44 protein-coding genes, 1 tRNA gene and 1 pseudogene (1 of these 46 cut by a window edge) are annotated in these 49,983 nt (G+C 69.9%); 20 read left to right on the top strand and 26 right to left on the bottom strand.

Annotated features, from left to right (window positions below; translation table 11 throughout):
• The first annotated feature begins 57 nt into the window (after positions 1 to 57).
• The 3 genes from creB to creD all read left to right on the top strand — a co-directional run bounded on the left by creB (position 58) and on the right by creD (position 3,766).
• A complete protein-coding gene (creB, locus tag FXO19_RS16500; RefSeq protein WP_149196212.1) occupies positions 58 to 738 on the top strand; it encodes a two-component system response regulator CreB in 681 nt (226 codons plus the stop codon).
• Between the two features lie 3 nt (positions 739 to 741).
• Positions 742 to 2,166, top strand: coding sequence for a two-component system sensor histidine kinase CreC (gene creC, locus FXO19_RS16495; protein WP_149196211.1), 1,425 nt, complete (start codon positions 742 to 744; stop codon positions 2,164 to 2,166).
• Between the two features lie 238 nt (positions 2,167 to 2,404).
• The gene (creD, locus tag FXO19_RS16490; RefSeq protein ID WP_149196210.1) at positions 2,405 to 3,766 is read left to right on the top strand and encodes a cell envelope integrity protein CreD; all 1,362 of its coding nucleotides are present in this window, start codon (positions 2,405 to 2,407) and stop codon (positions 3,764 to 3,766) included.
• Between the two features lie 274 nt (positions 3,767 to 4,040).
• Here the strand turns inward: creD and FXO19_RS16485 are convergent, their stop codons facing one another.
• The 17 genes from FXO19_RS16485 to FXO19_RS16405 form a co-directional block, all read right to left on the bottom strand.
• Positions 4,041 to 4,601, bottom strand: a complete 561-nt coding sequence (locus FXO19_RS16485) for a phosphatase PAP2 family protein (protein WP_149196209.1) — start codon at positions 4,599 to 4,601, stop codon at positions 4,041 to 4,043.
• Positions 4,579 to 5,721 (bottom strand): glycosyltransferase family 4 protein, encoded by a 1,143-nt coding sequence (locus FXO19_RS16480; RefSeq protein ID WP_149196208.1) that lies wholly within the window; start codon positions 5,719 to 5,721, stop codon positions 4,579 to 4,581. Before FXO19_RS16480 ends, FXO19_RS16485 begins: the two co-directional genes overlap by 23 nt.
• Before the next feature lie 296 nt (positions 5,722 to 6,017).
• Entirely contained in the window at positions 6,018 to 7,235 is a 1,218-nt protein-coding gene (locus FXO19_RS16475; protein WP_149196207.1) for an OprO/OprP family phosphate-selective porin, read from the bottom strand.
• A gap of 332 nt (positions 7,236 to 7,567) precedes the next feature.
• A complete protein-coding gene (gene gspN / locus FXO19_RS16470) occupies positions 7,568 to 8,284 on the bottom strand; it encodes a type II secretion system protein N (protein WP_149196206.1) in 717 nt (238 codons plus the stop codon).
• Positions 8,281 to 8,778: a type II secretion system protein GspM gene (gspM, locus tag FXO19_RS16465; protein WP_149196205.1), complete on the bottom strand. Its 498-nt coding sequence runs from the start codon at positions 8,776 to 8,778 to the stop codon at positions 8,281 to 8,283. The genes gspN and gspM overlap by 4 nt, the downstream gene beginning before the upstream one ends.
• On the bottom strand, positions 8,775 to 9,902 hold the full coding sequence (gene gspL / locus FXO19_RS16460) for a type II secretion system protein GspL (RefSeq protein ID WP_187775821.1): 1,128 nt from the start codon (positions 9,900 to 9,902) through the stop codon (positions 8,775 to 8,777). Before gspL ends, gspM begins: the two co-directional genes overlap by 4 nt.
• Positions 9,899 to 10,876: a type II secretion system minor pseudopilin GspK gene (gene gspK / locus FXO19_RS16455; protein ID WP_187775820.1), complete on the bottom strand. Its 978-nt coding sequence runs from the start codon at positions 10,874 to 10,876 to the stop codon at positions 9,899 to 9,901. Before gspK ends, gspL begins: the two co-directional genes overlap by 4 nt.
• Complete coding sequence (gene gspJ, locus FXO19_RS19650) at positions 10,873 to 11,478, bottom strand: type II secretion system minor pseudopilin GspJ (protein ID WP_255516474.1); 606 nt, start codon at positions 11,476 to 11,478, stop codon at positions 10,873 to 10,875. The genes gspK and gspJ overlap by 4 nt, the downstream gene beginning before the upstream one ends.
• 389 nt (positions 11,479 to 11,867) lie before the next feature.
• Entirely contained in the window at positions 11,868 to 12,371 is a 504-nt protein-coding gene (gene gspI, locus FXO19_RS16445) for a type II secretion system minor pseudopilin GspI (RefSeq protein WP_149196202.1), read from the bottom strand.
• Complete coding sequence (locus FXO19_RS16440) at positions 12,371 to 12,919, bottom strand: GspH/FimT family pseudopilin (protein ID WP_149196201.1); 549 nt, start codon at positions 12,917 to 12,919, stop codon at positions 12,371 to 12,373. The genes gspI and FXO19_RS16440 overlap by 1 nt, the downstream gene beginning before the upstream one ends.
• Before the next feature lie 88 nt (positions 12,920 to 13,007).
• A complete protein-coding gene (gspG, locus tag FXO19_RS16435; protein WP_149196200.1) occupies positions 13,008 to 13,475 on the bottom strand; it encodes a type II secretion system major pseudopilin GspG in 468 nt (155 codons plus the stop codon).
• Between the two features lie 95 nt (positions 13,476 to 13,570).
• Positions 13,571 to 14,773, bottom strand: coding sequence for a type II secretion system inner membrane protein GspF (gene gspF / locus FXO19_RS16430; protein WP_149196199.1), 1,203 nt, complete (start codon positions 14,771 to 14,773; stop codon positions 13,571 to 13,573).
• Positions 14,760 to 16,259 carry a type II secretion system ATPase GspE gene (gene gspE, locus FXO19_RS16425; RefSeq protein WP_255516472.1) on the bottom strand — a complete coding sequence of 500 codons (1,500 nt, stop codon included), beginning with the start codon at positions 16,257 to 16,259 and terminating at the stop codon, positions 14,760 to 14,762. The genes gspF and gspE overlap by 14 nt, the downstream gene beginning before the upstream one ends.
• Positions 16,256 to 18,379, bottom strand: a complete 2,124-nt coding sequence (gene gspD / locus FXO19_RS16420) for a type II secretion system secretin GspD (protein ID WP_149196198.1) — start codon at positions 18,377 to 18,379, stop codon at positions 16,256 to 16,258. The genes gspE and gspD overlap by 4 nt, the downstream gene beginning before the upstream one ends.
• Entirely contained in the window at positions 18,376 to 19,191 is an 816-nt protein-coding gene (locus FXO19_RS16415) for a type II secretion system protein N (RefSeq protein WP_255516471.1), read from the bottom strand. The genes gspD and FXO19_RS16415 overlap by 4 nt, the downstream gene beginning before the upstream one ends.
• Before the next feature lie 420 nt (positions 19,192 to 19,611).
• Entirely contained in the window at positions 19,612 to 22,248 is a 2,637-nt protein-coding gene (locus tag FXO19_RS16410) for a TonB-dependent receptor domain-containing protein (protein ID WP_149196197.1), read from the bottom strand.
• 104 nt (positions 22,249 to 22,352) lie between these two features.
• Positions 22,353 to 23,816, bottom strand: coding sequence for a hypothetical protein (locus FXO19_RS16405; RefSeq protein ID WP_149196196.1), 1,464 nt, complete (start codon positions 23,814 to 23,816; stop codon positions 22,353 to 22,355).
• 304 nt (positions 23,817 to 24,120) lie between these two features.
• On the opposite strand from FXO19_RS16405, the gene FXO19_RS16400 reads away from it, so the two are divergent.
• The gene (locus FXO19_RS16400; RefSeq protein WP_149196195.1) at positions 24,121 to 24,975 is read left to right on the top strand and encodes a 2OG-Fe(II) oxygenase; all 855 of its coding nucleotides are present in this window, start codon (positions 24,121 to 24,123) and stop codon (positions 24,973 to 24,975) included.
• A 74-nt stretch (positions 24,976 to 25,049) separates the two neighbouring features.
• On the opposite strand, the gene nth is transcribed toward FXO19_RS16400, so the two are convergent.
• From nth to FXO19_RS16385, 3 genes are all read right to left on the bottom strand, one after another.
• The gene (gene nth, locus FXO19_RS16395) at positions 25,050 to 25,667 is read right to left on the bottom strand and encodes an endonuclease III (RefSeq protein ID WP_149196215.1); all 618 of its coding nucleotides are present in this window, start codon (positions 25,665 to 25,667) and stop codon (positions 25,050 to 25,052) included.
• 86 nt (positions 25,668 to 25,753) lie between these two features.
• Positions 25,754 to 26,119: a hypothetical protein gene (locus FXO19_RS16390; protein WP_255516470.1), complete on the bottom strand. Its 366-nt coding sequence runs from the start codon at positions 26,117 to 26,119 to the stop codon at positions 25,754 to 25,756.
• Between the two features lie 5 nt (positions 26,120 to 26,124).
• Positions 26,125 to 26,907, bottom strand: coding sequence for an enoyl-CoA hydratase/isomerase family protein (locus FXO19_RS16385; protein ID WP_149196194.1), 783 nt, complete (start codon positions 26,905 to 26,907; stop codon positions 26,125 to 26,127).
• Positions 26,908 to 27,095: 188 nt separating this feature from the next.
• Here FXO19_RS16385 and FXO19_RS16380 point away from each other — a divergent pair, with 188 nt between their 5' ends.
• The 3 genes and pseudogenes from FXO19_RS16380 (at position 27,096) to FXO19_RS16365 (ending at position 29,773) form a co-directional block, all read left to right on the top strand.
• Positions 27,096 to 27,797, top strand: a complete 702-nt coding sequence (locus tag FXO19_RS16380) for an FKBP-type peptidyl-prolyl cis-trans isomerase N-terminal domain-containing protein (RefSeq protein WP_149196193.1) — start codon at positions 27,096 to 27,098, stop codon at positions 27,795 to 27,797.
• A gap of 295 nt (positions 27,798 to 28,092) precedes the next feature.
• Positions 28,093 to 28,916: pseudogene (locus FXO19_RS16370) on the top strand (NUDIX hydrolase).
• On the top strand, positions 28,913 to 29,773 hold the full coding sequence (locus FXO19_RS16365; protein ID WP_149196190.1) for a sulfurtransferase: 861 nt from the start codon (positions 28,913 to 28,915) through the stop codon (positions 29,771 to 29,773). The pseudogene FXO19_RS16370 and the gene FXO19_RS16365 overlap by 4 nt, the downstream one beginning before the upstream one ends.
• A 224-nt stretch (positions 29,774 to 29,997) precedes the next feature.
• On the opposite strand, the gene FXO19_RS16360 is transcribed toward FXO19_RS16365, so the two are convergent.
• The 3 genes from FXO19_RS16360 to uvrA form a co-directional block, all read right to left on the bottom strand.
• Entirely contained in the window at positions 29,998 to 30,762 is a 765-nt protein-coding gene (locus FXO19_RS16360) for an enoyl-CoA hydratase/isomerase family protein (protein WP_149196189.1), read from the bottom strand.
• A 410-nt stretch (positions 30,763 to 31,172) separates the two neighbouring features.
• A complete protein-coding gene (locus tag FXO19_RS16355) occupies positions 31,173 to 31,583 on the bottom strand; it encodes an acyl-CoA thioesterase (RefSeq protein WP_149196188.1) in 411 nt (136 codons plus the stop codon).
• 124 nt (positions 31,584 to 31,707) lie between these two features.
• Complete coding sequence (gene uvrA / locus FXO19_RS16350; RefSeq protein WP_149196187.1) at positions 31,708 to 34,632, bottom strand: excinuclease ABC subunit UvrA; 2,925 nt, start codon at positions 34,630 to 34,632, stop codon at positions 31,708 to 31,710.
• Between the two features lie 441 nt (positions 34,633 to 35,073).
• On the opposite strand from uvrA, the gene rplU reads away from it, so the two are divergent.
• The 3 genes from rplU to cgtA all read left to right on the top strand — a co-directional run bounded on the left by rplU (position 35,074) and on the right by cgtA (position 36,951).
• Complete coding sequence (gene rplU / locus FXO19_RS16345) at positions 35,074 to 35,394, top strand: 50S ribosomal protein L21 (protein ID WP_149196186.1); 321 nt, start codon at positions 35,074 to 35,076, stop codon at positions 35,392 to 35,394.
• 12 nt (positions 35,395 to 35,406) lie between these two features.
• Positions 35,407 to 35,670 (top strand): 50S ribosomal protein L27, encoded by a 264-nt coding sequence (gene rpmA / locus FXO19_RS16340; protein ID WP_149196185.1) that lies wholly within the window; start codon positions 35,407 to 35,409, stop codon positions 35,668 to 35,670.
• A gap of 240 nt (positions 35,671 to 35,910) precedes the next feature.
• The gene (gene cgtA / locus FXO19_RS16335; protein WP_149196184.1) at positions 35,911 to 36,951 is read left to right on the top strand and encodes an Obg family GTPase CgtA; all 1,041 of its coding nucleotides are present in this window, start codon (positions 35,911 to 35,913) and stop codon (positions 36,949 to 36,951) included.
• 280 nt (positions 36,952 to 37,231) lie between these two features.
• Here the strand turns inward: cgtA and rpsT are convergent, their stop codons facing one another.
• Complete coding sequence (gene rpsT / locus FXO19_RS16330; protein ID WP_149196183.1) at positions 37,232 to 37,501, bottom strand: 30S ribosomal protein S20; 270 nt, start codon at positions 37,499 to 37,501, stop codon at positions 37,232 to 37,234.
• A gap of 137 nt (positions 37,502 to 37,638) precedes the next feature.
• Between rpsT and murJ the strand changes: the two genes are divergently transcribed.
• The 10 genes from murJ to radA all read left to right on the top strand — a co-directional run bounded on the left by murJ (position 37,639) and on the right by radA (position 48,234).
• The gene (gene murJ / locus FXO19_RS16325) at positions 37,639 to 39,300 is read left to right on the top strand and encodes a murein biosynthesis integral membrane protein MurJ (protein WP_149196182.1); all 1,662 of its coding nucleotides are present in this window, start codon (positions 37,639 to 37,641) and stop codon (positions 39,298 to 39,300) included.
• Between the two features lie 243 nt (positions 39,301 to 39,543).
• Complete coding sequence (locus tag FXO19_RS16320) at positions 39,544 to 40,557, top strand: bifunctional riboflavin kinase/FAD synthetase (RefSeq protein WP_149196181.1); 1,014 nt, start codon at positions 39,544 to 39,546, stop codon at positions 40,555 to 40,557.
• 351 nt (positions 40,558 to 40,908) lie between these two features.
• A complete protein-coding gene (ileS, locus tag FXO19_RS16315) occupies positions 40,909 to 43,716 on the top strand; it encodes an isoleucine--tRNA ligase (protein ID WP_223115530.1) in 2,808 nt (935 codons plus the stop codon).
• 31 nt (positions 43,717 to 43,747) lie between these two features.
• Positions 43,748 to 44,245, top strand: coding sequence for a signal peptidase II (lspA, locus tag FXO19_RS16310; RefSeq protein ID WP_149196179.1), 498 nt, complete (start codon positions 43,748 to 43,750; stop codon positions 44,243 to 44,245).
• Between the two features lie 357 nt (positions 44,246 to 44,602).
• Positions 44,603 to 45,553 carry a 4-hydroxy-3-methylbut-2-enyl diphosphate reductase gene (gene ispH, locus FXO19_RS16305; RefSeq protein WP_149196178.1) on the top strand — a complete coding sequence of 317 codons (951 nt, stop codon included), beginning with the start codon at positions 44,603 to 44,605 and terminating at the stop codon, positions 45,551 to 45,553.
• 77 nt (positions 45,554 to 45,630) lie between these two features.
• Positions 45,631 to 45,706: transfer RNA gene (locus FXO19_RS16300), tRNA-Thr, on the top strand.
• A gap of 60 nt (positions 45,707 to 45,766) precedes the next feature.
• Positions 45,767 to 46,048, top strand: coding sequence for a hypothetical protein (locus FXO19_RS16295; RefSeq protein ID WP_149196177.1), 282 nt, complete (start codon positions 45,767 to 45,769; stop codon positions 46,046 to 46,048).
• 159 nt (positions 46,049 to 46,207) lie between these two features.
• Positions 46,208 to 46,582 carry a hypothetical protein gene (locus FXO19_RS16290; RefSeq protein WP_149196176.1) on the top strand — a complete coding sequence of 125 codons (375 nt, stop codon included), beginning with the start codon at positions 46,208 to 46,210 and terminating at the stop codon, positions 46,580 to 46,582.
• A gap of 17 nt (positions 46,583 to 46,599) precedes the next feature.
• Positions 46,600 to 46,755: a hypothetical protein gene (locus FXO19_RS19315; protein ID WP_187775819.1), complete on the top strand. Its 156-nt coding sequence runs from the start codon at positions 46,600 to 46,602 to the stop codon at positions 46,753 to 46,755.
• Positions 46,756 to 46,821: 66 nt separating this feature from the next.
• Positions 46,822 to 48,234 carry a DNA repair protein RadA gene (radA, locus tag FXO19_RS16285; protein WP_149196175.1) on the top strand — a complete coding sequence of 471 codons (1,413 nt, stop codon included), beginning with the start codon at positions 46,822 to 46,824 and terminating at the stop codon, positions 48,232 to 48,234.
• Between the two features lie 106 nt (positions 48,235 to 48,340).
• On the opposite strand, the gene FXO19_RS16280 is transcribed toward radA, so the two are convergent.
• Together FXO19_RS16280 and FXO19_RS16270 are read right to left on the bottom strand one after the other, a co-directional pair.
• On the bottom strand, positions 48,341 to 49,234 hold the full coding sequence (locus FXO19_RS16280) for an SMP-30/gluconolactonase/LRE family protein (protein WP_149196174.1): 894 nt from the start codon (positions 49,232 to 49,234) through the stop codon (positions 48,341 to 48,343).
• 492 nt (positions 49,235 to 49,726) lie between these two features.
• Positions 49,727 to 49,983 carry the 3' portion of an IlvD/Edd family dehydratase gene (locus FXO19_RS16270; protein ID WP_149196173.1) on the bottom strand. 1,468 nt of this gene lie beyond the right edge of the window, so only the last 257 of its 1,725 coding nucleotides appear in the window; its start codon lies beyond the right edge, outside the window; it ends in the stop codon at positions 49,727 to 49,729.

The following is a 49,983-nucleotide window of genomic DNA, read 5'->3' as shown; positions in this document are numbered from 1 at the left end:
TTCCCGATTCCCGATTCCCGATTCCCGATTCCCGATTCCCGATTCCCGATTCCCGCCATGCCCCACATCCTGCTCGTCGAGGACGAGTCCGCCATCGCCGAGACCGTCGCTTACGCGCTACGCGCGGAAGGCTTCGAAGTCGAGCATCGCCTGCTCGGCGGCGATGCATTGCGGCGGCTGCGGGCCGGCGGCGTCGATCTGGTGGTGCTGGACGTCGGCCTGCCGGACATGAGCGGCTTCGACGTCTGCCGTGAGTTGCGCGGCTTCAGCGCGGTGCCGGTGCTGTTCCTGACCGCGCGCGGCGACGAGATCGATCGCGTGCTGGGCCTGGAGATCGGCGGCGACGACTACCTGACCAAGCCGTTCTCGCCGCGCGAGCTGGTGGCGCGGGTACGGGCACGGCTGCGCCGGCATGCCGCGGCGGACGCGCAGCCGCAGTCGGCGGGCCGTTTCGAGGTGGATCGCGAGGCCAGGCGGGTGCGCTTCGATGGCCGCACGCTGGCGCTGACCCGCTACGAATACGCGCTGCTGGCGGAACTGCTGCGCCGCCCCGGCGCCATCCTCAGCCGCGCGCAGCTGCTCGATCGCGTCTGGAACGATGCCGACGACAGCGGCGAGCGCACCGTCGACACCCACATCAAGACCCTGCGCGCCAAGTTGCGCGAAGTGGACCCGGATGCCGACCCGCTGCGGACCCATCGCGGACTCGGCTACTCGGTCGAGATCGACAGGCCCTAGGCGATGCGGATCGGCCTGCGCATCCTGCTGGGTTACTTCGCCATCGTCGCGCTGGCGGCGCTGCTGGTGGCGCAGGTATTCGTGCGCGAGGTCAAGCCCGGCGTACGGCAGGCGATGGAGGACACCCTGGTCGACACCGCCAACGTGCTGGCGGAGCTGGCGGCCGACGACCTGATTGCCGGCCGCATCGCCGACGGCCGCTTCGCGCAGCGGGTGCGGGCGCTGCGCGAGCGCGACATCGGCGCCGAGATCTGGGGCTTCCGCAAGCGCGAGGCGGCGTATCGGATCTACATCACCGACGCCGACGGCATCGTCGTGTTCGATTCCGAGGGCCGCGACGTCGGACGCGATTATTCACGCTGGAACGACGTGCACCTGACCCTGCGCGGACAGTACGGCGCGCGTTCGACGCGCGAGGACCCGGACGACGACAGCAGTTCGGTGATGCACGTAGCGGCGCCGGTGATGGACGGCGCACGCATCGCCGGCGTGCTCACGGTGGCCAAGCCCAACCGCACGATCGCGCCGTTCATCGCCCGCAGCGAGGCCACGGTGATGCGCTGGGGACTGGTGCTGATGGGTGCGGCGCTGCTGATCGGGCTGCTGGCGGTGTGGTGGCTGTCGCGCCAGCTCGGCGGGCTGCGCCGCTATGCCGAAGCGGTCACTGCGGGCCAGCGCGCGCAGCTGCCGGCATCCGCCGGCGAGTTCGCGATCCTCGGCCGCGCGCTGGAGACCATGCGCGAGCGCCTCGAGGGCAGGCGCCATCTCGAGCGCTATGTGCACGGCCTTACCCACGAGCTCAAGAGTCCGCTGGCGGCGGTGCGTGGCGCCGCCGAGCTGCTGGAAGGGCCGTTGCCGGAGGCCGAGCGCGCGCGCTTCGCCGCCAGCGTGCGCGAACAGAGCGAGCGCATGGCGCAGATGATCGACAAGCTGCTGGCGCTGGTGGCGGTGGAGCACCGGCAGGCGATCGAGCGGCCGGAGCCGGTTGACCTCGCCGCGCTGCTGGGCGATGCCTGGGCGCAGGTGGAGACGCGGGCGTCGCGCAAGGGATTGCGGCTGCAGCGCGATGCGGGCGAAGGCGGCAGCGTCTCCGGCGACCCGTTCCTGCTGCGGCAGCTGCTGGTCAACCTGCTCGACAACGCCATCGATTTCGCGCCGGCCGGCAGTGCGATCGAGGCGTCGCTGCGGCGCGAGGACCGGAGCGTGCGCATCGACATCGCCGATCGCGGCCCCGGTGTGCCGGACTATGCCCGCGACCGCGTGTTCGAACGCTTCTATTCGCTGCCGCGTCCCGGCGGTGGCAGCCGCAGCAGCGGCATCGGACTGGCCTTCGTCGCCGAGGTGGCGCAGTTGCACGGCGGCAGCGCGCGGCTGGACGACCGCGACGGCGGCGGTACCGTGGCATCAGTGATCCTGCCGTTCTCGTAGGAGCGCGCCATGCGCGCGATACCGTGGGTGTCGGCAGGATCCGGTGGAGGCCGCGATTCCGGACCGGCAGGCGCGCCGGTCACCGAAACCCGCGGGCGGCGAAATGCCCGCGGCATCGCGCGCATGGCGCACTCCTACGAAGAAGGTCGGTGCCGACTTCACCTTCGCTTCATCTTGGCTCCCTCGTGTCTTCCCGCGGCCACCGGATGCTGCACGCGATTCCCGAGCGGAGACGTGCATGAAACTCGCATTGAAGATCCTGATGGTGCTGGCGATGACGCTGGCGATCCTGGTGCCGTTGATGATGATCCGCGGCGTGATCCACGACCGCCAGGTGTATCGCGCGCAGGCGGTGGAACGGGTGGCGCGCAGCTATGCCGGCGCGCAGGGTATGGCCGGCCCGGTGCTGGTGGTGCCGTACGTCGAGACCGTCGAGGTGGAGGAGAAGGACGCCCAGGGCGCGACCCGCAAGGTGCTGCGCGAGCGCGACGGCCGCTGGACGTTCTTTCCCGAGATCCTCGATGTCGATGGCCGGATCGCGCCGTCGACCCGTCGGGTCGGCCTGCACGAGGTGCGGGTCTACGAACTGGCCGCGCAGATGTCGGCGACATTCGCGGCGCGGATTCCCACCGATCCCGACCCGCAGCGTCCGCGCCGGATCGGGCGGCCGTGGCTGGGCGTGGGAATCGGCGACGTGCGCGGCTTGGCCGGCGCGCCGCGGCTGCGCGTGGACGGTGTGGAGGTGCCGCTGCAAGAGGGCCTGGGCAACCGCGACGGTTCCGGCGTGCACGCGCGCCTGGCCGTGCCGCGCGCCGGGCAGCGGCTCGCACTGGACACGCGCCTGGACTTCGCGCTCGGCGGCACCGAGTCGCTGGCGCTGGCGCCGCTGGGCACGCATAACCGCGTGGTGCTGAAGTCGCCATGGCGGCACCCGCAGTTCAACGGCGCCTTCCTGCCGCGTGAGCCGGCGCTCGACGACAGCGGATTCCACGCGGAATGGGCGGTTTCGTCGCTGGCCAGCAACGCCCAGGCGCAATACCTGGCCGGGGCGACGCTGCCGCGGCCGGAGTCGTCGCAGTCGCCGGCATCGGGCGGCGAGGCCGGGCTCGATGCGATCGGCGTCTCGCTGGTCGATCCGGTCAATCCCTACAGCCAGGCCGATCGCGCCAGCAAGTACGGTCTGCTGTTCGTGCTGCTGACCTTCGTCGGCTTCTTCATGTTCGAGCTGATCAAGCAGCTGCGCATCCACCCGATCCAGTACGGGCTGGTGGGGCTGGCGCTGGCGATCTTCTTCCTGCTGCTGGTGAGCCTGTCCGAGCACATCGCCTTCGGCCTGGCCTATCTGGCGGCGGGCGCGGCCTGCATCGGACTGCTCGGCTACTACCTGACGTACGTGCTGCGCAGCTGGATGCGTGGCGCCGGTTTCGCGACGATGCTGGCGCTTCTGTATGCGGCGCTGTACGGGCTGCTGATCTCGGAAGACAACGCACTGGTGCTGGGCGCGGGCCTGCTGTTCTGCATCCTCGCGGGAATCATGGTGATCACGCGCCGGATCGACTGGTACCAGGTTTCGAGCGGCGGTCCTGTGCAGCGTGCATGAGGCACGGCCCGGACAGGGACGTCCGGGTATCGACGGGCCGATGACCCGTAGGAGCGCGCCATGCGCGCGATGCCGCGGGTGCCGGCCGGATCCGGTGGATGCCGCGATGCCGGACCGGCAGGCGCGCGGGTCATCGGCATTCCCAGGCGGCGCGATGCCCGCGGCATCGCGCGCATGGCGCGCTCCTACGAAGCGGCGGCACACGCCTGCGGTGCCCCGCAATCGCGCGAAGTGCCTTTAAAAGGGGGGCAGATTCCTGAAATCGTATGTGGCCTCAGACGCCGACGCCGAGCAGCGTCACGCCCGGCACCATCGCCACCGACAGCCCCGCCAGCGCCGTGCCGATGGCGGTCGCGGCCAGCACGTCGCTGGGATAGTGCAGGCCCAGGACCACGCGCGATACGGCGACGCTGACCGCGAACGGCGCCAGCAGCCAGGCCAGCGCCGGGTAGTACGCGACGGCAACCAGGGTGAACGAGATTGCATGCAGCGTATGTCCGGACGGGAAACTGAACTCGTCCAGCGGCGCCACCCAGGCACGGATGCGCACGTCCGAGGCGAACGGCCGCGGTCGCCGGGTCCAGCGCTTGAGGCCCTTGTACATCAGCAGCGCCATGACGCCGGTGGCGGCCATGTGCGCCGATGCGGTCAGGCCGCGGACGCCGTCGGTCAGCACCAGCGCCGCCATCAGCAGGTACCAGAACACGCCGTCGCCGAGGCGGCTGACGACGGAGAAATACCCGCGGATCCAGTGGCGGGCGCCGATGCGGTTGGCGCGCAGGCACCAGCCGCAGTCGCTTGCGGCAAGCCGGTTACGCAGCAGATGCGGTTGCATGGCGATCTCCCGATTCGGCCAGTCCGGACAGCAAGGTGTCGAAGTCCTCGGCGACCTGCGTGGGGCTGAATCGCAGGGTCGCCCGTCGTGCGGCGGCGGCCATCGATCGGCGCATGGCGTCGTCGCTGCCGATGCGCACCGCGGCCTCGACGAACGCGGCGTCGTCGCCGACCGCGGCGCCGTGCTCACCGTCGCGCAGATGCTCGCGGGCGGCGCCATAGTCGAAGGCGATGGCGGGCACGCCGCTGGCCATCGCTTCCAGCGTCACGTTGCCGAAGGTCTCGGAACGGCTGGGGAACAGGAACAGGTCGCCGCTGGCGAAATGGCAGGCGAGCGCTTCGCCGCGCTGCACCCCGCAGAACACGAAATCAGGATTGTCGCGCGCCAGCGATGCGCGTATCGGGCCGTCGCCGACCCAGACGAAGCGCGCCTGCGGTCGCTGCGCCTGCAGCGCCCGGAAGGCCTGCACCGCCAGTGCCAGGTTCTTCTCGGCGGCGATGCGGCCGACATGGATCGCGGCGATGTCGTTGTCGCCCAGGCCCCATTGCGCGCGCAGTGCGGGATCGCGCCTGGCCGGGTCGAACCGACCAGTGTCGACCGCCCGCGCCAGCCGCAGCACGCGCCGGAAGCCGGTGCCGCGCAGGAATCCGGCCAGCTCCGTCGTCGGCACCAGGGTCGCGTCGGCGCGGTTGTGGAAATGCCGCATCCAGCGCATCGCGGTGGATTCGAGCCAGCCCAGGCCGTAGTCGCGCATGTAGGCGTCGAAGCGGGTGTGGAAGCCGGTGGCCACCGGGATCGACAGCCGGCGTGCGGCGCGCACCGCCGACCAGCCCAGCGGGCCTTCGGTGGCGACGTAGATCGCGTCCGGCGCATTGACCCGCCAGCGACGCAGCAGCCGGCGCGTGGCCGGCAGGCCGAACTTCAGCCCCGGGTAGCGCGGCAGCCCGGCACCATGCACCAGCAGCTCACGGGCGTTCGGCTGCTGGCCGCCGTGCTGCCGTGGCCGCACCAGGTCGACCGTGTGGCCACGGGCCAGCAATCCCTGCTGCAGCCCGTGTACGGTCAGGGCGACACCGTTGACCTCGGGCGGCCAGGTTTCGGTGACGATGGCGTAGCGCATGCGCCTCTCCGGTTTCGCAGAGAGTGCGGGCCGGTCGTGTAGCCGGTGTTGCAGGGCGATGACCGTGGCGTGACGCGGCGGCGCCTGGTTCACGGGGCGGCCTTACGATCCGGTTTCGATTCGCTCCCCGATACTCGCTTGCTCGAAACCGGACCGGAAAGCCGCCACAGAACGCGCGGGCGAGCGCTGGCGCGTTCGTCGGCGCATTCGGAGGAGGTCGGGTATGGAAACGGGAAACGGGCGGAGCGTGCCGCCGCTCACTCGTTTCTCGTTCCTCTCCCTCGTTTCTGCTCCAACTACCAGTGCAGCTGCAGCCGTGCCTCGACGATGCTCGGTTCATCGTCGACGAACGCGCCCGCGGCGCCGTTGTAGCGGGTGCTGGAGACGTCGACGTAGTTCAACGCCAGCTTGACGTGGTCGCGCCAGTACCAGTTCACCCCGACGGTCCAGGCGTCCATCTCGCCGCCGAGCACGCCCTCGGGCACCGGCATCTCGCCGGGAGCGGGGGCGGACAGCCGGCCGTCGTCGAGGTCGACGCGGTCGTAGCGCAGGCCCACCTGCCACAGGCCGCGGTTGCCGCCGCCCGCCTTCGGCGTGCTCGGCACGCCGCCCTTGTAGCCCCAGGTTTCGCCGGCGACGTTCCACAGACCGGAGACGTACCAGCCGTGACCGCTGAAATCGCCGGACGTCTGTGTCGCGGTGCCGATGCGATCGATCCCGGCGCGCATGTATTCGCCCTGCAGTTTGACCGGGCCGTTGATCCACATTGCTTCGACGCCGAGGACGGACTGGCGGTCGGCATCGAGCAGGGTGCCGGTATCGACCAGGCGCACGCCGGCAAGATCGGCGTTGGGGCGGGTGCGTAGCCGCGCACCGTCGTCTGGCGTATCGAAATCGACGTACGACAGGCCCAGGTGCACGATGCGCCCGTCGTCGTTCAGCGGCGCCCAGGTGCCGCGCACGCCGTAGCCGCTGCCCTCGGCCTGGCCGCTGGTCAGTTCGCGCCCGAACCAGCTGGCGGTCGCGGTCCAGTCGTCGCCGGCGATGCCGTAGGCGGCGCCGAGGCGGCGCGAGACGCCGAAGGTGTTGGTGGTCATCGCCTTGGCGATGAAGTCGTTGTTCTTGGTCGAGCTCAGCTCTTCCAGGCTGTTGGGCTGCTTGTACTGGCCGACCTGCAGGAACTGCGTGCGGTCGGCGCCGAAGCGCAGGCGGCCGTTGACGTCGAGCCACTTGTCGGCCTTGGCGTCGTAGCCGACCACCCAGTCGAAGCCGCCCGGGCCCTTGCCCTTGAGCACCAGCTCGGCGCGGCGCAATTCCTGGTCGCTGTTGCGGCCGTCGCCGGGATCGCCGTCCAGATCGGCGACGTCGCTGTTGTAGTGGTCGTAATCGGCCTGTAACAGGCCCTCGAAGCTGACGCTGGTTCCGCCGAATTCGCCGATCTCGAACTCGGCATGGGCGGCGGGAGCGGCGAGCGCGGCCAGCAGGGCCAGCGGCAGGGTGCGCGGAAGGGACATGGGCGGGTCTTCGCGTAAGGGGGACGAGCGAAGCCTAGGCCGTGCAATTGACATTAATGTGACAAGAAACCGTCATATGTGTCAGATCGGCGACTTTTCGGTGACGGTCAGTTTTCATTCATATGTCGCCGGGGCTTCGGAGCCGTAGGAGCGCGCCATGCGCGCGATGCCGCGGGCGTTTCCGGGGCGGCGCATCGACGGCTCCGGCGCGAGCCGGAAGGCGCGTTGGCGCCCTAGATCGCGTGGCGGCGAAATTTCCGCGGCATCGCGCGTATGGCGCGCTCCTACGAAAGGCCCCCTCGATGCCTCGGCGAGGGAGCGGGCCCACGCCGTTACGGGAAGGTGCCGTTGTCGATCCGGCTCCAGCCGGCGGGTCCGGGCCGGAACCCGGCAAGTTCGAGGGCAGCGGCTTCGCGCGCGTCGTCCACACCGGGCACTACCGACTGCAGCCGCCAGGCGCCGTCGGGTTCGATGCGGGCATCGACCCGGAGCGCGGCGAACGGGCCCGATGCGGCGCCGGACGGCATCCAGGCCACCGTTGCCGCGCGGCCGTCGCAGGCCGCGGCGCCCTCGAGCACCGCGAACGGTTCGCCGCCGGCGGCGGGATGCAGTGCCAGACCGATCCGGCCCGAGGCGTTTCGGCAGGCGTCGCCGACGAACACCAAGTGCACGTCGCTGGCGTCGAGCACCAGGGCCAGGCCCGGTGCGAGATCAAGATCTTCGAGGGTCAGCGTGCCGTTGGCGTCGCGGATGCCGCGGCGTGCGCCCTGCAGCAGCGAGGCCCGCAGCGTGGCGCTGCGCACGACCAGTTCGCGGGTGCCGGTGAGCAGTGGCCATGGCGACAGCCGGACATCGACATCGCCGAGTGCGCGGCCGTGCAGGCGCGCGTCTTGCAGCCGCCCGCGCCATAGCGAGCCCGACGAGCCGGCGGCGCCGAGGCCGGCCCGCTCCAGGTCCACCATGCCCAGCGCCAGCCGCAAAGGCAGCAGCAAGCCCAGCAGCGGCGGCAGCGCCAGCAAGAACAGCCAGATCAGGCCACGTGTGCTCATGACGATGGCGGTGCGAAGCGCAGCTCGGCGCGCAGCCGGCCGTCGCGCTTGTCGACCTGCAGGGTGAGCGGGGCGATGCCGTGCTCGCGCCGCAGGGTATCGATCCAGCCGAACAGCGCCGGCGTGCCGACCGCGTCGATCGCAATCACCAGCACACCGCCGCCGCCGTCGTCCTGCCGGCTGATGGCGACGCCGGCGGCGCCGGCACTGTCGATGATGGCGGTGGCGAAGGCATCGCCGGCCGGTGCCGGCGGCAGTCGCGCCGCGGAGGCCTCGATGCGCGCCAGCGCCCGTTCGATCTCCTGGGCTGCGGCAACGGCATCGGCATGGCGCGCACGCGCGTCGTCGCGCGCCTGGCGCAGCGGCGCGATCACGCCGTACCACAGCACGAACGCGGCCACCGCAGCCAGCATCACGGCGACCATCCACCGTTCCCGCGGCTCGCGCGCCTGCCACCAGTCGGCAAGCCGGGCGGTGTCGAACAGGCGGGTCATGGCGCCGGCTCCGGCAGGATGTCGAGTTCGCTGTGGAGGCGGCCGTCGGCGCGGCGGGTGCCGGCCGGCTGCAGCGCCAGGCCGGCGCCGGCGAGCGCATCGCGCAGGACATCGAGTTCGTCGGCCCGGGCATGCGACAGCGTCGCGCGCAGCGCGCCGTCCTCGCCATAGGAGAGTCGGTCCAGCTGCGCGCCCTCGATCCGCGGCACCGCCGCGAACAGCGCCGAGGCCGCGTGGGCGAAGCCGTCGCGCGCCTGCGCCTGGCGCAGGGCCGCACGCGCGGCCGCCAGCGGCGGTTGCGCCGGCGCGCGCCCGGGCAGGGCGGCATCGACCATCGCCGCGGCCTCGGCTTCCAGCGCGCGTGCGGCCAGTGTGTAGCGCAGCGCCTCGGCGCCCCACAGCAGCAGCGGCGAGAGCGCCAGCAGCGCGGCGAGCACCGCGGCGCGGCGCCAGGCGCGCGCGCCGCGGGGTTGCGCCGGCGTGCGCGCGAAGTCGTACTGCAGCAGGTCGATCGCCGGCTGCCGCGCGCCGGCGGCGAGCAGGGCTTCGGCCTGCGGGCCCGCCTCGACGACCTGCTGTGCCCGTCCTTCGAGGACCAGCGCGGCGAGCGCCGCCTCGCTGCGGAACGCCAGCCGCGGCCCGCGCACGATGCGCTCGTCGCCGTCGGCAACCACCACGACGCCGTCGTCTTCCGGCGCCGGCAGCGCGAGATGATCGGGAACCAGCGCGTCCACGGTGATGCCCAGTGCCGCGGCGCGCTCCAGCCACTGCGTCATCAGCGCGCGTTCGACCGTCACCACCGGCCTTCGCGCTTCATCGCCGGCGGCGGCCGCGATGGCGATGTGCAGCGCCTCGCCGCTGCCCGCCAGGCGTTCGGCGATCAGCGCGCGCGCGGCGGCGAGCGCCTGCACCGGGTTGCGCGCGGGCAGTTCCAGCCACAGCGCCGGCGCCTGCGTGCCTGGCACCACCAGCACGGTGCGCGTCTGCGTAGCCGCGGCCGGCTGGGCTGCGGTGGCGCCGGTGCGCAGGCGTTCGCGCGCCAGCACGCGCCCGTCATCGTCGACGCTCAGGCGCAGCGCCGGCGCTTTCGGATCCTGCGGCAGCAGCACGATGTACGTGATCATTCCTCGGCACTCCATCTGCGAGCCAGCAGCCGTGCCGGGCTGCTGCCGTCGTGTTCGAACAGGGCGCTCAGCACGACCTGCGCCGGGCCGACCTCGACTTCGGCGTGCAGGCGGAAGTAGCGCGTGCGCAGCTTTACTTGGCCGAGCAGGCCATCCGACGACGGCACGGCCATGCCAGGAGCGGTCCAGAACTTGTCGACGTCGCGCCAACCATCGGCCGGGCGTGCTGCGATCACCCGACGCGCCTGAGCGTCGTCGAGCTTGCCTTCGGTGAGCATGCGCACGATCGCGGCGTCCTCCTCGCGCAGCGTATTGACGTTCACCGGCGACAGGTCGACCGTCGGCAATGCGCACACGTGCGGACGCAGGCGTGCATAGACCTCCGCGGTGTAGCCGTGGATCGCGCGCAACTCGCTGGTCTCCGCCAGCAGGGTGCCGGCGGTGCGATAGCCGTCGCGGCCGCGCGCGTACGCCTCGTCCTCGTGTCCGAGGCTCTCGCGCTGCTGGTCGCTGTCGATCCAGTCGGCGAGGCTGTCGGCGAGCGTGCGGGCCTCGTGTTCGGAGAAGCCCAGCGCCTGCAACAGGGCGACGTACTGGGTTATGCCGTCCGGGCGCAGCATGAAGGTGTCGGCGCCGCCCTCGACCACGCTGTTGAGGTTGAAGCAGGCGGTGCCATCGGACAGGCGCGCGCTGATCGCGCCCGATTCCACCGGGAACACGAACGCGCGGCCGTTCCAGTCGCCCGCGGACGTGGTGCGCCCCGGATCACTGGCGGCCAGGCGCTCGATCTGCGCCAGCGCCAGCGCCTCGGCGCCCAGCGCATGCCATTGCGCCTGCGCCACCGACTGCGCGTTGTTGGCGCGGCGCAGACCGAAGCGGATGTCGTCGAGCACGCCCATCACCAGCACCGCCATCACCGCCACCAGCAGCAGCACGGTGAGCAGGGCGATGCCGCGCTGGCGCCGAGGGATCACAGCGGCTGCCCCGGCATCAGGAACAATTGCCGCACGTCGCCGATGCCGTCGATCCGCAGGTCCAGCTGCAGCGCTTCCGGCACGCGGTCGGCGCCGCCGGGCCAGCCGTCCATCCACTCGCCCTGGTAGCGGTAGTGCGCGCGCGCCGTGCGCACGCCCCGCAGCAGCACCTGCGGCGTGCCGAGCACGGCACCGTCGAGCGCCGGACGCGTGCCGCGTTCCAGGCGGTCGTCGACCAGCCGGTATTCGACGTACTGCAGCGACGCCCGCGGTGCCTGCTCGGGGTTGCTCCAGCCGCGCCGGGTCAGCGCGAACAGCAGGCCGGGCGCGGCGTCGGCGGAACCGGTGAAGGCCTGCACCGCGGGATGGCCGGCGGCGTTGCGCGTGGCCCGCGGCGCCGCCTGCGACAGGTCGGCGCGCAGCACCGCGCGGGCGCGCTGGAACTCGCCGATCCGCTGCATCCGCTCGCGCAGCACGCCCTGGTTGTCGGCGGCATAGGCCAGTACCGTGACGCCGGCGGCGGACAACAGCGCGAACACCGCCAGTGCGACCAACATTTCGACCAACGTAAAACCGTGGGCGAGGCGCCGACGGCACCTGATGCTACGCGCGTAAATCCCCCCCAGCCCCCCTTTTTCAAAGGGGGGAGCAGGACGCGCCACCGGCTTTTCGAAGGGGGGAGCAGGACGCGTTCCCGGCTTTTCGAAGGGGGGAGCAGGACGCGTTCCCGGCTCTTCGAACGATGGAGCAGGGCATGTTCCCGGCCTTTCGAACGATGGAGCAAGCCTTGCCACCGGACTTTCGAACGATGGAGCAAGGCATGCCACCGGCCTTCCCAGGGAAACGAGGCACGCCACCGAGATCGACACGCCGGGCGCCCTGCTGTTCTCCCCCCTTTGAAAAAGGGGGGCTGGGGGGGATTTGCGGCTTGCCCCGTTATCTCGAACATCGCAACGCGCCTGCCCGAATCCCGCAAATCGTGGACGCGGGTTCATGGCGTCCCCCGGAACAGAACGGTCTCGGCGGCGACACGATCGCTGCCGGCGGCCGTCACCGTCACCTCCACGCGCACGATCGCCGCGTCGTCGGTGGCGTTGACCGTGCGCGTCCAGTGCCACTCGCGATCGCCGAGGCGCTCGCTGCCTTCGGTCGCGCGCGCCAGCGCCTGCAGCGGTTCGACCGCCGCCTCGACCGCGCGGTTCTCCGCGACCACGCCGGCCAGCACCCGCTCCTCGACGATCGCCGTGGTGCGGGTGTTCTCGCCGGACAGGTTCAGCAGCGCGATCACCACCAGTCCGAATACGGCCATCGCGACCAGCATCTCCAGCAGCGAGAAGCCGCGCTGCCGCGAACCTACCGCCTTGACACCAATGATGCCGTCGCCGCGCCCCCACGACTCTACCGCTTGGACACCAATGAGGCCGTCGCCACGGCTGACGACAGCGAATCGCCCGCGAAAATCTCTCCTCGATACCCGCGAATGGAGCCCCAGCATCACTGCGCGCTCCGGAACAGCCTGTTCTCGGCGGCGATGCGATCGCTGCCGGCCGACATTACCGCGACCTCCACACCGCCGGTCGCGTCGACCGTCACCTGCGTGCGTCGCTGGTCCTGCCGCAGCACGATCTGCACCGGCTCGGCGGTGCCGATCGGATCGAAGCGGAACTCGATCGCCTCCTGCCCACGCGGCAGCTCCGGGGCCACGCCGTCCGACCAGGTCGCCGGCCGGAACGGCGCGTCGGCCAGCGGCTGCCAGCCGTCGAAGCGCTGCACCGAGAAGGCGTAGCCCCGCGCATCGGCACGCACTCGGATCGCGCGCGTGCCCAGGATCGCCTCCTGTTGCGCGCGCAGCAGGCGCGCGGCCAATGCGTCGGCATCCCTGGCCAGCGCGTCGCCCCGGCCGGGCGCAGTCAACACCACCGCGGCGCCGAGCAGCCCGACGATCGCCAGCACCACCATCAGCTCGACCAAGGTGAAGCCGGTGAAAGCCGTGATTGGTGATTGGTGATTGGTGATTCGATGCGGGGATCGTCGGATGCTCACTGCGGGTCCCAGTCGTTCTTCGGCCTCGTCGCCCGGCCGCTGCTCTTGCTCTTGCCAATCACGAATCACCAATCACCAATCACGTCGCCTAGTTCCAATTCCCGATATCCGCCCCATCGCCTTCGCCGCCTTCCTGCCCGTCCGCGCCGAACGAGTACACGTCGAACGTGCCGACGCGGCCCGGATAGGCGTACTGGTACGGGTTGCCCCACGGGTCCTGCGGCAGGCGTCGGATGTAGCCGCCCTTGCGGTAGCGCTCCGGGCGCGCGAGCCCCTGCGGCGGGCGCAGCAGCGCCTCCAGCCCGTCCTGCGTGCGCGGATAGGTCAGATTCTCCAGCCGGTAGGTCTCGACCGCCTGCTCCAGCACCGAGATGTCAGCACGCGCCTTCTCGACCATGGCGCGATCCTGGCTGGGCATCACGTTGATCATCACCACCGTCGCCAGCAGGCCGATGATCACGATCACGACCATGAGTTCCACCAGGGTGAAGCCCCGGCAAGCCGGGAATGGGGAATGGGGAATCGGGAATCGGTTGAAGCGGTGCAGGGGAGTCATGTTCGTTCCTGTGGTGATGTGTGACGGTTGCTGGCCAGGGACCGATCGCGGCGTGTCGCTGTAATCCATTCTCGATTCCCCATTCCCGTCTTGCGCTACAGCGCAAGAGTGTTGAACTGCAAAATCGGCAACAGGATCGACAGCACGATCAACGCCACCAGGCCGCCCATGGCGACGATGATCGCGGGCTCGAGCAGGCTCATCGCCGCGGCGGTGAAGGTGTTGAACTCGCGTTCCAGGTAATCGGCGGCGCGTTCGAGCATCGGCGCCAGGCGGCCGCTGCTTTCGCCGCTGGACGCCATGTACAGCAGCGTCGGCGGGAACACCGCGGCGCGGCGCATCGCCGCCGACAGGCTGCCGCCTTCGCGGATCGCATCGGCCATGTCCTCGGTGGCCCGGCGCAGCACCCGGTTGTGCACCGTGCGCGCGGTGGTGCGCAGGCCTTCCATCAGCGGCAGGCCGCTGGCGAGCATGATCGCCAGCGTGCGCGCCAGCCGCGCGGCGTGGACGTCGCGGATCAGGCGCCCGAGCAGCGGCGCGCGCAGCAGCATGCCGTCGAAGCGCAGCCGGAAGTCCGGCTTGCGCAGCAGCCGCACGAAGCCGACGGCGGTGAGCGCCAGCAGAACCAGCAGCGCCAGGCCCCAGCCGGTCATCAGCTCCGAAACGCCGATCACCGCGCGCGTCAGCCACGGCAGCGTGCGGCCCATGGAGTCGAACTGCTCGACCACCTTCGGCACCACGAAGGTCATCAGCGCCACCACCACCGCCAGCGCGGTGAGCGCCAGCGCCGCCGGATACACCAGCGCCGTGGTCAGGCGGCTGCGCACCTGTTGCTGGCGCTCGAGCAGGTCGGCCAGTCGTTCGAGGATCTCCGGCAGCGCGCCGGTGCCTTCGCCGGCGGCGACCATCGCCCGGTACAGCGGTGGGAAGGCATTGCCCTGGCGCGCCATCGCCTCGGACAGGCGGAAGCCCTCGACCACGGTGGCGTGGGTCGACAGCAACACCCGCCGCACCGCGGGCTTCTCGGCCTGGGCGCCGATGGTGCGCAACGCTTCCTCCAGCGGCGCCACCGCGACCAGCGTCGCGAGCTGGCGCGTGACCAGGGTGAGTTCGCGGTTGCCGAAGCGGCCGCGCAGCAGGGTGGGTTTCGATGCCGCGGCGGCGGCCGGCACCAGCTTCACCGGCACGAGTTGGCGGCGCAGTAGCCGTTCGCGCGCGTCGCGTTCGCTGTCGGCGGCGACGGTGCCGCGGCGGTCGCGGCCGCGCGCGTCGAGCGCGGCGTAGTCAAACGTGGCCATGGTCCCGCGACTCCTGGCGCACGACGCGCAGCGCCTCTTCAGGGGTGGTCGTGCCCGCGGTCACGCAGGCGCGGGCCGAATCCGCCAGCCAGTCGCCCGACAGCGAGGCCGCGCGCGCCAGCGCGTCCTCGTCGGCACCGCCGGCGATCAGCGCGCGCAGGCCCTCGTCGATCGTCACCGCCTCGTACACGCCGATGCGGCCGTTGAAGCCGGTCTGGTTGCAGTGCCCGCAGCCGCCGGCCGCGAACAGCGGGCCGTCGTAGCCCGGGCCCATCAGCCGCGCGCTCAGCGCGTCCGGCGCGCGCGGGTGTCGGCAGTGCGGACACAACCGGCGGATCAACCGTTGCGCCAGCAGCAGGCGCACGGTGCTGGCGAGCAGGAACGATTCCACGCCCATGTCGCGCAGGCGGGTGATCGCGCCGAGCGCGTCGTTGGTGTGCACGGTGGACAGCACCAAGTGTCCGGTGAGGCTGGCCTGCACCGCGATCTGCGCGGTCTCCGGGTCGCGAATCTCGCCGACCATCACCACGTCCGGGTCCTGGCGCAGGATCGCGCGCAGCCCGGCGGCGAAGGTCATGCCGACCTTGCCGTTGACCTGGGTCTGGCCGACGCCCTCGACCGCGTATTCCACCGGGTCCTCGACGGTGAGGATGTTGCGGCTGCCGTCGTTGAGTCGCTCGAGCCCGGCGTAGAGCGTCGTCGTCTTGCCCGAGCCGGTGGGCCCGGTGACCAGCACGATGCCGTTGGGCACCGCCAGCGCCGCGCGGAAGGCCTCCAGCACGCCCGCCGGCATGCCCAGCTCATCGAGCGCGAACGCGCCGTGGTCCTTGTCGAGGATGCGCATCACCACGCGCTCGCCGTGGCGCGCGGGCAGGGTGGACACGCGCACGTCGAGCGCCTTGGCGCCCATTGCCAGCGAGATGCGGCCGTCCTGCGGGATGCGGCGCTCGGCGATGTCCAGCCGCGCCATCACCTTGACCCGCGACACCAGCAACGGCGCCAGCCGCGCAGGCAGGTTCAGCGCTTCGCGCATCACCCCGTCGATCCGGAAGCGCACCCGCAGCGCGCGCTCGAACGGCTCGATGTGCACGTCGGAGGCACCGCTGCGCGCGGCCTCGGCGATCAGGCCGTTGATCAGGCGGATCACCGGCGCGTCGTCCTGCGCCTCGAGCAGGTCGGCGGCGGCCGGGATGTCGTCGGCGAGCGCGTCGAGGCTGCCGGCGTCGTCGAGGTCCTGCGCGCCGGCGGCGCCGGCCAGCCCGGCGCCGGCGTAGATCTCCGACAGCCGGCGGTCGAACTCGGCGCGCGGCAGCCGCTGCACCTCGAGTGCGCGGCCGAGCGCGCGGCGCGCCTCGATCAGCGCCTCCGGTGAGGCGCCCTCACGCAGGCCGATGCGCGCCGGCGCATCCCCGTCGGCACCCAGCAGCAGCATGCCGTGGCGCTTGGCGAAGGCGTAGGCCAGCGGGGCGGGCGCGGAGTCGGTCACGGCTGCGGTTCGATGGACGGTTCGGGCTGTGGTTCGGTGCGCGGCAGCGGCGCCGGCGGCGCCACCGGCGGCGTGGTGCCGAAGTAGTCCTCGATCAGCGCATCGAGCTGGGCGCGGCCGTCGCCGGGCACGCCGCCGCTGCGCAGCTGCTCGCGGCGCATGTAGTCGTAGCGCGGCGCGGTGATGCCCTGTGCCTCGCGCGGATCGCGCACGATGGTCGGGCGGATGAACACCATCAGGTTGGTCTTGTTGCGCGAGCGCGCGGTGCGCCGGAACAGCGCGCCGAGGCCGGGAATGTCGCCGAGCACCGGCACCTTGTCGACAGTGTTGCGGTCGGCCTGGTCGAGCAGGCCGCCGAGCACGACGATGGCGCCGTCGTCGGCCAGCACCCGGGTCTCGATCTCGCGCTTGCTGAGGATCAGTTCGTCGAAGTTCTCGCTGACTGGGCCGGCGATCGCCGAGACTTCCTGCCGCAGATCGAGGGTGATGCCGCCGCCGGCGTTGATCTGCGGGCGCACCACCAGCTGGATGCCGACGTCCTGGCGCTGGATGGTGCGGAACGGGTTGCTGTTGGAATCGCCCAGCACCTCGCCGGTGGTGATGGGGATTTCCTGGCCCACCAGGATCCGCGCCTCCTCGTTGTCGAGCGTGAGCACCGAAGGGGTCGACAGCAGGTTGGAGGCGGTATCGCTCTTGACCGCATCGATGATCAGCCCGAACACCAGGCTGCCGGTCTCGCCGGCGAGGCCGGACAGGCCGCCGTTGTAGTCCAGCAGCGAGCGCAGCGCGTTGTTGACCAGCGGCGAGCTGGTGTCGCCATCGCGGACCCGCGACGCGGCCGCGGCCAGTTCGGCGATGCCCGGCGCGCTGCCGGGGAAGTTGCTCATCCCGATCGGGACGGTGCCGTCCTTGCCGGCCAGCAGCAGCTGCGCGCCGAGGCGCTTGGCGGCCTCGTCGGAGATCTCCACCACCAGCGCCTCGACCAGCACCTGTTCACGGCGGGTGTCGAGCTGGGTGATCACGTCGACCAGCATGCGCTGGGTCTCCGGATCGGCGTTGATGATGATGGCGTTGACGCCCGGGTAGCGGGCGATGGTGGCGCGGCGCCCCGGTGCGATCGCGACCGAGGCGGCCAGCGGCGCGTCACCGCCGTCCGTCGCGCCGTCGGCGCGCGGCAGCGTCGCGGCCAGGTTCGACATCGACGCCATCGTCGACGCCGCCAGCGGCGAGGACGCGCTCGACGATCCGCCTCCGCCCTGCCGTGCCTCCGCCTCGCCGGTCAGCCCAACCACCTGCTGCAGCACCGGCAGCAGTTCCTCGGCATTGGCGTGCTGCAGCCGGATCACGCGCACGTCACCGCTGTTCTCGGCGCGGCGGTCGAGGTCCTCGACCACGCGTCGTACCGTGTCGACCAGCGCCGGATCGCCGCGCAGCAGCACCGCGTTGCTGCTTTCCACCGGCAGTACCGACAGCACCGAGCCGCGCCCCTGGCCGGCGTACAGGCCATTGACCACGTTGGCGATCTCGCGCGCGGAGCTGTTGCGCAGGCTGATCGCCTCGACCCGGGCGCGGTCCTGGTCGATCTGGGCGATCAGCCCGCGCAGCCGGCGCAGGTTGTCGCTGTAGTCGGCCACCAGCAGGCTGTTGCCCTGCGGCGTGGCCAGCGCCACGCCGCCGCGGCCGATCAGCGGCTTGACGGTTTCCACCGCCGACTGCGCATCGACATGGCGCAGCCGGAACACTTCGGTGGAGAAGCCGACGCCGTCGCTGCGCGCCGCGCCCGGCTGCTGCGCGGCGGTGTCGTCGGGCACCACGCGGTAGACGCCGGTGCCGCTGGGCACCGCGATCAGGCCGTTGGCGCGCAGCGTCGCGACCAGGATGCCGAGCAGCTCCGGTTCCGACAGCGGCTCGTCGTTGGACAGGGTGATCGTGCCCTGCACCCGCGGATCGACCAGGAAGGTGGTGCCGGTGGCACGCGCCACGTCCTGGATGAAGGCGCGGATGTCGGCGTTCTGCACGTTCAGCGCCGGTGCCGGCGCGGGCGTGTCCTGGGGCAGGGCGGCGGGGGCGGGCAGGCACAGGCCGGCGGCGATCAGCCACGGGGCGAAGCGAGATTTCAAGGCGATGTCGTCCGCAGGGTGATGGTCTTGGTTTCGCCGCCGCGCTGGACGGTGATCTCGGCGCGATCGCGCCGGGCGAGTTCCTGTTCCAGTTCGGTCATGCGCTCGGGCGTGAGTGCCTGGCCGTTGACCGCGAGCAGCACGTCGCCGGATTCGAGCCCGGCCTGGCGCAGCAGCGCGCCGCCGCCGCGCGGGATCAGGGTGTAGCCGGTGATGCGGCCGTCTTCGGTGCGCGGCCGCAGGCCGGCCTGGGCCAGCAGTTGCTGCGGATCGATCGCCGTGGCGGCGTTTCCGTCGCCGCTCGCGCGCGCCGCGGGCAGGGCGGCTGGGGACGCCGGCGGCGTGCGCGCGGTCGCGGTGGCGGTCTCCTGCAGCGCGATGCGTTGGTCGTTGCCGCCGGCGCGCAGCACGGCGTGATCGGAGCCGACCGCCTGCAACACGACGCCTTCGGCGATTTCGTCGCCGACGCGAAACGCGCCCTGCGCGCCATCGCTGCCGGCGAGGATCGCCGAGCCGCCGTTGCCGCTCCGGCGCACGCCGAACAAGCGATAGCCGTGGGCGCTGGCTGGCGCACGGCCGCTGCGCGCGGATGGGAAGAACGGGTCGCCGGACAGCGACAGCGGGCTGTCCGCGGGTGGCGCAGGTGCCGCGGAAGCGGTGCCGACCGGCCCGAGCGGCGTCAGCACGATCCACAGCAGGCGCGCTGCCTGCGCCGCCAGCAGCAGTACCAGCGCGACCTCCAGCGCAACGCGCAGGACCGCGGGGCGGTCGCCGCGAACGGGAAGGTGCAGATTGGAGAGGAACTTCGGCACGGCGATTCCGCGGAGTGCGCTGGTTTCATTGCACGGATGCGGAAAGGATGCGAAGGATTTATGACAGTTTGACTGCGGCTGCCATATTTCTTTCGTATTTGGGGACGAGGAACGAGGAACGAGAAACGAGGAGTGAGAAGTGAGGAGTGAGAAACGAGAGGTGGAGTGGGAACGGCGGTAGCAAGCGCTTTGAAGCCCCTCTCCCGCATTGCGGGAGAGGGGTTGGGGTGAGGGCGCGGCGAAGCCGCAATGGTTCAGGCGCCTGCCGTTTCGCCGTACTCTCATCCGGCGCTTCGCGCCACTCCCGACCAACAGCACCTCTGGGGCAGGCTCTTCTCCCAGAGGGAGAAGGAAAAAGCGTCGATGCCGGATGCTTTTTCGATTCCCGATTCCCGATTCCCGATTCCCGATTCCCGGCCCTCAGAATGACGCCGACAGGCTCAACGTATACGACACGCCCGGCTCGTAGCGGTAGACGTCGGCGCGGTTGCCACCGCGCTCCTGGTATTCCTGGTATTCGGTATCCAGGATGTTGCGGGCGCTGAAGCCGATCGACATCTCGGTATCGCCGAGGTTGAAGCCCTTGCGCAGCACGAAGTCCAGCGTGGTGCCCGGCTTCTCGATGTAGTCCGGCTGTCCGGGACGGCCGCGCGCGGTGATGCGCTCGCCGACGTAGTTGGCGATCAGGGTGGCCTGGGTGCGCGAGCTCTCGCTCTCGATGCCGATCTGCAGGTTGGCGATGTGGTCGGACTGGCCCTGCAGCTGGCTGCCGTCGCGGACGAACAGGGCCGCCTCGACCGGCTGCGCGAAGCCGTACGGATGCACGGTGTCGCCTTCCTTCACCTCGACCTCGGAGTTCGACCAGGTGTAGTTGCCGCTGAAGTACAGGCGGTTGTCGCCCCACCAGTTGGCCTCGATCGGCAGGTCGAAGTACTTCTTCGCTTCGATCTCGGCGCCGTACAGGGTCGCGGCCGGTGCGTTGAGGAAGCTCTGGAAGGTGGTGCCGCCGGCGAAGTTGACGTTGGACTCGATCGGGTTGTCGATGTCCTTGTAGAAGCCGCCGACGGTGAAGTACTCGCCCGCGCCGAAGAACCATTCGTAGCGCACGTCGAGGTTCAGCAGTTCGCTGTCGACCAGGTACGGGTTGCCGTAGAACAGGCGGTCGTTGTCCGGGTCCTGGTACTGCTGCGGCGCCAGCTCGCGGAACTGCGGCCGGGCGATGGTCTTGGAGGCGCCGAAGCGGATCTGCTGGTTGTCGGCGAAGTTCCAGGTCAGCGTGGCCGCCGGCAGGAAGTAGTCGTTGCGCAGCGGTTCCGGCGAGGTCTGGCGGACTCCGGTGAAGATGTTGTACGGGTGTACCGCCTGGGTCGCATCCTCGTAGCGCACGCCGACCGTGGCGCGCACCAGCGGGGTGATCTCGCCCTCGGCCTGCAGGTAGCCGGCCTTCACCTTGAGCGTGGCGTCGTAGGCCGCCGCGCCGAGGCCGCCGGTGGTCTCCTGGATGCGCAGCAGGTCCTGGCTGAGGTTGTAGTCGGAGAACAGGTAGTCGATGCGCTGGTAGCGGTTGTAGAACGGAAGCACGCCGTCGAGCGCCTGCAGTCGGAACTCACGCGATTCGGCGTTGCGGTCGTTGTCCAGGTACGATGCGCCGCCGCTGACGGTGACGTCGCGCTCGATCGGCAGGCGCCAGGTGACGTCGACGCCGCCACTGGCGATCTCGTCCTCGACGTTGCTGAAGCGTGTGTAGTTCTGCACGCGCCTGGCATCGTGCGCCCAGTAGCCGTCGACCAGTTCGTAGCGGATACCCTTCTCGTAGGGCACGTCGCGAGTGGCGCGAGCAATCGCACCGCGCCACTCGATCTTCAGGTCGTCGTACTCGCCGAAGGTGTGGGCACCGGTGATCTGGTTGTTGATCAGCTCGCGCTCGAACCATTCGGTGTAGTCGTCGCGCGCCTCGAACCCGGCGAGATTGTCGATGCCGGAGCGGCTGCGCGCTTCCTTGATGGTGTCGTGCACGTACATCGTGGTCAACGCGACCTTGTGATTGCCGTTCTCGTAGCCGGCGCTCACCAGCGCGTTGACGCGGGCGTTGTTCTGGGTAGCAAGGAAATCATAGTCGGCCTCGTACTCGACCACGTCGCCGGTGAAGAACGCATCCTGCTGCTTGCCGAACTTGGTGCGCCACTTGTTCTCGAATCCGGCCACGGCCAGGAAGCCGAGCTTCGAGTCGTTGCCCAGGTCCATCGAGTAGCCGGCGCTGCCGCCGAACTCGAAGTCCGGATCGATGCTGTCCTTCTCCTGCAGCACGTTGAGATTGGCGTTGGCCATGCTGCGGCCGATGCGGCGGATGTCCTCGCGGCTGAAGTTGCCCAGGTCGACGCGCTGGCCAGTGGCGATGGCGTCCTTCAACGCACTCGGCATCTTGCGGGTGCCGTCGTCGTAGCCCCAGAAATCGTCGTCGCCGCCGTAGTAGGTCAGGCCTTTCTCGCCGGTGGTGACGCTGTTGCCGCCGGTGCCGATCGACAGGTTGAGGAACGGCTCGTCCGGCACGGTCAACGACTGCATGTCGATGACGCCGCCGCCGAACTCGCCCGGGTACTTCACCGAATAGGTCTTCTGCACCGTGACGCTTTCCAGCACCTCGCTCGGGAACAGGTCCAGCGGTACGACGCGCTGTAGCGGTTCCGGGCTCGGCAGCGGCGAGCCGTTGAACAGGGCCGAGGAGTAGCGCTCGCCCAGGCCGCGCACGTACACGTACTTGTCGCGCATCAGGCTCAGGCCGGTGACGCGGGTCAGCGCGGCGGCGGCGTCGCTGTCGCCGGTGCGTCGGAAGTCCTCGCGGGTGATGAACGAGGCGACTTCGGAGGTCTGGAGCATGGGCTCCGGGATGTACTCGCCGCGCACCTGGACCGCGTCCAGCTGCGTGGGACTGGCGGAGGTCTCGGTCTGCGTGGACGCTCCGGTCTCTTGTGGCGCGTCCTGCGCCAGCGCGCCGCAGGGGACGAGCAGCGCCGAAATCGCGAGGAACAAACCGCTGCGGGTCGGGGATCGCTTCATGGGAAAGCCTTGGCTGAGCAGGGGCGGAAGAAGACGTGCGACGTCATGGCGGGATCACTTGCGAAAAGGGGCGGCGTCGCCGCCGCCCCGTGGTCGCGCCCGGATCAGCAGGGCGTGTCGGCCGTCAGGCCGCAGGTCCAACCCTGCCACCAGGTGTCGTTGGCATCGCGTACGCCGCCGATGTAGTCGACCTGCTGGAAGAAGTTGCTGATCAGCTGCAGGCCCTGATAGGTCGGCACCGCGTTCTCCTCGGCGCCGTTGACGAAGCCGTTCGTCAGCGACGAGGTCCCTTCGGCGACGTTGTTGCTGCCGGCGTTGAAGGCGTCTTCGGCACGCTGGTCGGCGAACGCCACCGGGCAGGAGAAATGCACCGACTCGAAGGTGCCGGTGGTGTTCTCGTCGTCGATCTGCAGGCACTGCAGGGACGCGCCGGTGCCGCCGTCGGGGCGGGTCACGACGGTGTTGTAGAACTCCGCCTGGGTGCCCGAGTTGAGCGTAATGGCCGAACCACCGCCGGCGCGGCCGATATAGGTGAAGTTGGCCACCTTCGGGTTCGAGAACGGCTGGCGGCGGATGCTGCTCCATTCGTTCATGCGGTCGCCGCCGCCTTCGCGCTGCATCACGATGCCGAACTGCAGGGCGCCGTTCCAGCCGGTGTCGGTGTCGAGGCTGTCGTCGTCGTTACCGGTGAAGACCAGGTAGCGGGCGTTGACGGTGCCGCCGAACCATTCGATGCCGTCGTCGGAGCTGTTGTGCACCTGGACGTACTCGATGGTGGTGCGATTGCCGACGCCGGCCAGCGTGATGCCGTTGAGTTCGTTGTTCTGGGAGATCTCGAAGCCCGAGTGCATCACCCGCACGTAGCGCAGCACGCCACTGTTGTCGTTAGGTGCATTGCCGCCGTAGAAGCCGTCGGCGCCTTCCACCTGCTCCTGGCACTCCGGCGTGCCGGAGACGGTCTCGCCCGGACAGGCGTTGATCGGCGCGCGGCCGAGGATCACCAGACCGCCCCACAGGCCGATCGAATCCGCGTTGGTTTCGCCTTCCAGGCTCTGCCGTGCGGTGAACACGACCGGCGCCTCGTCGGTGCCTACGGCGTGGATCTCGGAGCCACGGTTGACCACGATGAAGTCGGCGCCGGATGAGCCGTACAGGGTCACGCCGCGATCGATGGTGAGTACGCCTTTCTGGGCGCCGGCGCTGGGGTTGCCGGCGTCGCCGCCCTGGTCCTCGCCGACGGTGACGCGACCGGAGATGGCGTACGCGGTGCCATCGCGCTGCGGCACCACCACATCGCCGACGATGGTCTCCGGCAGGCGGCAGGCGCGCAGCGTGCCGTCGGCCACGGTGCCGACATTGCTGAAGCCATCCGGGCAGTCGGCGGCCGGGCCGCCGGTCGGCGGTGGCTCGCTCGGCGGCGGCGGAGGCGGCGGAGGCGGCGAGCCCGACGGCGGCGGGAAAGCGCCTGCGCCAGGATCGACAACGCGGTCGGCGCCGTTGCCGCATGCGCTGAGGGCGAGGACCGTGCCGAAGGTCATCAGCAGGGTCCGGTAATTGTTCGCAGCCATTCTGGAATCTCCGATCGTATGGACGGGTTTCGGGTGAGCGCAGGAACGCGGAGGCCTGGCGGAGCGCATTGCCGCCGCGGTGTCGGCCGCAGGTCCCCGAGTGGAATCGCTGCAAGTTATAAGCACCTTTTGTGACCGTTTTCTTGCGCCGATAACGATTTCTTAAGCGGACGGAAACGTGTTCGCGTGGCCGCCGTCGCATGTCGCAAATCGGTATCGGATCTGTCACACGAGCGCGCTAAGCTGCTGCGGAGGCAGTGCGCGCGCATGCGGCGCAACGCATCCGTCACACGAGGGCTTTGCCATGTCGACCACACAGCAGATCACCGCCGAACTCGATGGCTGGATCCTGGAGCAGGTGCGCGCCGGACAACCGCCTGAGGCGGTGATTGCGCCGCTGCTCGAGCAGGGCTGGCGGGAACAGGTCGCGATCGATGCGGTCGAGGCGGTGATGCGCCGCCATCTGGAGCAGCACGCGCGAGACGCCGGGTTGCCCGTGCCGGTGAGGGTGCCGGCGCCGGTCGGCTGGAATGGCGCCTCGACCGTGCGCGCCGAGGACCGCGACGTGCACGTGCTCGCGCACCTGGTGCACCCGCAGGTGGTGGTGCTCGGCGGCCTGCTGTCCGACGACGAGTGTGATGCCCTGGTCGAGCTGGCGCGCACCCGGCTGTCGCGCTCGGCCACGCTCAACCTGGAGACCGGCAGCGACGACGTCCACGGCGACCGCACCAGCCAGGGCATGTTCTTCCGCCGCGGCGAGAACGTGCTGTGCGCACGCATCGAGGCGCGCATCGCCGCGCTGACCGAGTGGCCGCTCGAGAGCGGCGAGGGGTTGCAGGTCCTGCGCTACGGTGTCGGTGCCGAATACAAGCCGCACTACGACTACTTCGATCCGGACAAGCCCGGGACCACGCGCACCCTGGCGCGCGGTGGCCAGCGCGTCGCCTCGCTGGTGATGTATCTCAACACCCCGCCGCGCGGCGGCGCCACCACATTTCCGGACGCACACTTCGAAGTCGCGGCGGTGAAGGGCAATGCGGTGTTCTTCAGCTATGACCGCCCGCACCCGATCACCCGCAGCCTGCACGGCGGAGCGCCGGTGTTGGGCGGCGAGAAGTGGGTGGCGACGAAGTGGCTGCGCGAACGCAGACACGATTAAGCAGAAACGAGTGACGAGGAGTGAGAAGTGAGAGAAAGCGGATGTCGCCTCTCTCGTTTCTCAATCCTATTGACTCACTTCTCGCTCTCGGTCTTGTTCGGAAACCGGCACAGGTCGCGGATCACGCAGACCGGGCATTCCGGCCGGCGCGCCTTGCACACGTAGCGGCCGTGCAGGATCAGCCAGTGGTGGGCGTTCTGCAGGAATTTCGGCGGCACCCGCTTCAGCAGGCCGTCCTCCACCGCGCGCACGTCCTTGCCCGGCGCCAGCCCGGTGCGGTTGGCGACACGGAAGATGTGGGTGTCGACGGCAATGGTGGGTTCGCCGAAGGCGGTGTTGAGCACCACGTTGGCGGTCTTGCGGCCGACGCCGGGCAGCGCCTCGAGCGCGGCGCGGTCGCGCGGCACCTCGCCGCCGTGGCGCTCGACCAGGATCCGGCAGGTGGCGATCACGTTCTTCGCCTTGGCGTTGAACAGGCCGATGGTGGAGATGTAGCGCTTCAGGCCGTCCTCGCCGAGGGCGAGGATCTGCTGCGGCGTGCTGGCCACCGGATACAGCTTGCGCGTCGCCTTGTTGACGCCGACATCGGTGGCCTGGGCCGAAAGGATCACCGCCACCAGCAGTTCGAACGGGGTGTCGTACTCGAGTTCGGTGGTCGGGTTCGGGTCGAGTTCGGCCAGGCGCGAGAACATCTCGTGGATCTCGTCGCGCTTGAGCGTCGGGCCGCGACGGCGGGCCGACGGTTTCGGTTTTGCCGCGCCGCCTGCACCGGCGGTGCTCACGAGCCGGCGTTCCCGACCCTGGCCTTCGCCCGTGCCAGCGCCGCTGCGGCCGCGGCCGGCAACGGCGGCTTGCCGGTTTCAAGGGTCGAGGGCGCGCGCCGGGCCTCGCGCTCGGCGGCGCGGCGCGCCAGCCGCGCATTGCGGGCGCGGTGGCGCTCGCGTGCCGCCCAGGCGGCCAGCAGCCGGTCGCGGGCCGTGCGCAGCCGGTCGCGATCCGCTGCCGGCAGGGCCGACGCGGCATCGGCGTCGAAATCGGCCAGGCCGGCCTCGATCGCGGCGTCCAGGTCGCCGGTATCGAGCAGCCGCAGCAGTCTGCGGGCGCGCTCGTCGGTTTGGATGCTGGCGTCGGAAGCGTGCGGCATGCGGTTCAGCGATTGCGGAAGGCGGGCCGGCGCTTTTCCAGGAAGGCCGCGGTGCCTTCGCGCATGTCCTCGGTGGAGAACGCCAGGCCGAACTGCGCGGTCTCGTAGGCCAGGCCTTCCTCGATCCCGCACTCGCCGCCGTGGTTGACGCAGTCGAGCACCCCGCGCAGCGCCAGTGGCGCGGCCGCGGCCAGCTGCGTGGCCAGCTTCATGGTCTCGGCCTCGAGCTCCGCCGCCGCGACGACGCGATTGACGAGGCCGAGCTGGTGGGCGCGGGCGGCATCGATCGGCGCGCCCAGCAGGCACAGTTCCAGCGCCGCGGCGCGCCCGGCCAGCCGCAGCAAGCGCTGGGTGCCGCCGAAGCCCGGGATCAGGCCGAGATTGACTTCCGGCTGACCGAGCCTGGCGCTGTCGGCGGCGATGCGCAGGTGGCAGGCCATGGCCAGCTCCAGGCCGCCGCCCAGCGCGAAACCGTTGACCATGGCGATCACCGGCTTGGGCAGGGTCTCGATCCGGCGCATGGTGCGCTGCCCGCGCTGCGAGAAGTCGCGGCCCTGGATCGCGCTCAGGCCGGACATTTCGGCGATGTCGGCGCCGGCGACGAACGCCTTGGGCCCGGCCCCGGTCAGCACCGCGACCCGGACCGCCGGCTCGGCGGCGATCGCCTCGAAGGCCTCGTGCAGGGCGTCGAGGGTGGCCGCATTCAATGCATTCAGCTTGTCCGAGCGGTTGACGGTGACGACGCGGACGGCGTCGTGATCGGCGATCAGCAGTGGGGAGTCGGTCATCGGCGATTACCGGATGTGAAGGGGGGAGGGCCCGCAGGCCGCGCGGAACTTACCGGGGCCGGCGGAGTCGGACGGTTGCCGCCGGTGGAAGTCGAGCCCTGTGGCGGCTATCCTAGCGCGTTCGTTCGTGGCGGTTCGACCGTTCACGTGAGCCGAACCATCACGAAAACCATCTGGAGATCTACCGCATGAAGTTGCGTTTGCTTGCCGCTACCCTTGCGGCACTGACCCTGACCGCCGGCACCGCCGCGGCCCAGGACACCTCGTCCGAACAGGGGCGACTGAGCTATGCGCTTGGTTACGACCTCGGCCGCAATCTGGTCGAAAGCGGCGAACAGATCGACATCAACACCGTGGTCAAGGCGGTGCAGGACGGCTACGCGCGGCGCGACCCTGCGGTGCCGGTCGAGCAGCTGCGTGGTGCCGTGGAAGGCATGCAGCAGCGACAGCTGGCCAAGGCGAAGGAAGCCTTCGAGAAGGCCTCTGCCGAGAACAAGACCAAGAGCGACGCGTTCCTGGCGCAGAACCGCGCCAAGTCGGGCGTGCAGACCTTGCCCAGCGGCGTGCAGTATCGCGTGGTCGAGGCCGGCAGCGGCGCCAAGCCGACCCAGAACAGCGAAGTGGAGCTGCACTACAAGGGCAACCTGCCGAACGGCCCGACCTTCGTCGACACCTATACCGCCGAGGAAGGCCAGCAGGCCGGTCCGGTCACGGTGCGGCTCAGCGAGATCCCGCTGGTCGGCCTGCGCGAGGCGCTGACCAACATGCCGACCGGCGCGCGCTGGGAAGTGGTGCTGCCGGCCGAGCAGGCCTACGGCAACACCCCGCAGTCGCCGATCGGCCCGAACCAGGCAGTGGTCTTCGACGTCAAGCTCGTCAGCATCAAGTGACGTACCGGCCCGCGCGCGTAGCGCGCGGCTTTGCCGGTACGTCATCCCGGCGAAAGCCGGGATCCAGCTCTTGGCAGGACGGTCCGTGCGCGTAGCGCACGGCTTTGCCGGTACGTCATCCCGGCGAAAGCCGGGATCCAGCTCTTGGCAGGACGGCCCGCGCGCGTAGCGCACGGCTTTGCCGGCACGTCATCCCAGTGCAGGCCGGGATCCAGCGCCCCATCCGCAACTCCAACGCCACGCCGCCTCCCGCCGGCGTGGCGTTTTTCTGCCATCGGCTAAGCTTCTCCGGGCCATGACCTTCACCTTCCCCGTCGTCCTCAGTCCCTGCACCGGCGTCTGCATGCTGGACGACGAGGGGCTGTGCCTGGGCTGCCACCGCACATCCGCCGAAATCGCGCGCTGGTCGCAGATGGACGACGACGAGCGGCGGTGGCTGATGGAATCGGAACTGCCAGCGCGCGAAGCGCAGCGCACATGAAGCCGGAGGTGTCCGTTCCCGGGCTGGCGCGGGCGCTGCATCCGCTGGATGCGCCGCCGGTCGGCGACGGATGGAACCGCGACGAGATCGCCGACCTGCTGCCCGCCGCCGGCAAGCGCTTCGAGGCCGCCGTCCTGGTGGGTCTGGTGCAGCGCACCGACGGCCCCCGGGTGCTGCTGACCCGTCGGACCGAGATGCTGCGCCAGCATGCCGGCCAGGTCAGTTTTCCCGGCGGCCGCATCGAGCCGGGCGATCGCGATCCGTTGGCCGCGGCCCTGCGCGAGGCGCGCGAGGAGATCGGCTTGTTGCCGGCGCAGGCCTGGCCGCTGGGCTATCTCGATCCGATGCTGACCGTCAGCGGCTATCGCGTGCTGCCGGTGGTGGCGGCGCTCGATCCGGCATTCGTGCCGGTCCCGGATCCCGCCGAGGTGGCCGAGGTGTTCGAAGTCGCGCTGGCCTTCCTGCTGGCGCCGCAAAGCCTGCAGCGGCTGGAGGTGGACTACGGCGGGCGGCGCCGCGAGGTGCTGCAGTTCCGCAGCGACGAGATGATCTCGCCGCACCGGATCTGGGGCGCGACGGCCTCGATCCTGCTGAACCTGCGCGAGCGGCTGCGCGAAGCCGCGGGAGACGATGCATGACAGAAGACCGGACCACGCTGGTACAGGCGGAGGAACTGGCCACCGCGCTCGGGCGCGCCGATCTGGCGGTGGTCGACTGCCGGCACTCCCTGGCCGATGCCGATGCCGGCGCCCGCGATTACCGCGACGGGCACGTTCCGGGGGCGGTGCACGCGGATATGGATCGCGACCTCTCCGGCATCGCGCCGGCCGGTAGCGGCGCCGGCCGCTACCCCTGGCCCGATGCCGCGGAACTGTGCCGACGGCTGGGCACCTGGGGTGTTTCGCCGCGGCACCAGGTGGTCGCCTACGACGCCGGCGACGGTGCCTTTGCGGCGCGGCTGTGGTTCCTGTTGCATGCGCTCGGGCATCACCGGGTGGCGGTGCTCGATGGCGGCTGGGCGCGCTGGGTGGCGCTCGATCTGCCCCGGGAGACGTCGGTTGCAGGGCAGGTCGCGGTGGACTATCCGTTGAGGACATTCGATGCCGCGCGCCTGCTCGATGCGACGCAAGTGCAATCGCATCTGCAGCACGGCAATCTGCTGCTCGACGCTCGCGCCGGCGAGCGCTTCCGCGGCGAGGTCGAACCGATCGACCGCGCTGCCGGGCACGTACCCGGCGCGACCAGTCGCCCGTATGCCGAGAATCTCGTCGACGGCCGCTTCAAGTCCGCCGACCGGCTACGCGTGGAATTCGAGCGTGCGCTGCAGGGGCGTGCACCTGCCGACGCGGCAGCGATGTGCGGTTCCGGCGTCACCGCCTGCCATCACCTGCTGGCGATGACGCATGCCGGGCTGCCGGGCGCACGCCTGTATACCGGCTCGTGGAGCGGCTGGATCGAAGATCCGGCGCGCCCGGTGGCCACCGGCGAGGCCTGAGCCCAACCGGCCACCGTTCCTCGTAGGAGCGCGCCATGCGCGCGATGCCGCGGGTGCCGGCAGGATCCGGCGGATGCCGCGATTCCGGACCGGCAGGCGCGCCGGTCACCGGAATTCACGGGCGGCGCGATGCCCGCGGTATCGCGCGCATGGCGCGCTCCTACGGATATTGACTCCCGGTCGATGCCCTGCATGTCCGCCCAAACGGGCGGAAAATCAACAGGTCAGCCCTTGCCGATCCGCGCCACCATTGCGCGCAGCGCCTGCTGGGTGGCGGGGTCGTGCCATTCGCGCAGGAAATGCTCGAGCTGCAGGCTTTCCGGCGTCAGCGCCTCGACCAGGTCGGCGCGTGCCAGTGCGCGGGTGGCCAGCATCGCCTTGCGCGGCAGCTGCAGCAGGTCGTGCAGCCAGACGACGCTGCGGGTGACGACCTCGTCGATGCCGGTCAGTTCGTCCACCAGCCCGATCGCGTGCGCGCGCTCGGCCGCAATCATGTCGCCCGCGACCAGCAGGCGCTCGGCACGATGGCTGCCGACGATGCGCTGCATCAGCCGCAGGATGCCGGGCGGGATCGCGATGCCGACCTGAGTCTCGTTGAGGCCGATGGTGAAGGGGCCGTCGGCCATCACTCGGTAGTCGCAGCACAGCGCCAGCACGCAGCCGCCGGCCGGGGCGTGGCCGGCGATCGCGGCGGCCACCGGCAGCGGGCAGCCGGCGAGCGCGCGCGCCGCATCGAAGAATGTTTCCCAGGCCGTGCGCAGCGCGTCGGCGTCGTCCTGCAGCGTCAGCAGGTGCGGCACGTCGAGGCCGGCCGAGAACACCTTGGGCCCGCCCGACAGGACCAGCGCCTCGGCCCCTTCGTCCACGCAGGTGCCGAGGGTCGCGCGCAGCTCCGCGCAGAGGTCGGGGTTCAGTGCGTTCACCGGGGGACGTGCGAGCCGCAGCTCGATGATGCCGCCGTCGTGGCGGATGGTTTCGATCAGGGGCATGGGTTGGGAGTCGTCGGTCGAGAATCGGGAACTAGAGGGTAACCGTTCTTGCCGCCATCCCGGCGCAGGCCGCGCCGGGCGGACCTTTCCGTTGCGGTGAGACAAAGCCCGTCGCCGCGGGTCGTATCATGACTGGCGCATTTTCGTATCAAATGTTTACAGGCTCCTCGCTCCCGCGCAGGCGGAAGCCCAGGGACTTTGCCGTGGCCGGAGCGAACGTCCATGGATCCCCACCTGCGCGGGATGACGGCACTGCAAACACTCGGGGCAACAATGCTCTAGCCGGGATCCACGCATTGATGCTGCACGGGCCAAGATGGATCGCGGCTTGCGCCGGGATGACGAGCGAGGGCGCTACGCTTGTTCGGCTTCGGCTTCGGCTTCGGCTTGGGGCCCGCGGAGCGATCCGATCATCCCCCCGCAGCGCGGCGCACCGCATCGGGCAATGGTGTCGGCCGGCCGCTGGCGCGTTCCACCCAGACCATCACCACGTGGCCGTCGGCGTACAGCGTGGCGCCGTCCTCGCTGAGGATACGATGGGTGATGGTGACGCTGCTGCTGCCCAGGCGCTCGCACGACAGTTCCACCATCACGCTCGCCGGATACGGGATCGGCCGCCGGTAGTTGATCTGCACGGCCGCGAGCAGCGGCGCGGTGCGCTCGGTCACCCATTCCTCGTCCAGCGAATCGAACCAGCGGATGCGGGCCTCTTCCAGATAGGTCAGGAAGTTGGAGTTGTTGACGTGGTTGAACGCGTCCAGGTCGCGCCAGCGCAGTGCGATCGGCATGCGGAACAGGACGGGGGCGGGCTGGTCGTTCATGGGCGGAAGAGCGAGGAGTGAGAAACGAGAGGAGGAAAACGAGAGGAGGAAAACGAGAGGATGAAAACGAGAGGTGGAATGCCCTCACTCATTTCTCACTCCTCATTTCTCACTCCTAAGCTCCTCAGGCGCTGGCGCGGCGCACGGATGCACGCTTCTTGCGCGCGGGCTTGGCGCCCGCTTGCGTGGACGGCGGCGTCCGCTCCGCGGCAGGCGTTCGGCCGCCGAGCATCGTCGCCAGGAACTGCCCGGTGTACGAATGCGCCATGCCCGCCACGTCCTCGGGCGTACCCTCGGCGATGATGCGTCCGCCGCGGTGTCCGCCCTCGGGGCCGAGATCGATCACCCAGTCGGCGGTCTTGATCACGTCGAGGTTGTGTTCGATCACCACCACCGTATTGCCGTCGTCGCGCAGCTTGTGCAGCACCGCCAGCAGGTGCTCGATGTCGTGGAAGTGCAGGCCGGTGGTCGGCTCGTCGAGGATGTACAGGGTGCGCCCGGTGTCGCGCCGCGACAGTTCCTTCGACAGTTTGACGCGCTGCGCCTCGCCGCCCGACAGTGTGGTCGCCGGCTGGCCGAGGCGGATGTAGCCCAGGCCCACGTCCAGCAGCGTCTCCAGCTTGCGCGCGATCGAGGGCACCGGCTGGAACAGTTCCAGCGCGTCCTCGACCGTCATCTCCAGCACGTCGCGGATGTTGTGGCCCTTGTAGAGGATCTCCAGCGTCTCGCGGTTGTAGCGCTTGCCGTGGCAGACGTCGCAGGGCACGTACACGTCGGGCAGGAAGTGCATCTCGACCTTGATCAGGCCATCGCCCTGGCAGGCCTCGCAGCGGCCGCCGCGCACGTTGAAGCTGAATCGGCCCGGCGAATAACCGCGCGCGCGCGACTCCGGCACCTGCGCGAACAGCTCGCGCAGCGGCGTGAACAACCCGGTATAGGTGGCCGGATTGGACCGTGGCGTGCGGCCGATCGGCGACTGGTCGATGTCGACGATCTTGTCGAACAGGTCCAATCCCTCGACTTCGCGGTACGGCGACGGCTTGTGCGACGCGCCGTTGATCTCATTGGCGGTGAGCTTGTACAGGGTGTCGTTGATCAGGGTCGACTTGCCCGATCCGGACACGCCGGTGATCGCGGTGAACAGCCCGGCCGGGATCGTCAGGTCGACGTCCTGCAGGTTGTTGCCCGAAGCGCCGTGCAGCTTCAGCAGCATCTTGGCGTTGGCCTTGTGGCGCCGCGACGGCACCTCGATCCGGCGCTTGCCGGACAGGTACTGGCCGGTCAGCGAGCGCGGCGCCTCGAGGATGTCGGCGTACGTGCCCTGGGCGATCACCTCGCCGCCGTGCACGCCGGCGCCGGGGCCGATGTCGACGATGTGGTCGGCCAGGCGGATCGCGTCCTCGTCATGCTCGACCACGATCACGGTGTTGCCGAGGTCGCGCAGCCGGGTCAGCGTGTCCAGCAGGCGCGCGTTGTCGCGCTGGTGCAGACCGATCGACGGCTCGTCGAGCACATACATCACCCCGACCAGGCCGGCGCCGATCTGCGAGGCCAGGCGGATGCGCTGTGCCTCGCCGCCGGACAAGGTGTCGGCCTTGCGCTCGAGGGTGAGATAGTCGAGGCCGACGTCGACCAGGAAGTTCAACCGTTCGCGGATCTCCTTGACGATCTTGGTCGCGATCTCGCCGCGCCAGCCGGGCAGGCTCATCTCGCCGAAGAACGCCAGCGCCTCGCCGATCGGCAGCACCACGATCTCCGGCAGTGGGCGGTCGGCGACGAACACATTGCGCGCCGAGCGGTTGAGGCGGGCGCCGCCGCAGTCGGGGCAGGCACGTTCGCTGATGTACTTCGACAGCTCTTCGCGCACCGCCGAGGACTCGGTCTCGCGGTAGCGCCGCTCCAGGTTGGGCACGATGCCTTCGAACCGGTGCTTGCGCTGGCTGCGGCTGCCGCCCTCGGTGATGTAGGTGAAGCTGATGGCCTGGCCGCCGCTGCCGAACAGCACCGCCTCGCGCGCCTTCTCCGGCAGTTCCTGCCAGGGCATGTCGACGTCGAAGCGGTAGTGCTTGGCCAGCGACGCGATCAGCTGGAAGTAGTAGTGGTTGCGGCGGTCCCAGCCGCGCACCGCGCCGGCGGCCAGGCTGAGCTCCGGGTGTATCACCACCCGGGCCGGATCGAAGAACTGGCTGACGCCGAGTCCGTCGCAACTCGGGCAGGCACCGACCGGCGAGTTGAACGAGAACAGCCGCGGCTCCAGCTCCGGCAGGGCGTAGTCGCAGACCGGGCAGCTGTACTTGGACGAGAACAGGTGTGGCTCGGCTTCCGGATGGTCGAGCGAGCGCACCGAGACCATGCCGTCGCCGAGCTTGAGCGCGGTCTCGAAGCTTTCGCTCAGGCGCTGCTTGATGTCCTCGCGCACCTTGAAGCGGTCGATCACCGCTTCGATCGTGTGCTTCTGGCGCAACGCCAGCGTCGGTACGGCGTCGATCTCGTACACCGCGCCATCCACGCGCACGCGCACGTAGCCTTGGGCGCGCAGCTGCTCGAACACCTGCGCGTGCTCGCCCTTGCGCTCGCGGATCACCGGCGCCAGCAACATCCAGCGCTGCGCCGGATCCAGCGTCAGCACCTGGTCGACCATCTGGCTGACCGTCTGCGCCTCGAGCGGGTAGTGGTGGTCCGGGCAGCGCGGCATGCCCACCCGCGCGTACAGCAGGCGCAGGTAGTCGTAGATCTCGGTGATGGTGCCGACGGTCGAGCGCGGGTTGTGCGAGGTCGATTTCTGCTCGATCGAGATCGCCGGGCTCAGTCCCTCGATGTGGTCGATGTCGGGCTTTTCCATCACGCTGAGGAACTGCCGGGCGTAGGCCGACAGCGACTCGACGTAGCGGCGCTGGCCCTCGGCGTAGATGGTGTCGAACGCCAGCGAGGACTTGCCGGAGCCGGACAGGCCGGTGATCACGATCAGCTTGTCGCGCGGCAGGTCGAGATCGATGTTCTTCAGATTGTGGGTACGGGCACCGCGGATGCGGATGAAATCCATCGCCATCGGGGAGGAATCCGGGTTGTCCCGGCGCCGTGGGCGGCCGGGCGGGGGAGGGGAGAAGGGCGACCAATCAAACAGCCTACCGAGCGGTCGATATGGGGGCAAACCCCGGTTTCGCCAGCCCGCCGGACAGTCTGCGCCGCAACCGTCTCAGCCACTGCGACGGACCACCGGCGAACCCTGTAGGAGGGGCTTCAGCCCCGACCGCGCCAGACGGCCCCGTCAGGGCTGGCCAAGATGAACGCGCGACCGCGCGTTGCGAAGGAAACAACGGCAGGAGGCACCGCCGATCAGCGTGCACGAGTGCGCGCGGTCGGGGCTGAAGCCCCTCCTACAGGGGGAGGAGGCACGGTTGACCGTAACCTGCTGAAAGCCATACAATTCCGCTTCTGTCCGGGCTCGATCCCGGGTAGCGACCACAATAACTACAGAGGAAGTCTGGTCATGTACGCAGTCATCGTCACTGGCGGTAAGCAGTACCGCGTGATGGAAGGCGAGACGATTCGCGTCGAGAAGCTCGACACCGAAGCCGGCAATCAGGTCAAGTTCGATCAGGTCCTGATGCTGGGCGACGGTGAGGGCGTCACGCTCGGCGACGCGCTCCAGGGCGCCACCGTCACCGCCACCGTCAAGTCCCACGGCCGCGCCGACAAGGTGCGGATCATCAAGTTCCGCCGCCGCAAGCACCACATGAAGCGCATGGGGCACCGGCAGCATTACACCGAAATCGAGATCACCGGCATCGCCGGTGGGCAGAAGAACTGAGGAGACGCAGCCATGGCACATAAAAAGGGCGTAGGTTCCAGCCGCAACGGCCGCGATTCCAACCCGAAGTACCTCGGCGTCAAGATCTACGGCGGCCAGGCGATCGGGGCCGGCAACATCATCGTGCGCCAGCGCGGCACCCAGTTCCATCCGGGTCCCGGCGTCGGCCTGGGTCGCGACCACACGCTGTTCGCGCTGGTCGACGGCACCGTCGAGTTCGCCGTCAAGGGCGCCAAGAAGCGCCGCACGGTGAGCGTGGTCGCGGCTGCGGGCTGATCTGCGCGTCGAGCGCGAATCAGCCCGCCCAAAGAAGAACCCCGCTTTGGCGGGGTTTTTCTTTGGGCGGGATTGGTGATGACCAGCCATTCGGCTGTTGAAAACCGTGATTGGTGATTCGCAAAAGCGCGGACCGCCGCACCCTCACGTCTCCGCCAGTCCACGGCAACCGCGGTTAGACTTGATCGCCTATGGTTTTGCCTTTTCCAATCACGAATCACCAATCACGAATCCCGCCCCATGAAACTCGTAGATGAAGCCGAAATCACCGTCATCGCCGGAAAGGGCGGCAACGGCTGCATCGGTTTCCGGCGCGAGAAGTTCATCCCGCTGGGCGGGCCGGATGGCGGTGACGGCGGCGACGGCGGCAGCGTCTGGCTGCAGGCCGACGAGAACCTCAACACCCTGGTCGACTTCCGCCACCAGAAGCGCTTCCAGGCGCAGCGCGGCGAGAACGGCATGGGCCGGCAGATGTACGGCAAGGCCGGCGAGCCGCTGATCGTGACCGTGCCGGTCGGCACCGTGGTGATGAATGTCGCGACCGACGAGGTCATCGGCGATCTCGCCACCCACGGACAGCGGCTGCTGGTGGCGCACGGCGGCCGCGGCGGGCTCGGCAACATGCATTTCAAGAGCTCGGTGAACCGCTCGCCGCGCAAGGCCACGTCGGGCGAGGAGGGCGAGGAGCGCACGCTGAAGCTGGAACTGAAGCTGCTGGCCGATGTCGGCCTGCTGGGGTTCCCCAATGCCGGCAAGAGCACGCTGATCCGCGCCGTGTCGGCGGCGACGCCGAAGGTGGCGGACTATCCGTTCACCACGCTGTATCCGAACCTGGGCGTGGTCAGCACCGAGCCGCATCGCAGCTTCGTGATCGCGGACATCCCGGGCCTGATCGAGGGCGCGGCCGAGGGGGCGGGGCTCGGCGCGCTGTTCCTGCGCCACATCCAGCGCACCCGATTGCTGCTGCACCTGGTGGAGGTCCAGCCGCTGGACGGCGGCGACGCCGTCGACCAGGTGCGCGCGATCGAGCGCGAGCTGGGCAAGTTCGATGCCGGCCTGCTGCACAAGCCGCGCTGGCTGCTGCTCAACAAGGCCGACCTGCTGCCGGACGAGGAGGCGCGGGCCGAGGCCGGGCGCGTCATCGCAGCGCTCGGCTGGGAGCAGCCGTGGTTCCTGGTCTCGGGCCTGGCCCACACCGGTACCCGCGAGGTGATGCTGCAGGTGCAGGCGTTCCTGGATCGCTTGAATGAAGAAGAGCGCGAAGCGCGTGATGCGGAGTGAGGCGGTGCGCGCTGGCGCGCGCAAATCCCCCCTGCCCCCCTTTTTCAAAGGGGGGTTGAAGCCGGGCTCCGGAAGAAGCGGAATCGCCGGCGCATTCCCCCCTTTGAAAAATGCGGGCAGGGGGGGCGAAAGCCGCCGCTTGCAAGCCACAGGCTTGCGGCGGCTTGAGCGCCCCCGCGCGGAGCGCGGGGGCCGGGAATCGCGAAGCGATTTGCTTTTCTCCGAGACAACAAAAAACCCGGCCGGAGCCGGGTTTTTCGCAACGACCGAAGGCTTGGCCTCAGGCGGCCTGCAGCGCCTTGATCCGCGCGGTCAGGCGGCTCTTGTGGCGGGCGGCCTTGTTGCGGTGGATCAGGCCGCGCGCGCTGAAGCGGTCGAGCAGCGGCTGGGCGGCCTGGAAGGCCTCCTGTGCGGCGGCGGCATCGTTGGCGTCGAGCGCCTTGAGCACCTTCTTCACGGCGGTACGGAGCATCGAGCGCTGGCTGCCGTTGCGCTGGTTGCGCACGACGGTCTGCTTGGCGCGCTTCTTGGCGGACTTGATGTTGGCCACGGCGGAATCCTGGAAACTGGGGATGACGAAACTGGAGGTGCCAGCGCCGGTCGGGCAGGCCGCTGGGCAAACGAGCCGGAAATTATGGGGGATTCAGTGACTTGGGTCAACCCGGAAGAACATCTCGGGGCGAGGCGATGAGCGCGCCCGATCCGGGCGCCGCGCCGCCCGCCCAAGCCGCCCGTTCCGGGGGGCTGCTGCGCTCGACCGCCGTATTCAGCGCGATGACCTTCGTCTCGCGCGTTTCCGGCCTGGTCCGCGACCAGGTCTACGCCGCGGTGTTCGGTGCCGGGCCTGCCATGGACGCGTTCGTGGTGGCGTTCCGGATCCCGAACTTCCTGCGCCGGCTCTCGGCGGAAGGCTCGTTCTCGATGGCATTCGTGCCGGTACTGGCCGAGTACCGCGAGAAGCACGACCACGCCGCGGTGAAGGCGCTGGTCGACCGCGTCGCCGGCACCCTGCTGGCGGTGCTGCTGGTGCTGACCGCGTTGGCGATCCTGGCCGCGCCGGCGGTGGTCCGGGTGTTCGCGCCCGGATTCGACCTCGACGGCGAGCAGGGCCGGCTGGCCGTGGACATGCTGCGGATCACCTTCCCGTACCTGCTGTTCATCTCGATGGCGTCGCTGGCCGGCGGCATCCTCAACAGCTACCGGCGGTTCGCGGTGCCGGCGCTGTCGCCGGTGCTGCTGAACCTGGCGATGATCGCCGCGGCGCTGGCGCTGGCGCCGCGGATGCAGCAGCCGGTCATGGCGCTGGCCTGGGGCGTGTTCGCCGCCGGCATCCTGCAACTGGGCTTCCAGCTGCCGTCGCTGGCGCGGCTGGGGCTGCTGCCGCGGCCGCGCTGGGGCGCGGCGCACGCCGGCGTGCGCCGGATCATGCGGCTGATGTTGCCGACCCTGTTCGGCTCGTCGGTGGCGCAGCTCAACCTGCTGCTCAACACGGTGCTGGCCTCGTTCCTGATCGGCGGCAGCGTGACCTGGCTGTATTTCTCGGACCGGCTGATCGAGTTCCCGCTGGGCATGTTCGGCGTCGCCATCGGCACGGTGATCCTGCCGCACCTGTCCGGCCGCCATGCCGCGACCGATCCGGAAGGATTCTCGAAGGCGCTCGACTGGGGCCTGCGGCTGTGCCTGCTGATCGGGGTGCCGGCCTGCCTGGGCCTGATGCTGTGCGCCGAGGCGCTGGTGGCGACGCTGTTCCAGCATGGCCGGTTCAATGCCCACGACACGCAAATGGCCGGCTGGAGCGTGGTTGCGCTGTCGGTGGCGCTGCCGGCGTTCCTGCTGGTGAAAGTACTGGCGCCGGCGTTCTATGCGCGCCAGGACACGCGGACGCCAGTGAAGGCCGCGGTGGCGGCGGTGGCGGTGAACGTGGTGCTGTCGCTGGGCTTCCTGGCCGCGCTGCTGTACCTGAGCGATGCCGGCGCCGCGGCCCGCGCGCTGACCGGCGACGCTGGCCCGCGCGCGGCCTTGGCCGAGCTGCCGGGCGCGCACGTCTGCCTGGCGCTGGCGATCGCGATGGCGGGCTGGACCAATGCGCTGCAGCTGTGGTGGTTCCTGCGCCGCGCCGGGGTGTACCGGCAGCAGCCGGGATGGCTGCGGTTCGCGCGGCAGCTGCTGCTGGCGAGCCTAGCGATGGTGGCGGTGGTCGGCGCACTGCTCTGGGCCTGGCCGGACTGGACCGGCTGGCACTGGACGGAGCGGGCATGGAAGCTGGCGGTGGTGGTCGGCAGCGGCGGTGCGGTCTATGCGGCGATGCTGTGGGTGCAGGGAATCCGTCCCCGCGACTTGCGGGCGTAGGCGTGCATGGCTCTCGCCCGTAGGAGCGCGCCATGCGCGCGATGCCGCGGGCATGGCGCCGCCCGCGAACTCCGGTGACCGGCGCGCCTGCCGGTCCGGAATCGCGGCATTCATCGGATCCGGCCGGCACCCGCGGCATCGCGCGCATGGCGCGCTCCTACGGTGGGCTGTCGGGTGTCGCTGGCTTCGGGGACCAGGCGGCGGCTCGGTAAGTTGCGTCTGGTCTTATACTCCCGGGCTTCTATGAGCACGCTTTTTCGCGACATCGACGGCGGGCCGGTGTATCCGGGCGGCAGTGTGGTCTGCATCGGTGCCTTCGACGGCCTGCATGCGGGCCACCAGGCGCTGGTGCGGCACGCGGTCGCGCGTGCGCATGCGCTCGGCGTGTCCGCGGTTGCGCTGAGTTTCGAGCCGCTGCCGCGCGAGTTCTTCGCGCCGGCAACGCCGCCGCCGCGGCTGATGCTGCCGCATGCCAAGGTGCTCGCCCTCCAGGCGCTCGGCGTCGACACGATCGGCCTGCTGCGTTTCGATGCGCGGATGGCGGCGCTGTCGGCGGAAGCGTTCATCGATCGGGTGCTGGCCGACCGGCTGCGCGCGCGCGAGGTCTGGGTCGGGCCGGGATTCCGCTTCGGCCATCGTCGCGGCGGCGATCTCGGCACGCTGCGGCGCGCGGGCGAGGCGCTCGGATTCGTCGCCGGCGAGATCGAGCCGCTGGCGCTCGACGGCGAGCGCGTCTCCAGCACCCGCGTCCGCGCGGCACTGGCCGCGGGCGACTTCGCCACCGCCACCCGCCTGCTCGGCCGCCCGTATGCGATTTCCGGGCATGTGGTGCGCGGGCGCAAGCTCGGCCGCACACTCGGCTACCCGACCGCGAACCTGCGCTTCGGCGGCAAGACGCCGGCGCTGCGCGGCATCTACGCCACCCGAGTGCACGGCGTCGCCAGCGATACCGATACGGGCAGGCCGTGGCCGGCGGTGTCGAGCTTCGGCACGCGGCCGACCGTGGGCGGGGTCGAGCCGCTGCTGGAGGCGCACCTGTTCGATTTCGACGGCGACCTGTACGGGCGCCGGATCGAGGTCGAGTTCGTGGCGCGCCTGCGCGACGAGGAGAAGTTCGACGATCTGCCGGCCCTGGTCGCGCAGATGGACAGGGACGCTGCCCAGGCGCGATCGTTGTTGTCGGCGTCGGAGACCATGCCGCGCCCGGGTGGCATCCCCTTCTCCCTCCGGGAGAAGGTGGCGCGCAGCGCCGGATGAGGGTGCGGCGAAGCGGCAGGTGGGCCAAGGCCCACCCTATGCCTGGTATTCGCGATAGGGTGGGCCTTGGCCCACCGTATGGCGCGAACCATCGCGACTGCGCCATACCTTCACCCCAACCCCTGCTCCGCGCCCCGGCCCGTGCCAGCGGCGCGGGGCGCTCCAGCGCACGCGCGCCAGTAGCGTGCAAGTCGTGCGCTGTCGCCCGAAGGGGAGAGGGGCTTTATGCTGCCCTCCCCTCGGGGCTTTGATGTTTTCGTTCTCCCACTCCCATTGCGACAAGGCCAGCGCGTGAGTTCCGACCCGAACCGCTACAAGTCCACCATCCTCCTGCCGGCGACCGAGTTCCCGATGCGCGGCGACCTGCCCAAGCGCGAGCCGCAGGCGCTGGCGCGCTGGGAAGAGGAAGGCCTGTACGCGCGCATCCGCGCACATGCGAAGGGGCGCCCGACCTGGGTGCTGCACGACGGTCCGCCGTACGCCAACGGCGTGATCCACATCGGTCACGCGGTCAACAAGGTGCTCAAGGACGCGATCGTGAAGTCGCGGCTGCTGGCCGGTTTCGATGCGCCCTACGTGCCGGGCTGGGACTGCCATGGCCTGCCGATCGAGCACGCGGTGGAGAAGCAGTACGGCAAGGTCGGCGAGAAGCTCGACGCCGCCGCGTTCCGGGCCAGATGCCGGGAGTACGCGGCCGAGCAGATCGAACTGCAGCGCAGCGACTTCAAGCGCCTGGGCGTGATCGGCGACTGGGACAATCCCTACCGCACCATGACCTTCCGCTACGAGGCCGACATGCTGCGCGCGCTGGCGCGGATCGTCGAGCGCGGCCACGTCACCCGCGGCTTCAAGCCGGTGCACTGGTGCTTCGACTGCCAGTCGGCGCTGGCCGAGGCCGAGATCGAGTACGCCGACCGGCAGTCGCCGGCGATCGACGTCGCCTATGCGGCGCAGGATCCGCGCGCACTGGCACAAGTGTTTGGTGTCGCCGTCGACGATGCCACCATCGTGGCGGTGCCGATCTGGACCACCACGCCGTGGACGCTGCCGGCTTCGGTGGCGGTGTCGCTCGGCGCCGAACTCGACTATGTCCTGGTCGAGGGTCCGCAGCGCGACGGCCGCCGCCAGCTGCTGGTGCTGGCCGAGGCGCTGGCGGCGAGTGCGCTGCAACGCTATGGCGTGGACACCGTGACCGTGCTCGGCCGCGCCAAGGGCGCGGCGATGGAAGAAATGCAGCTGCACCATCCGTTCTACGCCGCGCGCGACATCCCGCTGATCCTCGGCGAGCACGTCTCCGACGAGGACGGCACCGGCGCCGTGCACACCGCGCCCGGTCACGGCCAGGAGGATTTCGTGGTCGGCCGACGCTACGGCATCAACGAGCGCTACACCGCGGCCGAACTCAACCCGATCGATGCGCGCGGCGTCTACCTGGCGTCGACGCCGCCGGCGGGTGACACGGTCATCGCCGGCGTGCACATCTGGAAGGCCAACGCGCTGATCGTCGAAGCATTGCGCAGCAACGGCAGCCTGCTCGCGCATGCGCCTCTGCAGCACAGCTATCCACACTGCTGGCGCCACAAGACGCCGGTGGCGTTCCGCGCCACGCCGCAGTGGTTCATCTCGATGGAGCAGGCGCACCTGCGCCGCGACGCGCTGGCCGCGATCGACCAGGTGCAGTGGTTCCCCGACTGGGGCCGGGCGCGTATCGCCGGCATGGTGGAGGGGCGCCCGGACTGGACGATCTCGCGCCAGCGCTACTGGGGCGTGCCGATTGCGCTGTTCGTCGATCGCGAGAGCCGCGAACCGCATCCGGATTCGGCGGCGCTGATGCACCAGGTCGCCGAGCGGGTGGAGCGCGAGGGCGTCGATGCCTGGTACGCGCTTGATCCGGCCGAACTGCTCGGCGACGACGCTGCGCGCTACGACAAGGTGAACGACATCCTCGACGTCTGGTTCGATTCCGGCGTCACCCACGCCTGCGTGCTCGAACAACGGCCGGAGGATGGCCTGCACAAGCCGGCCGAGCTGTACCTGGAAGGCTCCGACCAGCACCGCGGCTGGTTCCAGTCGTCGCTGCTGACCGGGGTGGCGATGGACGGCGCGGCGCCGTACCGGCAGGTGCTCACGCATGGCTTCGCGGTCGACGCCGATGGCCGCAAGATGTCGAAGTCGCTCGGCAATGTGGTCGCGCCGCAGAAGGTGATGGACGCGATGGGCGCCGACGTGCTGCGGCTGTGGATCGCCGCCGCCGACTACCGCAACGAGATGTCGGTGTCCGACGAGATTCTCAAGCGTAGCGCCGACGCCTACCGCCGCATCCGCAACACCGCGCGCTTCCTGCTCGGCAATCTCAGCGGTTTCGATCCGGGCGCGCACCTGCGTCCGCTCGACGACATGGTGGCGCTGGACCGCTGGATCGTGCACCGCGCGCACGCGCTGCAGGCGAAGATCACCGCGGCGTACGAGCGCTACGACTTCCCGGAGATCGTGCAGGCGCTGTCGAACTTCTGCAGCGTCGAACTCGGCTCGCTGTACCTGGACGTGACCAAGGACCGGCTGTACACCATGCCGGAGGATTCGCGCGGGCGCCGCAGCGCGCAGAGCGCGATGTACCGCATCGCCGAGGCCTTCGTGCGCTGGATCGCGCCGATCCTGAGCTTCACCGCCGACGAGATGTGGCGGCACCTGCCGGCAACCACCGCGCAAGGGCCGCGCGCGGACAACGTGCTGTTCGCGACCTGGTACGAGGGCCTGGCGCCGCTGCCGGCGGACGCGCCCTTGTCGTCGGAGGCCTTCGACCGCCTGCTGGAACTGCGCGAGCGGGTGTCGAAGGTGCTGGAGCCGATGCGCGCCAGCGGCGAGATCGGCGCCGCGCTGGATGCGGAGATCACCCTGCGCTGCGGCGTGGCCGAGCAGAACCGGTTGGCCCCGCTGATGGACGAACTGCGCTTCCTGCTGATCAGCGGCGACGTGAGCATCGAAGGCGACGGAGCGGCGACCGAGATCGGGGTCGTCGCGGTGCCGACGACCAAGCCGAAGTGCGTGCGCTGCTGGCAGCGGCGCGCCGACGTCGGTGCAAACGCCGAGCACCCGGAGCTATGCGGCCGCTGCGTCTCCAACATCGAAGGCCCTGGCGAGGATCGGCAGTGGTTCTGACCACACGCCACTGCCATCCCGGAGAAGACCGATGACGGCGACGCCCAAACCCAACGCGCTGCCGTGGCTGCTGGTCTCGGTCCTGGTGATCGTGCTCGACCAGCTCAGCAAGTGGTGGGTGCTCACCAGCCTGCCGGAGTACACCGCGATCCCGGTGATCGAGGGATTCTGGAACTGGTACCGCACCTACAACACCGGCGCCGCGTTCAGCTTCCTGGCCGACGCCGGCGGCTGGCAGAAGTGGTTCTTCACCGCGCTGGCGTTCGGCATCAGCGGCCTGCTGGCCTGGTGGCTGGCGCGCACGCCGCGCAGCGACTGGAGGACCGCGCTACCGTTCGCGCTGGTCATCGGTGGCGCGATCGGCAACGTCATCGACCGCCAGCTGCACGGCCACGTGGTCGACTTCATCCAGTGGCACTGGCGCGACTACTACTGGCCGGCGTTCAACCTGGCCGACTCCGCGATCGTCGGCGGGGCGATCGGGATCGCGCTGTTCGGGCTGTTGCAGGGACGGAAGAAGGCGGACTGAGGACTTTCCCTTCTCCCGCTTGCGGGGTGAGGGCGTGCTGCTTGCGGGCCATTGGACCGCGCACGACCGAACGCCCACGCGCTTGGGCGCGTGGGCCGGGGCGCGGAGCGAGGTGGCGCGGAGCGCCGGATGAGGGCGCTTTTGATGTTCGTGGCGAGCGTCGCGGCCCTCACCCCATCCCTCGCTCCGCGCTCCTGCACGCGCCAGCGGCGCGGGCGCTCATCCGCACGCGCGGCATGCCGCGCAAGCCGTGCGGCTCGCCCCGCAAGCGGGAGAGGGGCGATCGCGTCAGGCACGAGTCGGCGCCCACTCTGCGCTTCAGACTGAACCGGCACCACTCCGCTAGAATGCGGTTCCATGGACATCGTCCTCGCCAATCCCCGCGGTTTCTGCGCCGGTGTCGACCGCGCCATCGAGATCGTCAAGCGTGCCCTGGAAACCCTGGGCGCGCCGATCTACGTGCGCCACGAGGTGGTGCACAACCGCTACGTGGTCGAGGACCTGCGCCGCCGCGGCGCGGTGTTCGTCGAGGAACTCGACGAGGTGCCGGACGACGCCACCGTGATCTTCAGTGCCCACGGCGTTTCGCAGGCGGTGCGCGGCGAGGCAGCCCGGCGCCGCCTCAAGGTGTTCGACGCGACCTGCCCGCTGGTGACCAAGGTGCATCTGGAGGTGTCGCGGCACTGCCGCGCCGGCCGCGACGTGGTGCTGATCGGCCATGCCGGCCACCCCGAGGTCGAGGGCACGATGGGGCAGTGGCAGGCCGAGGCCGGCGACGGCACGATCTACCTGGTCGAGGACCTCGGCGACGTCGCCACGCTGGCGCCGGGCCAGCCCGGCAACCTGGCCTACACCACCCAGACCACGCTGTCGGTCGACGACACCCGCGCCATCATCGAGGCGCTGCGGGCGAAGTTCCCGGCGATCCAGGGCCCCAGGAACGACGACATCTGCTACGCCACCCAGAACCGCCAGGACGCGGTGCGCGAGCTGGCGCGCCAGTGCGACCTGGTGCTGGTGGTCGGCTCGCCGAACAGCTCCAACTCCAACCGGCTGCGCGAGCTGGCCGAGCGCGACGGCGTCGAGGCCCACCTGGTCGACGGCGCCGACGAGATCGACCCGGCCTGGCTCGTCGGCCGTCGCCATGTCGGCGTCACCGCGGGCGCCTCGGCGCCGGACGTGCTGGTGCAGGGCGTGCTGCAGCGCCTGCACGCGTTGGGTGCGGGCGGCGTGCGCGAGCTGAATGGCGAGCCGGAAAACATGGTCTTCGCGCTGCCCCGGGAGCTGCGGGTGCAACTGGTCGAGTGACCGCCGACCCGCTAGAATGCGCCTCCGCGGTCCGTTTGCCTGGATCGCATCCAACGGGAACGCTTGCATCACACCCTGCCGGAATAGCTCAGTTGGTAGAGCGGCGCATTCGTAATGCGTAGGTCGTAGGTTCGAATCCTATTTCCGGCACCATATTCCGCCTTACGGTCCGCGCTGCCGGCGCGACCGGTTGCTCGTGTTGCGAGGTGATGCATGAATCCGATTCCGCTCGAGGATCTCGCCCTGCTCGAACTGCTGCTGCGGATCGACCAGCGCGTCGACCTGTCCGAAGGCGATACCGATATCGTCAGCCGTCTGGTCGACAGCGGCCTGGTCGAGCAGACCGACGGCGAGGCCATGCTGACCGCGGCCGGGATCGAGATGTGCAAATCATTGCAGCATCGCGCCGCCGCCGATGAACAGGCGGAACGGATCCTCAGGCAGCGCGAGTCCACCGACAAGAGCACGGACGGCGCCGGCCTGCCCCAGGTCTGAGAACGCGCGGCCCGGTGTGTGCCAGGGCCCGGCATCCATCCGCGAAAACGAGCACCTGCCGCGCACGCAGCGGGGGCGGCGCGGCGGGCGCGAATTTTTGTCCGGTGATCCTGAATCCGTCACCGTCGCCCAGTCGCATTCCGCCTGCGCGTTCATCGATTGGACATCTGCGTTTCACCGAATGTTTGCGAAACCGGCGGCATCCTGGGCGCCCCGGAATTCTCGACACGAAAAATCATGGATCCCAGTCGTATCGATGTCTTCCTGGCCGGTAACGGGGATGGTTATGTGATCGCACCGGCCGGTTGCGCGCCGCCGCTGGAGGAGATGCGCGCGCTCGGTGGGGTCTGCCATGGCTGGTCGCAGGATGTCGGCGAGTCGGCATCGCGGCCCGAGTGGCGCGCCCTGCGCCGGGACATCGAAGCCTGCGGCTACAGCATCGTTTCCGATGCCGATTTCGCCGCGCTGCTGCTGCCGCCGCGCCTCCAGTCCGGCAAGGCGACCGCGATCGCGGGCTATCCGGCGGCCGCCTGAAGATCGCTCTATCGGCCGTGCATCGTTCGCCTGCGCTGGGCGTGGATGGCGATGGCCTCGACGACCTGTCGACGGCGACGGTTCCCCCCGAACGGGTGGCCGGTGCCGAAAACTATTCCGAGGCTGGGCCGTTCGAAGGCGTGGTGTCCAACGACCGGAGCCGGGACCGCTGAATCCATGATCTCGCCTGGCGCGACCCGGCGCCGTTACCCTGTGCGCAGTCCAACAGGTGTCCAGGCATGGCCAAATCCGCCGCGCGTACCTCCCCGCCGAAGGCGCGCACCGCCTACGTGTGTTCCGAGTGCGGTGCCGACCACGGTAAATGGCAGGGCCAGTGCGGCGAGTGCGGGGCCTGGAACACGCTGAGCGAGTTCGTGATCGAACCCGCCGCCGCGGCCAAGGCGGGACCGGCCTCGCGCCGCAGCGGCTGGGCAGGGAAGGCCGATGCACCGAAGGTGACCGCGCTCAAGGACGTGCGGCACAGCGAGGACGCGCGCGTGTCCACCGGCATCGGCGAGCTCGACCGCGTGCTCGGCGGTGGACTGGTGGAGGGCGCGGTGGTGCTGGTCGGCGGCGATCCCGGCATCGGCAAGTCCACGCTGCTGCTGCAGGCGGTGGCGCGGATGGCGCCGACGCTGCCGGCGCTGTACGTCACCGGCGAGGAATCGCTGGCCCAGGTGGCCGGTCGCGCGGCGCGGCTCGACCTGCCCCTCGACGGCCTGCAGGCGTTGGCCGAGACCGGGATTGAAATCATCCTCGAGCACGCGGCGGTGTCGCGTCCGAAGCTGATCGTCGCCGATTCGGTGCAGACGCTGTGGACCGAATCGCTGACCGCGGCGCCCGGTTCGGTCAGCCAGGTGCGCGAGAGCGCGGCGCGGCTGGTGCGCTACGCCAAGGAGACCGGCACCGCGGTGTTCCTGGTCGGCCACGTCACCAAGGAAGGCGGCATCGCCGGCCCGCGCGTGCTCGAGCACATGGTCGATGCGGTGCTGTATTTCGAGGGCGAAAGCGGCAGCCGCTTCCGCGTGCTGCGCGCGTTCAAGAACCGCTTCGGCGCGGTCAACGAGCTCGGCGTGTTCGCGATGGGCGACAAGGGATTGAAGGAAGTGCCGAACCCGTCGGCGATCTTCCTGTCCGGCGGCAGCACGCCGCAGCCGGGCAGCTGCGTGATGGTCACCCGCGAGGGCACGCGGCCGCTGCTGGTGGAAGTGCAGGCGCTGGTCGATGCCTCGCCGCTGTCCAACCCGCGCCGGGTCGCGGTGGGCCTGGAGCAGAACCGGCTGGCGATGTTGCTGGCGGTGCTGCACCGGCACGGCGGCATCGTGGTCGGCGACCAAGACGTGTTCGTCAACGTGGTCGGCGGCATCCGCGTGCAGGAGACCGCCGCCGACCTGCCGGTGTTGCTGGCGGTGCTGTCGTCGCTGCAGGACAGGCCGCTGCCGGACAAGACCGTCGCCTTCGGCGAGATCGGCCTGTCCGGCGAGATCCGCCCGGTGCCCAACGGCGAGGAGCGCCTGCGCGAGGCCGCCACGCACGGCTTCAAGCGCGCGATCGTGCCGAAGGCGAACGCGCCCAAGTCGGGTGCGTTCAAGGGATTGGAAGTGATCGCGGTGGAGCGGCTGTCGCAGGCCCTGGAGAGCGTCCAGCCGTAAGAGCGCCCCATGGGCGCGATACCGCGGGACCGTCAATACCGACGCCGCGTGTTGCAGGGAACTCCTGCACAGGCATGCCGGCCGTTGCGTCCGCGAAAATGCGCGGTCAGCCGCCGAAGCGCGCGGCCGGCACTCCGGTGGCGTCGAGTTCGACCGCGAACAACGCGCCAGCCAGCGGTTCGCGCTGCAGCTGCGCGGCATCGAGCCCGGCGCGTGCGCTGGTGACGTAGAGCGTGCGCAGGTCGGGGCCGCCGAACGTGCAGCTGGTGATGTGGCTGGTCGGCAGGGCGATCCGCGCAAGCTCGTCGCCGTCGTCCGCGTGGCAGCTGACGCAGGCGCCGCCCCAGCGCGCGATCCAGATGCGGCCGGCGGCGTCGGTGGTCATGCCGTCCGGCGCGCCGTCGTCCGCGCCCTGCTGCAACCACGGTCGGCGTTCGCCCAGGGTGCCGCGCTCGGGATCGAATGCGAACGTCCAGGTGCGGCCGAGGCCGGTCTCGTTGAAGTACATGGTGCGCTGGTCCGGCGACCAGGTCGGGCCGTTGGCGATGAGCACGCCGTCGAGGTGGCGACTGCAGCCGCCGTCGGGATCGAACCGGTACAGGCCGCCGGTCGGCGCGACGCAGGCGAAATCGGTGGTGCCGGCCCAGAAGCGCCCGCGCACATCGCACTTGCCGTCGTTGAAGCGGTTGCCGTCGCGATCGGGCTCGGGCCGGTGCAGGCGCTGCAGGCGGCCGTCGCCGGGGTCGAAGAACGCGAAGTCGCGGCGCAGCGTCACCAGCAGTCCCGGCGCATCCTCGCGCTCGGCGAGCGCCGAGATCTCCTCGTCGAAGCGCCAGCTGTCGCGGCGGTCGCTGCCAGGTGCATAGCGGTGCAGCGCATGGCCGAGGATGTCGACGAAGTACAGCGCCTGTTCGCGCGTCGACCACAACGCGCCCTCGCCGAGCTCCGCGGCAACGGGCCAGACGCAGCGCGGCGGGGAGAGCGGAGACGGTGCGGTCATCGTTTCGGAATCAAATCAAACTCGGGATGGCACAGCATGCGCAATACCGGGTGGCAAGTGAAGTGCGCCGGGCCGCGTCCTCGCGGGAGAGCTTTTGGCCCACCGGCGAACGCTGGACGAAGTGGGTTTTGAAGCCCCTCTCCCTCCGGGGCGACAGCGCACGGCTTGCGCGCCACCGGCGCGCGTGCGCTGGAGCGCCCGCGCCGCTGGCGTGGGCCGGGGCGCGAAGCGGGGGTTGGGGTGAGGGTACGGCGAAGTCGCGATGGTTCAGACCTCTACTCCTTCGCCGTACCCTCATCCGGCCCCCCGACTAAAACACTCGGGGCAGGCTCTTCGGGCCACCTCGCTCCGCGCCCCGGCCCTTGCGCAGGCGCAAGGGCGTTCAGGCGTGCGCGAGCCAGTGGCTCGCAAGCAGCACGCCTTCACCCCAGGGGGAGAAGGGATGTTCCCGAGAGCCCGGCTTTGCGGGGACTTAATTCGCCGGATTGCTTCTCAATGCGAATCACGCGGCACGTCGGCGCCGCTGCCGCCGACCAGGAAATCGAGATCGGCGCCGAGGTGCGCCTGCTGCACGTGCTCGAAGTAGAGCTTCTGCCAGCCGCGCGCCGGCGCTTCCGGCGGCGTCCACCCGGCGCGGCGGCGCGCGAGTTCCTCGTCGGAGACGTCCAGGTGCAGGCGCCGCGCCGCCACGTCGAGTTCGATCATGTCGCCGTTGCGCACCAGCGCGAGCGCGCCGCCGGCGGCGGCCT

The organism is Luteimonas suaedae, from assembly GCF_008312895.1.
Classification (GTDB): domain Bacteria; phylum Pseudomonadota; class Gammaproteobacteria; order Xanthomonadales; family Xanthomonadaceae; genus Luteimonas; species Luteimonas suaedae.
This window is presented reverse-complemented; position numbering and strand designations above follow the sequence as displayed.

Coding starts and splice junctions, on each gene's coding strand:
- FXO19_RS16360 (WP_149196189.1), bottom strand. CDS start 30,762: ATGCCCCTGATCGAAACCATCCGCCACGACGGCGGCATCATCGAGCTG.
- ispH (WP_149196178.1), top strand. CDS start 44,603: ATGGACATCGTCCTCGCCAATCCCCGCGGTTTCTGCGCCGGTGTCGAC.
- FXO19_RS16320 (WP_149196181.1), top strand. CDS start 39,544: ATGAGCACGCTTTTTCGCGACATCGACGGCGGGCCGGTGTATCCGGGC.
- rplU (WP_149196186.1), top strand. CDS start 35,074: ATGTACGCAGTCATCGTCACTGGCGGTAAGCAGTACCGCGTGATGGAA.
- gspN (WP_149196206.1), bottom strand. CDS start 8,284: ATGAGCACACGTGGCCTGATCTGGCTGTTCTTGCTGGCGCTGCCGCCG.
- murJ (WP_149196182.1), top strand. CDS start 37,639: ATGAGCGCGCCCGATCCGGGCGCCGCGCCGCCCGCCCAAGCCGCCCGT.
- FXO19_RS16355 (WP_149196188.1), bottom strand. CDS start 31,583: ATGAACGACCAGCCCGCCCCCGTCCTGTTCCGCATGCCGATCGCACTG.
- FXO19_RS16405 (WP_149196196.1), bottom strand. CDS start 23,816: ATGGCTGCGAACAATTACCGGACCCTGCTGATGACCTTCGGCACGGTC.
- creD (WP_149196210.1), top strand. CDS start 2,405: ATGAAACTCGCATTGAAGATCCTGATGGTGCTGGCGATGACGCTGGCG.
- FXO19_RS16480 (WP_149196208.1), bottom strand. CDS start 5,721: ATGCGCTACGCCATCGTCACCGAAACCTGGCCGCCCGAGGTCAACGGT.
- gspF (WP_149196199.1), bottom strand. CDS start 14,773: ATGGCCACGTTTGACTACGCCGCGCTCGACGCGCGCGGCCGCGACCGC.
- gspG (WP_149196200.1), bottom strand. CDS start 13,475: ATGACTCCCCTGCACCGCTTCAACCGATTCCCGATTCCCCATTCCCCA.
- FXO19_RS16295 (WP_149196177.1), top strand. CDS start 45,767: ATGAATCCGATTCCGCTCGAGGATCTCGCCCTGCTCGAACTGCTGCTG.
- uvrA (WP_149196187.1), bottom strand. CDS start 34,632: ATGGCGATGGATTTCATCCGCATCCGCGGTGCCCGTACCCACAATCTG.
- FXO19_RS16400 (WP_149196195.1), top strand. CDS start 24,121: ATGTCGACCACACAGCAGATCACCGCCGAACTCGATGGCTGGATCCTG.
- ileS (WP_223115530.1), top strand. CDS start 40,909: ATGCGCGGCGACCTGCCCAAGCGCGAGCCGCAGGCGCTGGCGCGCTGG.
- gspI (WP_149196202.1), bottom strand. CDS start 12,371: ATGCTGGGGCTCCATTCGCGGGTATCGAGGAGAGATTTTCGCGGGCGA.
- FXO19_RS16485 (WP_149196209.1), bottom strand. CDS start 4,601: ATGCAACCGCATCTGCTGCGTAACCGGCTTGCCGCAAGCGACTGCGGC.
- cgtA (WP_149196184.1), top strand. CDS start 35,911: ATGAAACTCGTAGATGAAGCCGAAATCACCGTCATCGCCGGAAAGGGC.
- FXO19_RS16385 (WP_149196194.1), bottom strand. CDS start 26,907: ATGACCGACTCCCCACTGCTGATCGCCGATCACGACGCCGTCCGCGTC.
- FXO19_RS16390 (WP_255516470.1), bottom strand. CDS start 26,119: ATGCCGCACGCTTCCGACGCCAGCATCCAAACCGACGAGCGCGCCCGC.
- FXO19_RS16280 (WP_149196174.1), bottom strand. CDS start 49,234: ATGACCGCACCGTCTCCGCTCTCCCCGCCGCGCTGCGTCTGGCCCGTT.
- gspM (WP_149196205.1), bottom strand. CDS start 8,778: ATGACCCGCCTGTTCGACACCGCCCGGCTTGCCGACTGGTGGCAGGCG.
- rpmA (WP_149196185.1), top strand. CDS start 35,407: ATGGCACATAAAAAGGGCGTAGGTTCCAGCCGCAACGGCCGCGATTCC.
- FXO19_RS16365 (WP_149196190.1), top strand. CDS start 28,913: ATGACAGAAGACCGGACCACGCTGGTACAGGCGGAGGAACTGGCCACC.
- nth (WP_149196215.1), bottom strand. CDS start 25,667: ATGTTCTCGCGCCTGGCCGAACTCGACCCGAACCCGACCACCGAACTC.
- lspA (WP_149196179.1), top strand. CDS start 43,748: ATGACGGCGACGCCCAAACCCAACGCGCTGCCGTGGCTGCTGGTCTCG.
- creC (WP_149196211.1), top strand. CDS start 742: ATGCGGATCGGCCTGCGCATCCTGCTGGGTTACTTCGCCATCGTCGCG.
- gspL (WP_187775821.1), bottom strand. CDS start 9,902: ATGATCACGTACATCGTGCTGCTGCCGCAGGATCCGAAAGCGCCGGCG.
- FXO19_RS16475 (WP_149196207.1), bottom strand. CDS start 7,235: ATGTCCCTTCCGCGCACCCTGCCGCTGGCCCTGCTGGCCGCGCTCGCC.
- radA (WP_149196175.1), top strand. CDS start 46,822: ATGGCCAAATCCGCCGCGCGTACCTCCCCGCCGAAGGCGCGCACCGCC.
- FXO19_RS16380 (WP_149196193.1), top strand. CDS start 27,096: ATGAAGTTGCGTTTGCTTGCCGCTACCCTTGCGGCACTGACCCTGACC.
- creB (WP_149196212.1), top strand. CDS start 58: ATGCCCCACATCCTGCTCGTCGAGGACGAGTCCGCCATCGCCGAGACC.
- FXO19_RS16410 (WP_149196197.1), bottom strand. CDS start 22,248: ATGAAGCGATCCCCGACCCGCAGCGGTTTGTTCCTCGCGATTTCGGCG.